The organism is Enterobacter cloacae complex sp. P29RS (genome assembly GCF_014893445.1).
GTDB lineage: Bacteria > Pseudomonadota > Gammaproteobacteria > Enterobacterales > Enterobacteriaceae > Enterobacter > Enterobacter intestinihominis.
Map to the genome: position 1 here is coordinate 115068 of NZ_JADBPZ010000006.1, position 57671 is coordinate 172738.

55 protein-coding genes and 1 tRNA gene (2 of these 56 cut by a window edge) are annotated in these 57671 nt (G+C 56.8%); 30 read left to right on the forward strand and 26 right to left on the reverse strand.

Features of this window, described 5'->3' with window-relative positions; translation table 11 throughout:
* On the reverse strand, positions 1 to 96 hold the 5' portion of the coding sequence (locus IM282_RS06420) for a hypothetical protein (protein ID WP_022647288.1). It extends 759 nt beyond the left edge of the window; the window shows 96 of its 855 coding nt (coding positions 1-96); the start codon lies at positions 94 to 96; the stop codon falls past the left edge of the window.
* Between the two features lie 142 nt (positions 97 to 238).
* Here IM282_RS06420 and fetA point away from each other — a divergent pair, with 142 nt between their 5' ends.
* Positions 239 to 910, forward strand: a complete 672-nt coding sequence (gene fetA / locus IM282_RS06425; RefSeq protein WP_023305606.1) for an iron ABC transporter ATP-binding protein FetA — start codon at positions 239 to 241, stop codon at positions 908 to 910.
* Positions 903 to 1685: an iron export ABC transporter permease subunit FetB gene (fetB, locus tag IM282_RS06430; RefSeq protein ID WP_022647290.1), complete on the forward strand. Its 783-nt coding sequence runs from the start codon at positions 903 to 905 to the stop codon at positions 1683 to 1685. The genes fetA and fetB overlap by 8 nt, the downstream gene beginning before the upstream one ends.
* 49 nt (positions 1686 to 1734) lie before the next feature.
* Here fetB and IM282_RS06435 read toward each other — a convergent pair whose 3' ends face one another.
* Genes IM282_RS06435 through tesA form a run of 3 tightly spaced genes read right to left on the reverse strand, consistent with a single transcriptional unit; the run spans position 1735 to position 4070 of the window.
* On the reverse strand, positions 1735 to 2589 hold the full coding sequence (locus IM282_RS06435) for a co-chaperone YbbN (RefSeq protein WP_022647291.1): 855 nt from the start codon (positions 2587 to 2589) through the stop codon (positions 1735 to 1737).
* Positions 2590 to 2647: 58 nt separating this feature from the next.
* On the reverse strand, positions 2648 to 3457 hold the full coding sequence (locus tag IM282_RS06440) for an SDR family oxidoreductase (protein ID WP_087878403.1): 810 nt from the start codon (positions 3455 to 3457) through the stop codon (positions 2648 to 2650).
* Entirely contained in the window at positions 3438 to 4070 is a 633-nt protein-coding gene (gene tesA / locus IM282_RS06445) for a multifunctional acyl-CoA thioesterase I/protease I/lysophospholipase L1 (protein ID WP_003858933.1), read from the reverse strand. Before tesA ends, IM282_RS06440 begins: the two co-directional genes overlap by 20 nt.
* Between tesA and ybbA the strand changes: the two genes are divergently transcribed.
* From ybbA to IM282_RS06460, 3 genes are all read left to right on the forward strand, one after another.
* The gene (gene ybbA, locus IM282_RS06450; RefSeq protein WP_192970236.1) at positions 4041 to 4727 is read left to right on the forward strand and encodes a putative ABC transporter ATP-binding protein YbbA; all 687 of its coding nucleotides are present in this window, start codon (positions 4041 to 4043) and stop codon (positions 4725 to 4727) included. The genes tesA and ybbA overlap by 30 nt on opposite strands.
* On the forward strand, positions 4724 to 7138 hold the full coding sequence (gene ybbP, locus IM282_RS06455) for a putative ABC transporter permease subunit YbbP (RefSeq protein WP_192970237.1): 2415 nt from the start codon (positions 4724 to 4726) through the stop codon (positions 7136 to 7138). The genes ybbA and ybbP overlap by 4 nt, the downstream gene beginning before the upstream one ends.
* 182 nt (positions 7139 to 7320) lie before the next feature.
* Entirely contained in the window at positions 7321 to 8466 is a 1146-nt protein-coding gene (locus tag IM282_RS06460) for a porin (protein WP_022647296.1), read from the forward strand.
* 87 nt (positions 8467 to 8553) lie between these two features.
* Here the strand turns inward: IM282_RS06460 and IM282_RS06465 are convergent, their stop codons facing one another.
* The 6 genes from IM282_RS06465 to ppiB all read right to left on the reverse strand — a co-directional run bounded on the left by IM282_RS06465 (position 8554) and on the right by ppiB (position 12763).
* Positions 8554 to 8706, reverse strand: a complete 153-nt coding sequence (locus IM282_RS06465; protein WP_154816810.1) for a hypothetical protein — start codon at positions 8704 to 8706, stop codon at positions 8554 to 8556.
* The gene (gene mnmH / locus IM282_RS06470; RefSeq protein WP_038415556.1) at positions 8696 to 9766 is read right to left on the reverse strand and encodes a tRNA 2-selenouridine(34) synthase MnmH; all 1071 of its coding nucleotides are present in this window, start codon (positions 9764 to 9766) and stop codon (positions 8696 to 8698) included. The genes IM282_RS06465 and mnmH overlap by 11 nt, the downstream gene beginning before the upstream one ends.
* 84 nt (positions 9767 to 9850) lie before the next feature.
* Entirely contained in the window at positions 9851 to 10918 is a 1068-nt protein-coding gene (purK, locus tag IM282_RS06475) for a 5-(carboxyamino)imidazole ribonucleotide synthase (protein WP_105322514.1), read from the reverse strand.
* Positions 10915 to 11424 carry a 5-(carboxyamino)imidazole ribonucleotide mutase gene (purE, locus tag IM282_RS06480; RefSeq protein ID WP_023299481.1) on the reverse strand — a complete coding sequence of 170 codons (510 nt, stop codon included), beginning with the start codon at positions 11422 to 11424 and terminating at the stop codon, positions 10915 to 10917. Before purE ends, purK begins: the two co-directional genes overlap by 4 nt.
* Before the next feature lie 118 nt (positions 11425 to 11542).
* Entirely contained in the window at positions 11543 to 12265 is a 723-nt protein-coding gene (lpxH, locus tag IM282_RS06485; RefSeq protein WP_038415557.1) for a UDP-2,3-diacylglucosamine diphosphatase, read from the reverse strand.
* A 3-nt stretch (positions 12266 to 12268) separates the two neighbouring features.
* Positions 12269 to 12763, reverse strand: coding sequence for a peptidylprolyl isomerase B (ppiB, locus tag IM282_RS06490; RefSeq protein WP_000256009.1), 495 nt, complete (start codon positions 12761 to 12763; stop codon positions 12269 to 12271).
* 175 nt (positions 12764 to 12938) lie between these two features.
* On the opposite strand from ppiB, the gene cysS reads away from it, so the two are divergent.
* The gene (gene cysS, locus IM282_RS06495; protein WP_126503051.1) at positions 12939 to 14324 is read left to right on the forward strand and encodes a cysteine--tRNA ligase; all 1386 of its coding nucleotides are present in this window, start codon (positions 12939 to 12941) and stop codon (positions 14322 to 14324) included.
* 85 nt (positions 14325 to 14409) lie between these two features.
* Here cysS and IM282_RS06500 read toward each other — a convergent pair whose 3' ends face one another.
* The 5 genes from IM282_RS06500 to folD all read right to left on the reverse strand — a co-directional run bounded on the left by IM282_RS06500 (position 14410) and on the right by folD (position 18970).
* Entirely contained in the window at positions 14410 to 14934 is a 525-nt protein-coding gene (locus IM282_RS06500) for a metal-dependent hydrolase (protein ID WP_069596314.1), read from the reverse strand.
* Positions 14935 to 15007: 73 nt separating this feature from the next.
* Positions 15008 to 16024: a Mal regulon transcriptional regulator MalI gene (gene malI / locus IM282_RS06505; RefSeq protein ID WP_023299483.1), complete on the reverse strand. Its 1017-nt coding sequence runs from the start codon at positions 16022 to 16024 to the stop codon at positions 15008 to 15010.
* Positions 16025 to 16107: 83 nt separating this feature from the next.
* Positions 16108 to 17607 (reverse strand): PTS transporter subunit EIIC, encoded by a 1500-nt coding sequence (locus IM282_RS06510; protein WP_003858916.1) that lies wholly within the window; start codon positions 17605 to 17607, stop codon positions 16108 to 16110.
* 281 nt (positions 17608 to 17888) lie between these two features.
* Positions 17889 to 18101, reverse strand: coding sequence for a ribosome-associated protein YbcJ (gene ybcJ / locus IM282_RS06515; RefSeq protein ID WP_022647303.1), 213 nt, complete (start codon positions 18099 to 18101; stop codon positions 17889 to 17891).
* A gap of 2 nt (positions 18102 to 18103) precedes the next feature.
* Entirely contained in the window at positions 18104 to 18970 is an 867-nt protein-coding gene (gene folD / locus IM282_RS06520) for a bifunctional methylenetetrahydrofolate dehydrogenase/methenyltetrahydrofolate cyclohydrolase FolD (RefSeq protein WP_008499332.1), read from the reverse strand.
* A 310-nt stretch (positions 18971 to 19280) separates the two neighbouring features.
* Between folD and fimA the strand changes: the two genes are divergently transcribed.
* From fimA to sfmF, 6 genes are all read left to right on the forward strand, one after another.
* The gene (fimA, locus tag IM282_RS06525; protein WP_022647305.1) at positions 19281 to 19844 is read left to right on the forward strand and encodes a type 1 fimbrial major subunit FimA; all 564 of its coding nucleotides are present in this window, start codon (positions 19281 to 19283) and stop codon (positions 19842 to 19844) included.
* Positions 19845 to 19913: 69 nt separating this feature from the next.
* On the forward strand, positions 19914 to 20456 hold the full coding sequence (gene fimI, locus IM282_RS06530) for a type 1 fimbrial protein subunit FimI (RefSeq protein WP_192970238.1): 543 nt from the start codon (positions 19914 to 19916) through the stop codon (positions 20454 to 20456).
* A 34-nt stretch (positions 20457 to 20490) separates the two neighbouring features.
* A complete protein-coding gene (gene fimC / locus IM282_RS06535) occupies positions 20491 to 21183 on the forward strand; it encodes a type 1 fimbria chaperone FimC (RefSeq protein ID WP_022647307.1) in 693 nt (230 codons plus the stop codon).
* 14 nt (positions 21184 to 21197) lie between these two features.
* Positions 21198 to 23756, forward strand: a complete 2559-nt coding sequence (locus IM282_RS06540) for a fimbrial biogenesis usher protein (protein ID WP_192970239.1) — start codon at positions 21198 to 21200, stop codon at positions 23754 to 23756.
* Complete coding sequence (gene fimH, locus IM282_RS06545; RefSeq protein ID WP_022647309.1) at positions 23749 to 24756, forward strand: type 1 fimbria D-mannose specific adhesin FimH; 1008 nt, start codon at positions 23749 to 23751, stop codon at positions 24754 to 24756. The genes IM282_RS06540 and fimH overlap by 8 nt, the downstream gene beginning before the upstream one ends.
* 9 nt (positions 24757 to 24765) lie before the next feature.
* On the forward strand, positions 24766 to 25287 hold the full coding sequence (gene sfmF, locus IM282_RS06550; RefSeq protein WP_022647310.1) for a fimbria assembly protein: 522 nt from the start codon (positions 24766 to 24768) through the stop codon (positions 25285 to 25287).
* A gap of 50 nt (positions 25288 to 25337) precedes the next feature.
* Here sfmF and fimZ read toward each other — a convergent pair whose 3' ends face one another.
* From fimZ to IM282_RS06565, 3 genes are all read right to left on the reverse strand, one after another.
* Entirely contained in the window at positions 25338 to 25970 is a 633-nt protein-coding gene (gene fimZ / locus IM282_RS06555; RefSeq protein ID WP_022647311.1) for a fimbria biosynthesis transcriptional regulator FimZ, read from the reverse strand.
* An 806-nt stretch (positions 25971 to 26776) separates the two neighbouring features.
* Entirely contained in the window at positions 26777 to 27493 is a 717-nt protein-coding gene (locus IM282_RS06560) for a response regulator transcription factor (RefSeq protein WP_022647312.1), read from the reverse strand.
* A gap of 24 nt (positions 27494 to 27517) precedes the next feature.
* Complete coding sequence (locus IM282_RS06565; RefSeq protein WP_192970254.1) at positions 27518 to 28180, reverse strand: EAL domain-containing protein; 663 nt, start codon at positions 28178 to 28180, stop codon at positions 27518 to 27520.
* Positions 28181 to 28483: 303 nt separating this feature from the next.
* Here IM282_RS06565 and IM282_RS06570 point away from each other — a divergent pair.
* Positions 28484 to 28560 (forward strand) — tRNA-Arg (locus IM282_RS06570).
* Between the two features lie 129 nt (positions 28561 to 28689).
* Here the strand turns inward: IM282_RS06570 and IM282_RS06575 are convergent.
* Positions 28690 to 28980, reverse strand: a complete 291-nt coding sequence (locus IM282_RS06575; protein WP_022647314.1) for a hypothetical protein — start codon at positions 28978 to 28980, stop codon at positions 28690 to 28692.
* Positions 28981 to 29288: 308 nt separating this feature from the next.
* On the opposite strand from IM282_RS06575, the gene IM282_RS06580 reads away from it, so the two are divergent.
* The 10 genes from IM282_RS06580 to IM282_RS06625 all read left to right on the forward strand — a co-directional run bounded on the left by IM282_RS06580 (position 29289) and on the right by IM282_RS06625 (position 41619).
* Positions 29289 to 29717, forward strand: coding sequence for a glycine zipper 2TM domain-containing protein (locus IM282_RS06580; RefSeq protein WP_022647316.1), 429 nt, complete (start codon positions 29289 to 29291; stop codon positions 29715 to 29717).
* Between the two features lie 10 nt (positions 29718 to 29727).
* Positions 29728 to 30447 carry a lipopolysaccharide core heptose(II) kinase RfaY gene (locus IM282_RS06585; RefSeq protein WP_192970240.1) on the forward strand — a complete coding sequence of 240 codons (720 nt, stop codon included), beginning with the start codon at positions 29728 to 29730 and terminating at the stop codon, positions 30445 to 30447.
* A gap of 149 nt (positions 30448 to 30596) precedes the next feature.
* Positions 30597 to 30872 (forward strand): DUF1471 family periplasmic protein YahO, encoded by a 276-nt coding sequence (gene yahO / locus IM282_RS06590; protein WP_022647318.1) that lies wholly within the window; start codon positions 30597 to 30599, stop codon positions 30870 to 30872.
* A gap of 199 nt (positions 30873 to 31071) precedes the next feature.
* Positions 31072 to 33255: a TonB-dependent siderophore receptor gene (locus tag IM282_RS06595; RefSeq protein WP_192970241.1), complete on the forward strand. Its 2184-nt coding sequence runs from the start codon at positions 31072 to 31074 to the stop codon at positions 33253 to 33255.
* A 127-nt stretch (positions 33256 to 33382) separates the two neighbouring features.
* Positions 33383 to 35356, forward strand: a complete 1974-nt coding sequence (locus tag IM282_RS06600; RefSeq protein ID WP_192970242.1) for a PhoX family phosphatase — start codon at positions 33383 to 33385, stop codon at positions 35354 to 35356.
* A gap of 102 nt (positions 35357 to 35458) precedes the next feature.
* Entirely contained in the window at positions 35459 to 36844 is a 1386-nt protein-coding gene (pheP, locus tag IM282_RS06605) for a phenylalanine transporter (RefSeq protein WP_023305623.1), read from the forward strand.
* A gap of 316 nt (positions 36845 to 37160) precedes the next feature.
* Complete coding sequence (locus tag IM282_RS06610; RefSeq protein WP_192970243.1) at positions 37161 to 38396, forward strand: MFS transporter; 1236 nt, start codon at positions 37161 to 37163, stop codon at positions 38394 to 38396.
* A 15-nt stretch (positions 38397 to 38411) separates the two neighbouring features.
* A complete protein-coding gene (locus IM282_RS06615) occupies positions 38412 to 39437 on the forward strand; it encodes a sugar phosphate isomerase/epimerase (protein ID WP_038415576.1) in 1026 nt (341 codons plus the stop codon).
* Positions 39430 to 40572, forward strand: coding sequence for a Gfo/Idh/MocA family protein (locus tag IM282_RS06620; protein ID WP_063201239.1), 1143 nt, complete (start codon positions 39430 to 39432; stop codon positions 40570 to 40572). The genes IM282_RS06615 and IM282_RS06620 overlap by 8 nt, the downstream gene beginning before the upstream one ends.
* A 75-nt stretch (positions 40573 to 40647) precedes the next feature.
* A complete protein-coding gene (locus IM282_RS06625) occupies positions 40648 to 41619 on the forward strand; it encodes a LacI family DNA-binding transcriptional regulator (RefSeq protein WP_023299504.1) in 972 nt (323 codons plus the stop codon).
* Here the strand turns inward: IM282_RS06625 and IM282_RS06630 are convergent, their stop codons facing one another.
* A complete protein-coding gene (locus IM282_RS06630) occupies positions 41620 to 42864 on the reverse strand; it encodes a mechanosensitive ion channel family protein (protein WP_022647326.1) in 1245 nt (414 codons plus the stop codon).
* 67 nt (positions 42865 to 42931) lie between these two features.
* Positions 42932 to 44368 (reverse strand): MFS transporter, encoded by a 1437-nt coding sequence (locus IM282_RS06635; protein ID WP_063201234.1) that lies wholly within the window; start codon positions 44366 to 44368, stop codon positions 42932 to 42934.
* 107 nt (positions 44369 to 44475) lie between these two features.
* Between IM282_RS06635 and IM282_RS06640 the strand changes: the two genes are divergently transcribed.
* Together IM282_RS06640 and IM282_RS06645 are read left to right on the forward strand one after the other, a co-directional pair.
* Positions 44476 to 45345, forward strand: coding sequence for a helix-turn-helix transcriptional regulator (locus IM282_RS06640; RefSeq protein ID WP_022647328.1), 870 nt, complete (start codon positions 44476 to 44478; stop codon positions 45343 to 45345).
* Between the two features lie 153 nt (positions 45346 to 45498).
* Complete coding sequence (locus IM282_RS06645; RefSeq protein WP_023299508.1) at positions 45499 to 46101, forward strand: hypothetical protein; 603 nt, start codon at positions 45499 to 45501, stop codon at positions 46099 to 46101.
* Between the two features lie 27 nt (positions 46102 to 46128).
* Here the strand turns inward: IM282_RS06645 and nfsB are convergent, their stop codons facing one another.
* The 3 genes from nfsB to IM282_RS06660 all read right to left on the reverse strand — a co-directional run bounded on the left by nfsB (position 46129) and on the right by IM282_RS06660 (position 47851).
* Entirely contained in the window at positions 46129 to 46782 is a 654-nt protein-coding gene (gene nfsB / locus IM282_RS06650; protein WP_003858884.1) for an oxygen-insensitive NAD(P)H nitroreductase, read from the reverse strand.
* Between the two features lie 120 nt (positions 46783 to 46902).
* Positions 46903 to 47271 carry an MmcQ/YjbR family DNA-binding protein gene (locus tag IM282_RS06655; protein ID WP_022647330.1) on the reverse strand — a complete coding sequence of 123 codons (369 nt, stop codon included), beginning with the start codon at positions 47269 to 47271 and terminating at the stop codon, positions 46903 to 46905.
* Entirely contained in the window at positions 47261 to 47851 is a 591-nt protein-coding gene (locus IM282_RS06660) for a TetR/AcrR family transcriptional regulator (RefSeq protein ID WP_023299509.1), read from the reverse strand. The genes IM282_RS06655 and IM282_RS06660 overlap by 11 nt, the downstream gene beginning before the upstream one ends.
* A 192-nt stretch (positions 47852 to 48043) precedes the next feature.
* Here IM282_RS06660 and IM282_RS06665 point away from each other — a divergent pair, with 192 nt between their 5' ends.
* Complete coding sequence (locus IM282_RS06665) at positions 48044 to 49147, forward strand: RomA family MBL fold metallo-hydrolase (protein WP_146877024.1); 1104 nt, start codon at positions 48044 to 48046, stop codon at positions 49145 to 49147.
* 32 nt (positions 49148 to 49179) lie between these two features.
* On the forward strand, positions 49180 to 49521 hold the full coding sequence (locus IM282_RS06670) for a RamA family antibiotic efflux transcriptional regulator (protein ID WP_017694370.1): 342 nt from the start codon (positions 49180 to 49182) through the stop codon (positions 49519 to 49521).
* Between the two features lie 106 nt (positions 49522 to 49627).
* Here the strand turns inward: IM282_RS06670 and IM282_RS06675 are convergent, their stop codons facing one another.
* Positions 49628 to 51772, reverse strand: coding sequence for a TonB-dependent siderophore receptor (locus IM282_RS06675; protein ID WP_192970244.1), 2145 nt, complete (start codon positions 51770 to 51772; stop codon positions 49628 to 49630).
* Between the two features lie 123 nt (positions 51773 to 51895).
* Between IM282_RS06675 and IM282_RS06680 the strand changes: the two genes are divergently transcribed.
* A complete protein-coding gene (locus tag IM282_RS06680; protein WP_126291322.1) occupies positions 51896 to 53464 on the forward strand; it encodes an alpha/beta hydrolase-fold protein in 1569 nt (522 codons plus the stop codon).
* Here IM282_RS06680 and IM282_RS06685 read toward each other — a convergent pair.
* Positions 53450 to 53698, reverse strand: a complete 249-nt coding sequence (locus tag IM282_RS06685; RefSeq protein ID WP_003858875.1) for a DUF1158 domain-containing protein — start codon at positions 53696 to 53698, stop codon at positions 53450 to 53452. The genes IM282_RS06680 and IM282_RS06685 overlap by 15 nt on opposite strands.
* Positions 53699 to 54186: 488 nt before the next feature.
* Between IM282_RS06685 and IM282_RS06690 the strand changes: the two genes are divergently transcribed.
* Positions 54187 to 56895, forward strand: coding sequence for a cation-transporting P-type ATPase (locus tag IM282_RS06690; RefSeq protein WP_192970245.1), 2709 nt, complete (start codon positions 54187 to 54189; stop codon positions 56893 to 56895).
* Positions 56896 to 57007: 112 nt separating this feature from the next.
* Positions 57008 to 57671: the 5' portion of an efflux RND transporter periplasmic adaptor subunit gene (locus tag IM282_RS06695; RefSeq protein ID WP_192970246.1), read on the forward strand. It continues 401 nt past the right edge of the window; 664 of the gene's 1065 nt are visible here — the first part of the coding sequence; the start codon lies at positions 57008 to 57010; its stop codon lies beyond the right edge, outside the window.

A 57671-nucleotide genomic window follows, 5' to 3' on the forward strand; every position in this document is an offset into this window, starting at 1 on the left:
ACGCGTGAGTTCAGAAGAATTGATGACTTCCATTAATGTTTCCACATCTGGAACACCAGGCTTCAGGGAAGAGAACTCATAAAAGATATGTGTCATGTTGCTGACTTCCTGTAGTTATAGAGGTGACAATTACCGAACAAAAAGTTTAACACTTGCGCTAGGTTAAGGCTATTCGCGCAGCGTAGCGGAAAGGATTATGCTAAAGGCTGTTCTAATCACAGCGGTTAACGGAATCGGAATGAATAATAAAAAAAATCTTCTGGATATCAGGGATGTTGGCTTTCGTGTGGGTGATAACACCATCCTTCAGCACGTCGATTTTTGTCTCTCTCCGGGCGAATTTAAACTCATAACCGGCCCCTCCGGCTGCGGCAAAAGCACCCTCCTGAAAATCGTGGCTTCGCTACTGAGTCCAACGGAGGGAACCATCCTGTTTGAAGGGAAAGATATCGCCACGCTTACACCGGAAAGCTATCGCCAGCAGGTGTCATACTGCGTGCAAACGCCGTCCCTGTTTGGCGACACGGTGTACGACAATCTGGTTTTCCCCTGGCACATCCGCAACCAAACGCCCGATCCGAAAAAGTTTGCGGACGATCTGACCCGTTTTGGGCTTCCGCCGGAGACGCTGACCAAATCGACTGCCGAACTGTCAGGCGGGGAAAAGCAGCGCGTCTCGCTGATCCGTAACCTGCAATTCCTGCCGAAGGTGCTTTTGCTGGATGAAATCACCAGCGCGCTGGATGACGCTAACAAGCGCAACGTCAATGAGATTATTCATCGCTACGTCCGTGAACAGGATATTGCCGTGCTGTGGGTGACGCACGATTCAAATGAAATTAGCCATGCGGATGATGTCATCACGCTCAGGCCGCAGGGCGGGAAAATGGAGGAGGCTCACCGTGGGTGAACATAACATAACCAACGAATCGCTGGCGCTGTCGATGGTGCTGGTGCTGGTGGCGATTGTGGTCAGCTACCGGGAGAAGCTGGGGCTGGAAAAAGATATTCTGTGGAGTATCGTTCGCGCGGTCATTCAGCTCATCATCGTCGGCTATGTGCTGAAATACATCTTCAACGTCAATCATGCCGTGCTGACCCTGTTGATGGTGCTGTTTATCTGCTTTAACGCGGCATGGAACGCGCAGAAACGCAGTAAATACATCGATAAAGCGTTCCTCTCGTCGTTTATTGCCATCACCACCGGGACCGCGTTAACGCTGGCGGTACTGGTGCTCTCCGGCTCGATAGAATTTACGCCGATGCAGGTGATCCCCATTTCCGGGATGATTGCGGGCAATGCGATGGTGGCGGTCGGGTTATGCTACAACAATCTGGGGCAACGCTTCAGCAGTGAACAGCAACAGCTTCAGGAGAAGCTAAGCCTGGGCGCGACACCGAAGGTGGCCTCGGCGCGGTTGATCCGCGACAGCATTCGTTCTTCGCTGATCCCAACGGTGGATTCCGCCAAAACCGTGGGTCTGGTGAGCCTGCCGGGCATGATGTCGGGGCTAATTTTTGCCGGTATCGATCCGGTAAAAGCGATTAAATACCAGATTATGGTGACGTTTATGCTGCTCTCTACGGCGAGCCTGTCGACGATTATTGCCTGCTATCTGACCTATCGGAAGTTTTACAACGCGCGCCACCAGCTGGTGGTGACGCAGTTGAAAAAGACGGGGTAATATCGGCTTTTGTAGGCCCGGCAAGCGTTAGCGCCACCGGGCATTTTTGTTAGTAAAGCAATGCGTACAGCTGACGACGATACTTAGACGCCAGCGCGTCACCGGTGCCGAGCGCGGCCAGGATCTCCTGGAACATCTTTCGCGCCTGACCGTCTGCGGCGCCCAGGTCCTTCTGAAGGTGACTAAACAGCAGCTCCAGCGCCTCTTCATTACGCCCCACCTGGTGAAGCTGAAGCGCCAGCTGGCTTGCCAGCGCGGCATCCGCCGGGTTGTCCGCAACCTGCTGCTGAAGTTGCTGAATTTCAGGGGTATCCGCCGCCTGTTTCAGCAGGTCAATCTGCGCCACCAGGCCCTGATAGCGGGTGTCCTGATCCTGCATCGGCACCGTTTTCAGCACGGCTTCCGCGTCTTCGGGGCGGTGCAGCGCAATCTGGGTCTCTGCCAGCAGCAGACCAATCTGGCTGTTCTGGTTCGACAGCTGCCACGCGTCTTTTAACAGCGGCAGCGCCTCGTCGTACTTGCCTTCCTGCATCAGCGCCATGGCTTCCTGCGCTTTCAGCTCTTCTTCGCGCGGCAGGACTTTATCCAGCAGGGCGCGGATCGCCTCTTCCGGCTGCGGCCCCTGGAAGCCATCCACCGGCTGACCGTTCTGGAACAGGTAGACGGTTGGGATCGCACGCAGGCCAAACTGGGAAGCCACCATCGGTTCGGCGTCACAATCCAGCTTCGCCAGAATGAATTGACCGTTGTACTGCGCGGCAAGGCTTTCCAGGACCGGCGTCAGCTGCAGGCAGTGTTGGCTGCGTTCAGACCAGAAGTAGAACAGCACCGGTGTAGTCATTGACTGTTCGAGTGTCTGTTGCAGGTTAGCTTCAGTTATGTTGACGATATTCTGTACGGACATGCGGCATTCTCTTTTATCGGTTTACTCTTTACATGGGGGTAAGCGTCGTCGCTTCAACTCAACCCTGCAAAATTTTGTCCATCATCCGCCCCGGCAGCAGGCGTTTCAACCAGCCGACGGCATGGGTCACCAGCGTCACCGGATAGCGCATTTTAGGGGTATCGCTCTCAAATGCGTGGCGCACTTTGGCAACCACGGCTTCTGGCCCAAGCGTAAAACGCGCCGCGATACCGGGATTTTCGACCGGTTGGTCCGCCTGCGTCTGGTTAACGTTTTCCGTAAAGCGGGTGCGGATGGGGCCCGGTTCAATCAGGCTGACCTTAATGCCGCTGTGGCGCAGCTCCATGCGCAACGCATCGGACCAGGCTTCAAGCGCATATTTACTGGCAGCGTAAGCCCCGCGTCCCGGCGTGGAGATCAGGCCCATCACCGAGGAGGTCATGACAATCCGCCCTTCGCCGTGCGGCAGCATGGCGGGGAGAAGGCGCATGGTGAGCTGATGCGCCCCAAAAAAGTTTGCGGAGAACTGCTGCTCCAGCTGTTCCCGTGAGAGGGTCTGTAGCGGGCCGTATACGCCATAGCCCGCATTGTTGAACAGGCCGTAAAGCCGGTTGTTGGTCAGGGCGATAACCTCATCGGCGGCCTGCTCCACGCTCTCTGGCGAATCGAGATCCAGCAGAATGCCGGTAAATCCCAGCCCTCGCATGCGTTCGACATCCTCGGGTTTGCGGCAGGCTGCCAGCACCCAAAACCCCTGACGTTTCAGTTCAAGGGCGCTTTCAAGGCCAATTCCGCTGGAACATCCTGTTATTAAGACCGATTTTTGCATAACTTTACCTGTCAGGTTCTCAGCTGTTTGACGAGTCATGTTTTACTAAAGGAGCCAGCCGGGTTGCCATCCAGTCGGCAATGAACGGCTGGGCATCGCGATTGGGGTGAATGCCATCATCCTGCATCCACTGGGGTTTCAGATAGACCTCTTCCATGAAAAATGGCAGCAGCGGAATATCAAACTCTTTGGCAAGCTTAGGATAGATCGCGCTAAACGCCTCATTATACCGACGGCCGTAGTTAGCGGGCAGGCGAATTTGCATCAGCAGCGGCTGGGCGTTAGCAGCCTTAATGGTCTGCAAAATAGTCCGCAGCGTTTGCTCCGTTTGCTGTGGCTGGAAGCCGCGCAAACCATCATTACCGCCCAGTTCGACCAGCACCCAACGCGGTTGATGCTGCTTAAGCAGGGCAGGCAGGCGCGATAAGCCTTGCTGCGACGTATCGCCGCTGATGCTGCCGTTAACGACAGACGCCCGGGACTGCCATTTATCATTGAGCAGGGCGGGCCAGGCCGCACTGGCCGCCATACGATAGCCCGCGCTCAGGCTGTCGCCCAGAATCAATAACGTGTCCGCAGCCGCCGCGCGGAAGGTCATCAGCATCAAAAACAGGAAGGGCAAATGCCAGCGGAAAACATTGTTGAAGTTCATCGTCTTAAGAAGTCCGTCGGTCAGGGAGAACACGAGCTTTCCATCCTCACCGGAGTTGAACTCGTTGTCAAACGTGCCGAAACCATCGCCCTGATTGGCGAATCCGGTTCCGGTAAGTCCACGCTGCTGGCCATTCTCGCCGGGCTGGATGATGGCAGCAGCGGGGAAGTGAACCTGGTCGGCCAGCCCCTCCACGCGCTTGATGAAGAGGCGCGCGCCGCGCTGCGTGCCCGGCATATCGGGTTTGTCTTTCAGTCATTCATGCTGATCCCAACCCTCAACGCGCTGGAAAACGTTGAGCTGCCCGGCCTGCTGCGCGGTGAAAATACCCGCGAAAGCCGCGATCACGCCAAAGCGTTGCTGGAACAGTTGGGGCTGGGAAAACGTCTCGACCACCTTCCGGCACAGCTTTCCGGCGGTGAGCAGCAGCGCGTGGCGCTGGCCCGGGCGTTTAACGGACGCCCGGAAGTGCTGTTTGCCGATGAGCCCACGGGCAATCTCGACCGTAAAACCGGGGACAAAATTGCCGATCTGCTGTTTTCACTCAACCGCGAACACGGCACCACGCTGATTCTGGTTACCCACGACCCGCAGCTGGCCGCCCGCTGCGACCGCCGCCTGCGGCTGATAAACGGTGTTCTTCAGGAGGAAGCATGATTGCCCGCTGGTTTTGGCGCGAATGGCGCTCGCCCTCGCTGCTGATTGTCTGGCTGGCGTTGAGCCTGGCGGTGGCCTGCGTGCTGGCGCTCGGCAGCGTCAGCGATCGTATGGAGAAAGGGCTTAGCCAGCAGAGTCGGGAATTTATGGCGGGGGACCGGGCTCTGCAAAGTTCTCGCCCCGTGCCGCCGGGCTGGATTGAGGAAGCGCGCAAAGAGGGGTTGAAGGTGGGAGAGCAAATCACCTTCCAGACCATGACCTTTGCGGGCGACACGCCACAGCTTGCCAGCGTAAAAGCCGTGGATGACATCTACCCGATGTATGGTGATTTACAAACCAGTCCGCCGGGGCTAAAACCGACGGCCGGTACGGTACTGCTGGCATCGCGTCTGATGGCGCTGCTGAACCTGAAACCCGGCGACAGTATCGACGTCGGCGACGCGACCCTCAAAATTGCCGGGGAAGTGGTGCAGGAACCCGACTCCGGATTTAATCCGTTCCAGCTCGCGCCGCGCCTGCTGATGAACACCGCTGATGTGGCGAAAACCAACGCCGTCCAGCCGGGTAGCCGCGTCACATGGCGCTATAAGTTTGGCGGGACGCCTGCTCAACTGGTGGCGTATGAAAAATGGCTCCTGCCTCAGCTCAAGCCGGAACATCGCTGGTACGGGCTGGAGCAGGATGACGGGGCGCTCGGCAAATCCCTTGAGCGTTCTCAGCAGTTTCTGCTGCTGTCGGCGCTGTTAACCCTGCTGCTGGCCATTGCGGCCGTTGCCGTGGCAATGGGGCACTACTGCCGCAGCCGTTACGATCTGGTGGCGATACTCAAAACCCTCGGCGCGGGCCGGGCACAGCTGCGCAAGCTGATTGTCGGCCAGTGGCTGATGGTGCTGGCGCTGTCGGCTCTGACCGGCGGGGCGATAGGGCTGCTGTTTGAAAAGCTGCTGATGGTGCTGCTCAAACCGGTCCTGCCCGCTGCGCTGCCGCCTGCCAGCCTCTGGCCGTGGCTGTGGGCCATCGGCGCGATGACGACGATCTCCCTGCTGGTGGGGTTACGCCCCTACCGGCTGCTGCTCGCCACCCAGCCGCTGCGCGTGCTGCGCCGGGATGTGGTGGCCAGCGTCTGGCCGCTGAAGTTCTATCTGCCGGTGATTATTGCGGTGGCGGTCGGGTTGTTGGCCTGGCTGATGGGCGGCAGTACGCTGCTGTGGGCGGTGCTGGCGGGCGCGGTGGTGCTGGCGCTGCTGTGCGGCGTGGTGGGCTGGATACTGCTTAATGTGCTGAGTAAGCTGACAGTTAAATCACTCCCCATACGGTTAGCGGTTAACCGACTGCTGCACCAGCCGTGGTCTACCCTCAGCCAGCTCTCGGCATTTTCGCTGTCGTTTATGCTGCTGGCGCTTCTGCTGGTGCTGCGCGGGGATCTGCTGGATCGCTGGCAGCAGCAGCTTCCTCCGGAAAGCCCGAACTATTTCCTGATCAACATTGCTCCCGAACAGGTGACGCCGCTGAAGGGTTTCCTGTCTGAGCATCACATTATTCCGGAATCGTTCTATCCGATCGTGCGCGCCCGTCTGACGCAGATCAACGGCCAGTCCACGGAGGGAAATAAGGATGAATCGCTCAACCGCGAGCTCAACCTGACCTGGCAGGCGAAACGTCCGGACCATAACCCGATCGTTGCCGGCACCTGGCCGCCAAAAGCGGGGGAAGTGTCGATGGAGGAGGGGCTGGCGACACGCCTGAACGTGAAGCTCGGCGATAGCGTGACCTTTACCGGTGATACCCAGGATTTCACCGCCAAAGTCACCAGCCTGCGCAAAGTGGACTGGGAAAGCCTGCGGCCAAATTTCTTCTTCATCTTCCCGCCGGGCGCGCTGGACGGACAGCCCCAGAGCTGGCTGACCAGCTTCCGCTGGGAAAACGGCAACGGCATGCTGACGCAACTGAACCGGGAATTTCCGACGGTGAGCCTGCTGGATATCGGCGCGATCCTCAAACAGGTCGGGCAGGTGCTGGAACAGGTGAGCCGCGCCCTGGAGGTGATGGTGGTGCTGGTGACCGTCTGCGGCCTATTGTTGCTGCTGGCGCAGGTACAGGTGGGCATGCGCCAGCGTCATCAGGAGCTGGTGGTCTACCGCACGCTGGGGGCCAGTAAAAGGCTGCTGCGCGCCACGCTGTGGAGCGAATTTGCCCTGCTCGGGCTGGTGGCGGGCCTGGTGGCGGTCATCGGGGCGGAAACCGCACTGGCGGTGCTTCAGACGAAAGTCTTTGATTTTCCATGGGAGCCTGACTGGCGGCTGTGGCTCACGCTGCCCGTCTGCGGCGCGGTGCTGCTGTCCCTGTGCGGTGGCTGGCTCGGGACGCGGCTGTTGAAAGGTAAAGCGCTGTTCCGCCAGTTTGTCAGCTAGTTTACTTGCGTGATGATGACGCACCGGCATTTCTGCTGGTGTGTCATCACTTAATAGCACAAATCGTTAATGCTCATGCATTTAGTAGCACAAAACATTAAAAACCCGCCCACACAGCCCGAATTTTTCCGGTTAATATTCACCAGCTAAATATTTAGCAGCGTGTCTATCAAGGAAAAAGAATGACTATAAGAAAAACAGCGCTGGCGACAACGATCGGCGCAGCAGTGGCATTGGCTTCTTTCGCATCTCAGGCGGAAATCACCCTTCTGAAACAGGATCCGCAGGCGGGTAACCCGCTGAGCCGTCTGAACTTCACCGTTGGCGGCAGCATCCGTCCTCAGTTCCAGAACATGACCGGTGATGACGGCAAAAACGGCTACAAGCGTAACGGTTTTGACGGCGGTACCCGTTTCCGTTTCGCGGCAGACTACTACCTGTTCGATGACATCAGCTGGATCACCTACTACGAGCTGGGTGTGAACATTCCGGCGCAGTTTAACTGGGATAACCACTACGCCGACGGCGCGCACGACACCTCACGCCGTATGCTCTACACCGGTCTGAAGAGCGACACCTGGGGTACGCTTACCTTCGGCCAGCAGAACAGCGTGTACTATGACGTGGTGGGCGCGAAAACCGATATCTGGGACTACGACATGATTGGTCAGGCGTCGGGTAACGGGATCAACGGCGACTACGACGGCTCTTACCGTTCACGCCAGATGCTGAAGTACAAGAAAACCGTGGGCGATGCTGACATCTACGCCTCTTACCTGTTTGAAGACAGCGAATACCTGCCGGGCAACGGCCTGCGCTACAAGCGCAAAGGCGGCGGTTCACTGGGTATCGATTACCACCTGACCACCGATCTGACCTGGGGCGCAGCGTGGAACTACACCCGCGCGGACATGCGTAATCCGGACAACGGCGACAGCAAATCCTACGACCAGAACATTCTCGGCACCGCACTGAGCTGGACGCCGGATAACTGGACCTTCTCCGCAGGCGGCGGCTGGTATCAGAACTTCATGACCACCAAAAAAGTGTCCGTTAACGACTACTTCGCCGGTGATGCATGGGGTATTGAATACTTCGCAGGATACAAATTCCCGGTCGGTCAGTATGCGGTGAAATCCATTCAGCCGTACTTCATGGGCGACCGCATTGAGTACGTGAACGGCCGTAACTACCAGCGCATCGACAACGGCGTAGGTATCAGCGTCCAGCTGGACTACGGTTTCCGCGTGGATTACGAACACGTGTTCACCTCCAGCACCGACAACCTGGGCGACATGAACCTGGTGCGTCTGCGTTACGACTTCTGAGTGGTTTGTTCCCCGGTGGCGCTGCGCTTACCGGGGCTACAAAAGCACGCGTAGGCCGGGTAAGGCGTAGCCGCCACCCGGCTTTTTTCAGCGATCAAGCCATTCGGCAATGTCTTCAAACGTCCCGCGATATACAATTTTCTCCGCCTTTTTCTCCAGCTGATAGCCGTACATCGGATCGTAATAGCACGCGTAGGCCGGGTAAGGCGTAGCCGCCACCCGGCTTTTTTCAGCGATCAAGCCACTCGGCAATTTCTTCGTACGTCCCGCGAAAAACAATCTTCTCCGCTTTCTTCTCCAGCTGATAGCCGTACATCGGGTCGTAATAGTCCTTCAGCAGCGGCACAAGCCAGCTGAAGTGCGCGTCAGTGCTTCCAGAGCGCTGTTGTTCCAGCAGCGCGGAATCTAATAGCGCGGTAAATTCCGCGAATCGTTGCAGCCCCAGACGACGGCGGATGGCGAACAGGCCGTGATGCAGGTATTCGCTGTAGGCTTTCCAGCCCGCTTCTTCACCGTAGGCGGCAAAAAAGTCGGCCCACATGTGGTCGAAATACTCTTCGCGCAGGCGCTCAAGACGGATCTCAAACGGATCTTCGACCACCACGACAGGCGCTTCCGCCATGCGGTCGCGCAGGCACTCCGGCAGGTGGTTAGAGCCAATCATCCGGCCCTCATCCTCCAGCACCCAGCGCGCGGCATCTTTTTTTAGCAGCTCGACGGCAAGGTGATTCTCGAAGCTCGCCTGAGAAAGTTGCGGGGTGAGCGTGCGGCCAAATGACGAGCCGCGATGGTGCGCCAGCCCTTCCAGATCGATGCCCTGCGCATGCTGCTTCACCAGCAGCGTTTTGCCGTTTCCGGTACAGCCACCGATAAGCACCATCGGTTTTTGTGACTGCTCAATCGTCACCTGAATTGCCGTCTGGCGCAGGGCCTTATAGCCGCCGCGGATCAGCGGATAATCGATTCCCGCCTCTTTAAGCCAGGCCTGGGAGATATGTGAGCGCTGGCCACCGCGCGCGCAGCAAAGGTAGCCCTCAGGATGGGCCAGGCTGGCTTCGCGCCAGGCGTTGATGCGCGCCTCTCGCGTCTCGCCGTTGACCAGGCTATGGCCGAGCGTCAGTGCGGCGTCCGGACCCTGGCGTTTATAGCAGGTGCCGACGGCGGCACGCTCGTCGTCGTTCATTAAGGGCAGGTTGAGTGCGGCGGGCATCGCACCCTGGACAAATTCGATCGGCGCGCGAACGTCGATTAAAGGGGTATCGGACGCGAGGATCGCGCGATAGTCCGTTCCATCGTTCATGGTGGTTCCAGAAGAAAGCTAAGCAGCAATGGGCGGGAATTGTACGCCGGGGAAGGGGAAGGTCAACTCCCCGGCGGGGGTTACTTACTTCAGTTTTGACTGCGCCCAGACAATCCCGCTCGCGTATTCTGGCGGCAGCAGGGGAACAATCGCTTCCAGCGTGGCGCTCAGGCGGTCCGTGTCGGTATCGTTCAGGTTCAGGTGGCCGACCTTACGACCCGGGCGCACCGCTTTGTCGTACCAGTGCAGGTGCACCAGCGGCAGCTTCAGCCAGTCGTAGTTCAGATCGGTGCCGATCAGGTTGATCATCACCGACGGGCTGGTCACCACCGGCTGCGGCAGCGGCAGGTCAGTGATGGCGCGCAGGTGCAGCTCGAACTGGCTGATGGAGGCACCGTTTTGCGTCCAGTGGCCGCTGTTGTGCACGCGCGGCGCAAGTTCGTTGATCAGCAGACCCGATGGCGTGACGAAACACTCCATCGCCATTACGCCCACATAGCCCAGCTCATGCATGATGGCAAAGAGCATCTCTTCCGCCTGCGCCTGCTGGTCAGCATTGGCCTGCGGGAAGGCGACGCTGGTGCGCAGAATCCCGTCCTGATGCAGGTTATGCGTTAGCGGGTAAAAAACGGTGTGCCCGTCATGCCCGCGCGCGCCCACCAGCGACACTTCACCGCTGAAGTTTATGCCCTGCTCAACGATGCACTCGCCGTAGCAGTCGTCCGGCAGCTCGGCGGTGTCGTTCGCGCGCAGGCGCCACTGCCCGCGACCGTCGTAGCCGCCGACACGACGCTTCACGATCGCCAGATCGCCCAGCATGGCGAAGACGTCATTCCACTCGCTTTTGTCGGACAACAGCTGCCACGGCGCGGTCGCAAGGCCGAGCTTGTCGAACAGCTGCTTTTGCGTCAGACGGTCGGCGATGATCGGGAAGACGTCGCGGTTCACAAAGGCGTTATGGCGCGCCAGCTCGCGGGTCAGGGCGGTTTCCGGCCAGCGTTCAATTTCGGCGGTGATCACGCTCTGATGGAACGGCACGGCTTCCGGCTCGGCGTCCAGCCCGACGGGCCAGACGGCAATACCCAGCGGCTCACCGGCCTGACGCAGCATCCGGCCAAGCTGACCATTACCAAGAACGCAAACCTGCTTCATGCTGCACCCCGCGGATCCGGGTTATCCAGCACCTCGTCGGTCTGGGCTTTACGCCACTCCGCCAGGCGTTGATGTAAGTCATTATCATGCGTCGCGAGGATCTGCGCGGCCAGCAGGGCGGCATTTGCGGCACCCGCCTTACCAATCGCCAGCGTACCGACAGGGATACCGCGCGGCATCTGGACGATAGAGTACAGGCTATCAACCCCGCTTAACGCGGCGCTCTGTACCGGCACGCCCAGTACCGGCACCAGGGTTTTGGCGGCAATCATGCCCGGCAGATGTGCTGCGCCGCCCGCACCGGCAATGATCACCTCGTAACCGTTCTCTTCGGCGCTTTCGGCGAAGCTGAACAGTTTATCCGGCGTACGGTGCGCGGAAACCACTTCAACGTGGTGCGGAACATTCAGGATTTCAAAGATTTCGGCGGCGAACTGCATGGTAGCCCAGTCGCTTTTGGACCCCATCACGATGGCGACACGCGCCGGATTATTGCGGGAAGACATGCGTCTTAAAACTCCTGTGGTGCGGAACACACTGCTTTCGAGGGCACAGAGAATAGCATGTAATACCGGCAAGGAAAACGGTTGCGTGGTCGTGAAATGGGCGAAAAAACGAGGAGGGTTAGAACGGGAAGGCGATCAGTTCCACACCTTCCGGCGTGACTTTGACCATCGATCCTTCGCTGTGCCAGGCGCCTAAAACCACGCGATGGGCGGGCTCGCCGTTGGCGATAAGGGAATGCACATCGGGACGATGGGTATGGCCGTGGATCAGCCACTGAACGCGATGCTTCTCCATCACCTTCACTACCGCCTGCGGGTTGACGTCCATGATGGTCATCGATTTGCTGCTATTGGCGGCCTTGCTGCCCGCGCGCATTCTGGCGGCGATGCGGTTGCGAATAAACAGCGGCAGGGCGAGGAACACTTTCTGGATCCACGGGGTATGAACTTTGGCGCGAAACGCCAGGTAGCCGGTATCGTCAGTGCAGAGCGTGTCGCCGTGCATGATCAGAATATTGCGGCCATAGAGGTCAAGCACCTGCTCTTCCGGCAGCAGCGTCATGCCGCTCTCGCGGGCGTAGCGCTGGCCGATCAGGAAATCACGGTTGCCGTGAATGAAATAGCAGGGGACGCCGGAATCCACCAGCGCTTTAATGGCCGCTGCCATCTCACGGTGCAGCGGGTTCGGATCGTCGTCGCCTATCCAGGCCTCAAACAGGTCACCCAGAATGTACAGCGCATCGGCGCTTTTCGCTTCACCGCGTAAAAAACGCAGAAAACCGGCGGTTATCGCCGGTTCTTCTGTTTGCAGATGCAGATCCGCAATAAAGAGTGTCGCCACGAATTACTCGCTGACGGTCACGCTTGTGATCACAACGTCTTCTTTAGGAACGTCCTGGTGCATACCGCTGCGGCCAGTAGAAACGGCTTTGATCTTGTCGACCACGTCCATGCCTTCAACCACTTCTGCGAATACGCAGTAGCCCCAGCCCTGCAGGCTTTCGCCAGAGAAGTTCAGGAAGTCGTTGTCCGCCACGTTAATGAAGAACTGTGCGGTAGCAGAGTGCGGGGCCTGAGTACGGGCCATTGCCAGCGTACCGCGGGTGTTTTTCAGGCCGTTGTTCGCTTCGTTTTTGATCGCTTCTTTCGTCTCTTTCTGGCGCATGCCAGGCTCGAAACCGCCGCCCTGGATCATAAAGCCGTTGATCACACGGTGGAAAATAGTGTTGTTGTAGAAACCTTCGCGGCAGTAGTCCAGGAAGTTTTTAACTGTTTCAGGCGCTTTGTCATCAAAGGTTTTGATTACGATATCGCCATGATTAGTGTGGAAAGTAACCATTTTTGCATCCTGTTCCGTTATTGTGGTGCGTCGACCCGTGCTCGGGTCACATATAGGGGCTTGTTATAGCATAACCACAGGACACGATCACCTTGCATTGTGTGCTGACCGTGCTCCGAATTATGGGTATTATAAGGAACAAACAATCCACACACGTGTTTACATGGAATCTTCGATGTTAAAAATCTTTAATACAATGACGCGCCAAAAAGAGGAATTTAAACCTATCCATGCCGGGGAAGTCGGCATGTACGTGTGTGGTATTACGGTTTACGATCTCTGTCATATCGGCCATGGCCGTACCTTTGTCGCGTTCGACGTGGTGTCCCGCTACCTGCGCTTCCTGGGCTATAACCTGAAGTATGTGCGCAACATCACCGACATCGACGACAAAATCATTAAACGTGCTAATGAAAATGGCGAAAGCTTTGTCGCGCTGGTGGATCGCATGATCGCCGAAATGCACAAGGATTTTGATGCCTTGAATATTCTGCGCCCGGATAGCGAGCCGCGTGCGACCCACCATATTCATGAAATCATTGAGATCACCCAAAAGCTGATCGAGCGCGGTCACGCCTATGTGGCGGACAACGGCGACGTGATGTTCTCGGTGCCGACGGACCCAACCTACGGTGCGCTTTCCCGCCAGGATCTGGACCAGCTCCAGGCCGGTGCACGCGTGGACGTGGTTGACGTGAAGCGTAATCCGATGGACTTCGTGCTGTGGAAGATGTCCAAAGCGGGCGAACCGAGCTGGCCATCCCCGTGGGGCGAAGGGCGTCCGGGCTGGCACATTGAATGTTCCGCGATGAACTGCAAACAGCTGGGCAACCATTTCGACATCCACGGCGGCGGTTCGGATCTGATGTTCCCGCACCACGAAAATGAAATCGCGCAGTCCACCTGTGCTCACGGCGGCGAGTACGTGAACTACTGGATGCACTCCGGGATGGTGATGGTTGACCGCGAGAAGATGTCGAAATCGCTGGGTAACTTCTTCACCGTGCGCGACGTGCTGAAGTATTACGACGCGGAAACCGTGCGCTACTTCCTGATGTCCGGCCACTATCGCAGCCAGCTGAACTACAGCGAAGAGAACCTGAAGCAGGCGCGCGCTGCGCTGGAGCGTCTGTATACCGCACTGCGCGGCACCGACAGGTCTGTTCTGGCCGCTGGCGGCGAGGCGTTCGAAGCCCGCTTCGTTGAGGTCATGAACGACGACTTCAACACGCCGGAAGCCTACTCCGTGCTGTTCGACATGGCGCGTGAGGTGAATCGCCTGAAGTCAGAAGATATGGCGGCGGCGAATGCGCTGGCGTCTCATCTGCGTAAGCTCTCTTCCGTGCTCGGCCTGCTGGAGCAGGAGCCGGACGTGTTCCTGCAAAGCGGCGCGCAGGCGGACGACGGTGAAGTAGCGGAAATTGAAGCACTGATTAAAGCGCGTCTGGAAGCGCGTCAGGCGAAAGACTGGGCGGCGGCGGATGCGGCGCGTAACCGTCTGACCGAGATGGGTATTATTCTGGAAGACGGCCCGCAGGGCACCACCTGGCGTCGTAAGTAAGTCCGTAATGCCCGGTGGCGCTTACGCTTACCGGGCCTACAGGTGAAAGTAGGCCGGGTAAGGCGTAGCCGCCACCCGGCTTTTTTTACCTTCTCTTCTTCCACCATAATACTCCCATCAGCACGATTCCCGGCAGCCACACCCACAGCAGTTCCGAGATAATCACCTGATGCCCGTACGGCGTGGTATAGCGCGACAGTGCAAACGGCGCGACCTTAATCACCTGCCACGGCGCAAAGAAGCGCTCATCTGACCAGGGCCATAGCCAGCCGACGCCTTTCCCGCCGGTGGTAATCGAATCCAGCAGGCTGTGCGACAGCAGCGACACGGTTAAAAACAGCCAGCAGCGCGACAGGCTGGCCCGGAACCATCGACGCCCAGCCAGCACGCAAAGTATGGGCACTACAAAGGCAAACAGCAGCGAATGAGTGAAACCGCGGTGGCCGAAAATATTCCCGTAGGCGACACCGAATTTAAACGCCAGTATGTCAGCGTCAGGCAGCATGGCGAGGACGATCCCGGCAAACAGCAGGCGGGGTGGGATGACTTTGGTTCCGAGCCCTAAGCCCAGACACAAAGGTACGGCAGCGTGGGTGATAACGGTAGGCATTACATTTATCCATGGCAAATCATGGAAATATAGCAGTCATCTCGCGCTATAAGACCCATGCTAAATTCTGAATTTACGCCGATTCCCGCGCGATAAGCTGGCCGGAGAGGGTAATACGCTGCGTTTGCAGATCCGGCTCCTTCAGCCTGCGGATCATCAGCCCTGCCGCCTGGCGGCCTGTCTCTTCGCTGGCAGACGAAACGTAAGTCAGTGACGGCGACGTGAGGTTTACGTGAAGCATATCTTCAAAGCCGATCAGCGCCACCTGCTGAGTCAGGAAAACATCTTTGCCCACCGTGCGCCCCACCTGGTGAATGCCGGAGATCGAACCGATCATCGCGTCCGGCGAATGGCAGAGCAGGGCGGTAATCGTGTTGTTCTTCTCCAGCAGCTGGCGAGTCGCCATGGCCGCCGCCTGCGTATCATCGGTGCAGGCGGGAGAATATTCCTCACGCCAGACCAGGCCGTTCTGCGTCATCGCGCTGCGAAAACCGAGCAGGCGCTGCTCGCGAATACGGCACCCGTCGCGCCCGCCAATGTAGGCGATGGTGCGGTGCCCGCGCTCGATAAGATAACGCGCGGCCAGGTTCGCCGCCTGGCGGTTATCGCGCATCACCAGGTTGCATTTCTCTTCCAGCAACGACTGCGAAACCGCCACAAGCGGCAGCGGGCATTGGCGAATGTGTTCCGGGAGAGAGGCGGCGCGGGTGTCCGACGCCAGATAGATGACGCCCGCCACGCCCTGCTGCTTAAATGAGAGCAGGGTACGCTCAAGATGTTCGTCGTCGTTCAGCGGCTGACCGAGAAAAACCATATAACCCTGTTTCTCCAGCTCCTGAACGATGCTCGCCATCACTTTGATGGAAAAGCTGTCGCTGAAGTCCCGCAGGATCAGGCCGATTAAATTGGAGGTGTTGGCGCGAAGGTTGGCAGCGGCGACGTTATGAACATAGCCCAGCGTTGTGATGGCGGCATTGACCTTCCCGATCGTCGCCTCTGAGATTTTCCCTTTCTGGCGCAGCACCAGCGACACGGTAGAAACCGACACGCCCGCATGCTTTGCAACATCAATAATGCTGACTTTCTTCAAAACCGCTCCCTGAAATTTACCGATTATCAGCCAGATAAGAGGCGTACCCCAGCGTACAGGAGACGCCTCCTTCAGGCATCTTATTATTTGCCAATCATCGTGGACATGGTCTGGGCGATAAACTGTGCTCTGGCCCCGAAAATCACCTGTATCCCGTTGTCGCCAACAAACACCACGCCGCGCGCGCCCAGCCCGTTCAGCCCGTCCCGGTCCACCGCTTCGCTCTTCGCCACTTCCAGACGCAGACGCGTGATGCAGGAGCCGACGGAATCAATGTTCTGCGCACCGCCCAGCAGGCCGATGATTTCGGTTGCAAGTTCGGAATCGGACTTGTCATTCGCGCTGGCGGTCACTTCGGTGCGGCCCGGCGTTTTCACGTCGAAACGGCGGATCACGAAGCGGAAGGTGAAATAGTAAATCAGGGCCATAGGGATACCGATGATAATGGCGCTCAGGAAGTTGGTCTGATAGCCGTTAAACGACGGCAGGATCCCGAACGACAGGTAGTCGATAAAGCCCGCCGAGAACGACTTGGCGATGTGCGCATGCAGCAGGTACATGGTCATGTACGCCAGGCCCGCCATGATGGCGTTGAAGACGTAAAGGATTGGCGCCACGAAGATAAAGGTGAACTCTACCGGCTCGGTGATGCCCGTCAGGAAGCAGGTGAGGGCGGCGGAGAAGAGAATACCGGCCGCAATTTTCTTATTCTTCGTATGCGCTTCATGGTACATCGCAAGGCACGCCGCAGGCAGCGCGAACAGCATCAGCGGGAACTCGCCCTGCATGAATTTCCCGGCGTTCTGGTAGGTATCGCTGCTGAAGGATTTCACCCCTTCTTCGAGCATCTTGAACCAGATGGTCTGGTCGCCGTGGATCACCTGACCCGCCTGGGTGGTGTAATCCCCGAACGAATACCAGAAGGAGGGATACCAGATGTGGTGCAGGCCGAGCGGGATCAACGCGCGCTCCACCAGCCCGAAGATAAAGGTCGAGGCCGCCTGGTTATCGCCGTTCACCACCACGGACAGGGCGTCGATCCCGGACTGAATATGCTGCCACACGTACGGCAGCAGCAGGCCGAGCAGGAACGACAGAAATGCCGTCGCAATCGCCACAAAACGCTTCCCGGAGAAGAAGCCGAGGAATTCCGGCAGCTGCATGGTGTGGAAGCGGTTGTAGCACCAGGCCGCGAGAATACCGCAGATCAGGCCGCCAAAGACGCCCATCTGCAACGTTGGAATGCCGACGACCATGGCGTATTTCCCGCCCTGGGAGGCCATTTCCGGCGTAATGCTCAGCACGGTGCTGATGGTGATGTTGGTGACAAACACCGAGACCGCCGCAGAGAGTGCCGCAATGCCGGATTCCGAAGCCAGACCGACGGCAGAGCCGATGGCGAACAGCATCGGCAGGTTATCAAAGATAACCCCGCCGGCGTTCATCATCAGCGGCAGGTGGAACTTATCGCCGAAGGCCAGCAGCAGGCCCGCAGCGGGAAGCAGTGAAATTGGCAGCATTAAGGCGCGACCAATCATCGATAACTTAGACAGCGATTTAACAAACCCTGATATCAGACTCATGCTGATTTCCCCCGAGTAGCGCTTTTTCGCGCTGTTATTGTAAGTAGAACGTTTTAGTAGAACGTTCTACTTATCGTGGGGAAAGTCTGAAAATCGCGCAACATAATTTTCACGTTTCGCCAGAGGGAATAGTGATTATTTGAAGTTGATCGATAATTAACCGTGATGGGTGTGAGGGGATTGTGAGAGAAATTGCCGGGTGGCGGCTTCGCCTTACCCGGCCTACAAACGGAGACAGTACGTAGGCCCGGTAAGCGCAGCGCCACCGGGCATCAGACAGCTCAGGCCGTCACGGTCACGCTCTGACCTGCAAAGCTCACGGTCTGGCCCGCGACAATTTTGCAGCGCTTGCGGGTTTCCACCGTGCCGTCTACTTTTACCTGCCCGTCGGCGATGACGATTTTCGCCTGCGCACCGCTTTCGCTCCAGCCTTCCAGCTTCAGCAGATCGCACAGCTCAACGTGCGGATGTTTACCTAAAGAAAAAGTTGCCATGATTACGCGTCCTCTACGTCGTGATACTCCTCGCACGCCTGCAAGGTATTCTGAATCAGTGTTGCGACCGTCATCGGGCCTACGCCGCCCGGGACCGGAGTAATATAGGAGGCGCGCGCTGCGGCATCTTCATACACCACGTCGCCGACCACTTTGCCGTTTTCCAGACGGTTAATACCCACGTCCACGACGATTGCGCCCTCTTTGATCCACTCGCCCGGAATAAAGCCCGGCTTGCCGACCGCAACGATCAGCAGATCGGCGTTTTCGACGTGATGACGCAGGTTTTTGGTGAAGCGGTGAGTGACGGTGGTAGTGCAGCCCGCCAGCAGCAGCTCCATGCTCATCGGGCGGCCCACGATGTTGGAGGCGCCAATCACCACGGCGTTCAGGCCATAGGTGTCGATGTTATAACGCTCCAGCAGCGTCACGATGCCGCGCGGGGTGCACGGACGCAGGCGCGGCGCGCGCTGGCACAGGCGGCCCACGTTATACGGATGGAAACCGTCAACGTCTTTGTCCGGCGCGATACGCTCCAGCACCTTCACGTTGTCGATGCCCGCAGGCAGCGGCAGTTGAACCAGAATGCCGTCGATCTCTTTATCGGCATTCAGGGTGTCAATCAGTTCCAGCAGTTCTGCTTCGCTGGTGGTTTCCGGCAGATCGTAAGAGCGGGAGACGAACCCCACCTCTTCACACGCTTTGCGTTTGCTGCCGACATAAATTTGCGAAGCCGGGTTGCTGCCAACCAGCACAACGGCCAGCCCTGGGGCGCGTTTTCCGGCAGCTTTACGCGCCTTCACTTTTTCCGCAACCTCAGAGCGCACCTGCTGCGCAATCGTTTTACCGTCAATAATCTTTGCTGCCATCAGAGAGAAGATTCCGTCTGTAACGTTAGAAAGGGGGGATTACCTGTATTTTGTCAGAAGCGAGCGCCGCTGTCAGTCACCCTTTACGAGATTTCATCGATGGCCCGCAAAATCCCTTCTCAGTGCGTGGTCAATTTCTTAGGGGCGATTAGGATGTGACCTGGCAAAATGGCAGCGTTTTGACATATTACAAAATAGATTCCTGAGCTACTTTGTCCTCTCCGAAATAAGCCTTCAATTTTTTAATTGAACGTATTTCTTATTCCCGAATATGCGCGGGAAGGGTTATTTACATTTTAAAGGAATAGACATGAAACTCAGCAACATTGCTTCTACTGTTATTGCAACTCTGGCCCTGGTCGCGGGTGCCGCTCACGCAGAAGATCCGGTAGCACCTGTATCTGTAAACGGTGGTACGGTGCATTTTAAAGGTGAATTAGTGAATGCCGCGTGTTCAGTGAATACTGACTCTTCAGAGCAGACGGTTAATCTCGGCCAGTACCGTACCGCGAAATTCACTAAAGTGGGTGACACCACCTCCAATATTCCCTTCACCATCGAACTGAACGACTGCGATCCTGCGGTAGCGAAAACCGCTGCTGTCGCGTTTACCGGCCAGATCGACGCCACCGACAAAACGCTGCTGGCGGTAAGCTCCGGTAACAACGACAACTCCGCGAAAGGCGTAGGTATTGAGATCCTCGACAGCAAATCCTCCACGCTGACCCCGGACGGTGCAACCTTCTCTGCGGCGCAGAACCTGATTGAAGGGACTAACACCCTGAACTTCACCGCGCGCTATAAAGCCACGGCGGCGACCACCGCGCCAGGCCAGGCAAACGCGGACGCAACATTCGTAATGAAATACGAGTAATGCCTGAGTACAGGGATGTGGCTGGCCTCAGGGAAGAGGTCTTTTGATCGCCTATACCGGGAGCGAAGGATGACAAGGACTGGGATACTGCTGTGTGCCCTTGCGATTGCCTCAGCGGTAAACGCACATACCGTTGTCATAGACGGCGGCAAAGTACACCTCAGGGGAGAGCTGGTTAACGGCGGCTGCGCCGTGGCCCCGGACAGCCAGAATATGCGCGTGGATATGGGGCAATACCGCACAAACGCCTTTTCCGGCGTCGGCAGCTTTTCCACGGTTAATGTGCCTTTCACCGTACGTCTGCTGGATTGCAGCGTGGACGTCTCCCGCACCGTGGGGATCCAGTTCCAGGGAGTGACATCGGCAGAAGACCCGCAGGTTTTCCTGGCGACATCGCGGCCGGGGGAAAATGCGGTCAGCAGTGGTGTCGGACTGGCGCTTTTTGACGAACAGCAACGTCAGATCATCCCGAACGCGACGGCAGTGAGCTGGTTACCCATTAACACCCGCGAGCTGGTATTTCATTTCAGCGCCCGCTACCGGGCTATTTCCGAACACCTTGTACCAGGCACTATTCAGTCGAATGTCTGGTTTACGTTGATTTATCCCTGACGCCTGCGAACTAATTATTAAAGGTACGGTTGTGATGAACACCCTGATTAAACCTGGACTGTTTTTAACTTTTATTTTGATGATGGTTTCTGCCAGCGCGAATGCATCCGGCGGAATTGCGCTGGGCGCGACGCGCGTTATTTATCCGGCCGATGCAAAACAAACGTCGCTGGCGATCACCAACAGCAATAAACAAGAGCGCTATTTAATTAACGCGTGGATAGAAAATGCCAACGGGCAAAAGGAAAAAACCTTTGCCGTCACGCCGCCGCTGTTTGTCAGCGAGCCGGCCAGCGAAAACACCCTGCGCATTATCTACGCAGGCCCGGCGCTGCCTGCCGATCGCGAATCACTCTTTTACATGAACGTCAAAGCGATTCCCTCCGTCAGCAAAAAACATCAGGACGGCAACAACGTCCTGCAACTGGCCATTCTGTCACGCATCAAGCTGTTTGTTCGCCCGGCTAACCTGGCGATGCCGCCGGAAGAGGCGCTCTCACAGCTGCGTTTTGAGCGCGTCGGCAACCATCTTAAGGTGAGCAATGCCTCGCCGTATTACGTCACGCTGGTCAATCTGAAGCTCGGCGGTCAGACGCTGGAGAACCTGATGGTTGCTCCGAAAAGCTCGGCGCAGCAGGTGCTGCCTGCCGCAGCGAGCGGCACGCTCTCCTGGCAGAGTGTGAATGACTACGGTGCCATTACGCCGGCGCGTAGCGTCAGCCTGTGAGCAGAGACAGGGCGATGAACACTCAATGGCGTTACTGCCCGGTTGCGCTGTCACTGATGGCAACGCTCTGGCCACACGCTGGCTGGGGTGAAAGCTACTTTAACCCGGCGTTTCTCTCCGATGACGCGGCGAACGTGGCGGATTTGTCGCGTTTTGAGAAAGGCCACCAGCAGGCACCGGGCGTCTATCGCGTCGATATCTGGCGTAACGATGAGTTTATCGGCACCCAGGACGTGCGGTTTGAGCAAGCCGACAACATGCCGCCGGTCGCGGGCGGTTTGTCGCCGTGCATTACGCGCGCGATGCTCGATCGCTTTGGCGTCAATATCGCCGCCTTCCCGGAACTGAGCAACGTGCAGGGCGAGACCTGCGTTCCGCTCACCACGGCTATTCCGGGCAGCGAAACGGCGTTCAACTTCGCCTCGTTGCGCCTTAACGTCAGTCTGCCTCAGGTGGCGATGCAAAACAGCGCCCGCGGGTATATTCCGCCTGAACAGTGGGATGAAGGCATCCCCGCCGCGCTGCTGAACTACAGCTTTACCGGCAACCGCGGCAGCGACGACGACAGCTACTATCTGAACCTGCAAAGCGGGTTGAACTATGGCGCCTGGCGATTACGCAATAACGGCGCGTGGCGTTATACCGAAAGCAACGGCCAGCGGCACAGCAGCTGGCAAAATATTGGCACCTGGGCGCAGCGTACGGTCATTCCGCTAAAAAGCGAGCTGGTGCTCGGCGACAGCAACACCGGTAACGATGTCTTCGACAGCGTCGGTTTTCGCGGTGGTCGGCTCTATTCGTCCGACAGCATGTATCCGGACAGCCTGCAAGGCTACGCGCCTACCGTACGCGGAATCGCCCGCACCCCTGCCAAAGTGGTGATCCGCCAGAACGGATACGTGATTTACCAGAGCTATGTGCAGCCGGGGGCTTTTGCGATAACTGACCTTAACCCGACCTCCTCAAGCGGTGACCTGGAGGTGACGGTGGAAGAGAAGGACGGCAGCCAGCAGCGCTACACCGTCCCGTATTCCACCGTTCCGTTGCTTCAGCGTGAAGGACGCTGGAAATACGATCTGGTGGCAGGGGACTATCGCAGCGGCAACAGCGAGCAGGACACGCCGTTCTTTACTCAGGGTACGATGATTGCGGGTCTTGCCGACGGCTACACGCTGTACGGCGGAACGCAGCTGGCCTCGCGCTATACCGCCATCGCCATTGGCGCGGGAAAAAACCTCGGTGACTGGGGGGCGGTGTCACTTGACCTCACCCATGCCCGCAGCCAGCTTGCCGATGACAGCCGCCATGAAGGGCAGTCTCTGCGGTTCCTGTACGCAAAATCCCTTAACGGATTCGGCACCAACTTCCAGCTGCTGGGCTATCGCTACTCGACCAAAGGCTTCTACACCCTCGACGATGTGGCCTGGCGCACAATGGAAGGCTACCAGTATGGCGACGATCAGGACGATGACGGCGTGCCGGACGTGCAGAGCTATCACAACCTGACGCTGAATAAAAAAGGACGTTTCCAGCTCAATATCTCCCAGTCTCTTGGCGATTACGGCTCGGTGTACGTGTCGGGCAGCCAGCAAAGTTACTGGGGCACCAGCGAGTCCAACGTCTGGTATCAGCTCGGCTACGCCGGCGGGGTGAACGGGATCAGCTACGCCTTATCCTGGTCATGGAACAAGGCCGTCGGCATTGAAGGAACTGACCGGATCGCCTCGTTTAACGTCTCCGTCCCGTTCAGCCTGTTCACCCGTCACGGCTACCGTCGCGATAACGCGATCGACCGGGCCTATGCCACGGCCTCAGCCAGCCGCAACAGCGACGGTAATACCAGCTGGCAGACCGGGATCAGCGGAACGCTGCTCCAGGATCGTAACCTGAACTACAGCGTCACGCAGGGTCACACCAGCAATAACGGTGCCAGCGGCAGCGCCAGCGCTAACTGGCAGGCAACGTACGGTACGCTGGGCGTGGGCTACAACTACACGCGGGATCAGCACGACCTCAACTGGCAGCTCTCCGGCGGCGTGGTAGGGCATTCAGACGGCATCACATTCAGTCAGCCGCTGGGCGATACCAACGTCTTGATCAAAGCGCCGGGCGCGTCAGGCGTGAGCGTCGAAAACCAGACCGGCGTCAAAACAGACTGGCGTGGCTATGCGGTGATGCCGTACGCCACGGTGTACCGTTACAACCGCGTGGCGCTCGACACTAACACCATGAGCAACAACACCGACATTGAAAATAACGTTTCCAGCGTCGTGCCGACGAACGGTGCGCTGGTGCGCGCCAGTTTTGACACCCGCATCGGCGTGCGTGCGTTGCTCACCGTGAAGCGTGATAACCAGCCTGTGCCGTTTGGGGCGGTGGTGCGTGAGACGCAGAGCGGCGTAACCAGCATGGTGGGAGATGAAGGTCAGATTTACCTGAGCGGGCTGCCGCTGAGCGGGGAACTGCTGATTCAGTGGGGAGACGGGAAGCAGTCCCAGTGTCGTGCGCCCTACAGCCTGCCAGAACAGAGCCTGCAACAGGCGATCACACTTAAGGGGATCCGCTGTGAATAAAATCCATTATCTGGGGCTATCCCTTCTGGCATTTTTGCCGCTATCTGAGGCGTTCGCCACCGTCTGCGTCAATGAAAATGGCGTGCCGACGGAGGTGTATTACGACCTGACGGATAAATTCAACAGCTCCAATAACCAGGTGGGGCAGATTGTTACACTCAGCGAGAAGTCCCAGTGGGTGGGCGTCAACGCCGTCTGCCCTAAGGGAACGTCCGGGAACACCACCAAGCGTAGCTATGTGACCGAATTCCCGGTCACAGGCACCAGCGATGGCTACCAGTATCTGAAGCTAAACGACTATCTGGACGGGGCGATGAAAATCACCGACAGCTACGCTGGCACGTTCTATCCACCCAGAAAGTACATTCAGATGGGGAGCCATCCGAACGTGTCTAAAAACAAACCGTTTGGTGTACAGGATTCCAGCCTCGTCTTTCGGCTTAAGGTGACCCGACGCTTTATCAATATGGTGGTGATCCCCCGGGCAATCATGTTCCGGGTTTACGTCACCACGACCTCCACGGATCCGCTCACCACGCCGGTTTATACCATCAGCTACAGCGGGACCATTCAGGTGCCTCAGAGCTGTGAGATTAATGCCGGAAATGTGGTGGAGTTCGATTTCGGAGACATCGGCGCCTCTCTGTTCAGTAAAGCGGGCATCGGAAATAAGCCGGAGGGGATCTCAGCGCAAAGCAAAACCATCGGCATAAAATGCACCAACGTCGAGGCGAACGCCATGCTCACAATGCGTGTTGAAGCGGAGAAGGTTTCAGGCAGTACGCTGGTATCTGATAACGCGGATGTGGGTTTTGTGATTGCCAACAGTAATGGCGTGCCGCTGACGCCGAACAACCTGACCAGCAAAATCCCGTTCCGTCTGGACGATAGCGCACAGGCACAGGTGGGGATCCGCGCGTGGCCCGTCAGCGTGACCGGTAAAAAACCTGCCGAGGGGCGTTTTACCTCTCGCGGCTATTTACGCGTCGACTATGACTAAGGAGCAGGTATGCGAAACGGAATGCGGTATATAGCCGTCGCGCTCTTTGCGCTTTGCTCCCCTGCGCACGCAGAGACAGCGCTTGGGGAAATTAACATTCAGCTCTATGGCAATATCGTGGATTTTACCTGCGTGGCGGAGGGGGACGACAGCAATAAAACCGTCACGCTCGGCACCTGGCCCACGAAACAGCTCCGCACAACGGGAAGCCGGACGCAGCCTGTACCGTTCACCCTGAAGCTGACCGGATGCCCGCCGGGCGCGGCTTCGATCACATTTACGGGGAAGATGGACGGGCATGATAACAGCCTGCTGGCGCTGAATGATGCCAGCGCGGCCAGTAACGTGGCCGTGGAGATCCTCGACCGGGATAAAACGCGCCTCGCGTTGCAGCAGGCCAGCCAGACGGTGTCAGTGGATGCGCAGGGAAATGCCGAACTGTCGTTTTATGCCAATTATATCGCCACGGCGGATAACCCGCAGCCGGGCCGGGCTGATGCCGATGCAACTTTCATGATTAATTATAATTAATCGTATCCCCTCTCCCTGTAACGGTTATATGTTGCAGGGAGAGGGAAGGATTACAGTAATTCGTGCGCTTTCGCGTAATCAATTAATTCAACGATACTTTGTACGCCCAGCTTGGAAAAGATATTAGACTTATGGGCGCTTATTGTTTTGTTGCTAAGTAATAATTGATCCGCAATCTCCTTATTAGATAATCCGTTCGCCAGATATCGCAGAACCGTCACTTCACGATTCGATAATGGCATATCCACAGCGGCGCCTGTCCGGGAGCCTATATGGTTTATAAAACTCAATGTTTCTGACGGGAAAAAAGAATAGCCCGTCAGTATCATTTCCACCGCGTTATAAATTTCCCCCAGATCTTTCCGCTTACTGACAAAACCATTTGCCCCGGCGCGGATGGCGCGCCCTGCGTAGAAGGCTTCAGATTTCGAAGAGAGGAAGAGAATCTTAATATCTTTATTTAAGTTTCTGATTCTTTTCAATAATACGAAGCCGTCCGTGCCTGTCATTTCGATATCGAGAATGACCAGGTCGATGGGGTGGTTGCGTATACAGTCAAGCACTTCGTGGCTGTCGCCTGACTTCAGTTTGACCTGGATGTTTTTATTTTTCTGTAGCAGGACTTCTATCGACATTCTGACGATAGGGTGTTCGTCCATAATGATAACGGATGCCGGTTTCATTTTTTATGCCTCAGATTGTTAAAAGCGTTATGCTGAGTTTTGTTAAAACTCTCGAAAAGCCGGAAGGATAATTACGCAGATCCTTGTACGGTAGATCCCTGGGAAGAGCGAAAGCATCCTTGTTTACGTAGTGGTGATATCAATGCCTGAGCGCAGTTATCTCATAAGGCTGTTATGGCAAAATGATTTTTCTTATTCGCGTGTCAAACACGTCTTATTATACCGTTTAAGTATTGTCCGAAAAGCCTGTAAATTAATGTCCATATATTGATGATTATTATCTTCTGTATCTGAATCGCTAACTTTTTAAAATTAGCAAAAATGTCCTGATATTGCATTTACCACACAGTTTCATCTTTATGTAATAACAAAAAATAAACGATCTTACTGTATGTTGATCAAATGTTAACAATACGCAGGTCGTGACAAAATGTTTTCCGCCTGTCCGCTACCTCTGATGTCCGCTCTTTAGCGCGTCATCGCCTCATTTCTAACACCTCAGGCCAGGAGGATGATCCCTTCGTCAAAACAGCACTATCTGCTGTTTTCTTCACCTCTCATCGCTTTTATTCACAGATAAATCGCTTGTTTTTACACCATTATCATCCTGTTAACGGAAACGTCAGAAACTTAACGCATGGATAAAATGACTCTCGTTTAGCGTACAGGCAGCATTTCGCATGGTTTAAGTTGAAGAATTAGGAATAGTTATAAAATCGAAAGTTTTGTTAAAAAACACAAAAAATTAACATATATCCTAAGTATTTTCTTAAAGATCTTTAGGAATTAAGGGGTTACTGAATACGTTAATACGTGAAATCTGAAAGGTTGTTGAGAAGATGTAGCAACTCATGACGATGATTCAGCCCAAGTTTCGCCAGGATGCAGCTGAGACGGTAAATAATGCGGCTATAGGGGCGGTTCTGTAACTGAGCAATCTGTCGCAGGGTGCTACCCTGCGACAGCGCCTGCAGGATCGGCCATTCATCACGTGAAAACCACTCTTTCCGGTGGCCGGCGGGTGACGGCGCTTCCAGCAAGGTTTGTTGCAAAGCCCGCGGCGTAAGTTGCCGTTCAAGCACATGAAAAGGGCCAGCCGCTTTGCAAAACAGGCGTGTATCGTAATCATCGGCGCGAATGAGCAGGTAGGGTGTCAGGTAGGGGGCGAACAGGCTGTGGCGTCGTAATCGGTCCAGCAGGTCAATAAGCGGCGAGGCGCGGCTTTCTACATCTACCACCAGACGTGATGAAGGCCACTGATTCAGATCGCTGAGGGCGGCTTCCAGGGTGGAATAGTCACAGCAATTGCTCAGGGGAGAGTGCCCGCTCAGAAAACCGGAACGGAAAAAGTTATCCTGTGTGACCAGGACGATAAAGGGAGCATCGGTTTTGCGGGTCTGGTTGATTGACTGGCTCAAATATTCGAGACGATCAAAAAATGGGAGAGCAAAAGGCGAGTGCGTTGAACCCGGTGAATCACTTCCTGTCCGACGACGCCGGTAACGGCGTACTGTCATTCGCATAGCTTCCCTCTTGGCGATGACCGTTCAGTCCTCCTGCCATCTCCAGGATGGCCAATAATATCCCTGACCGAAGCGCGCGCCAGCCTGAAGCGCAAACTTACGGTCCGTTTCTGTTTCAATGCCTTCTATGAGTACATTTTCAGCAATTTTTGAACAAAGCGTGACCAGGTTTGCCAGCGCTGGCGTTGCACGTAAACGCCAGAAAGCGATCTTATCGATTTTTATTCCGCTTAACGGCATGCGGCAGGACAAAAACGCGCGCCCTGACGCTTCATCAATGTCATCCAACCAAATCCGATGTCCTTGCGCCGTCAACTGCTGAAGCGCACAACTCACCCTCAGACGTGCCGGGTCTGAGAGAGAAAAGAAGGAAGCAGGCTCCACGAGTTCAATGTTCAGCGGTGGGCTGTTAAGTTGCAGTAAACGCTGGAACATTTCCGGTATGGTCAGAACGGTTATCGGCAAATTTATGAAAAGGTTGTCGCAGGGAAAGGGTTTTTTTAACGCAGCGATCTGTGCTTCCAGCAGCATAAGCGCCCGAGCAGCGGACCAGTCGTAAAAAAAGCCTTCGCTTTGTTGATGCGGTGACAGCACGCTGAGCACTTCAGCCCCTACCGTGCGCGAAGAGGAGAGGGCGACAATGGGTTCAAGCTTGATGCCTGTAATGTCGTGTGAGATGTGCTGCACGCACGAGGGGAAACCTGTCTGGTCTGACGCTGTCACTCCGTCGTCCTGTTCATTTCCAGCCTCCAGGCGGCCGGGATACCGCAGGACAGTGTGAAGGGGAAGTAAACAGGATAACAGCAGGCGTTACTTAAAAGCGGCTAAGCCTTTTCGCAGCCCGTAAAAGAGGGATAAATGTTGAAAAAACAGCCGTATTTACAATCAGCTAGTCATTAACGGCAGAGAAGGTGGAAAAGGCATTGACTCACTACGCATTGACCGTATAATTCCAGGCGTTTCACCACCGCGAAGTACACTCTTCTCCGTGCGCCCTTAGCTCAGTTGGATAGAGCAACGGCCTTCTAAGCCGTAGGTCGTAGGTTCGAATCCTACAGGGCGTGCCATTAACCCTCCGGCACTCAGCCGTTCCTGACCAGCCTGAATCGTGTTTTCATTACCTTTAATAACTGGCCTTCCAGGGTCATACGACACATTGACTTTTCCCCCAGCTTACTTGCCGGGGGAGAGCGCCATCAGTGCCCTGTAACGGCCGCGGCGGCGACCGGATGGTCAGCGTTAGCGACCACGGTTGCACGGGCGACGGGATGATAACTACCGTCTGTTGCGGCTGCGACGGCGACAGGGTGATCGGCAGATACCACCGCCGTGGTGCGGGCGACAGGATGGTTACCTTCACCGGTGGCCGCCGCAACGGCAACAGGATGATCGGCGGAGGCGACGGCAGTGGCACGGGCTACCGGATGATTTGCAAATGCAGAAAATGATGCCGCAGTGAAAGCCAGAGCGAGAATGACTTTTTTCATACTATAACTCCTGATGTTTTCCCTGTATGGACAGGGACCATTATTTTAATAACGATGATTGGTAATTATTGAGAATTGTGCAATGGATATTGCTTCGTCTGAATCAAATACTCTGACAATGTATCTGGAAAACACGTTATTGATAATTGAAGCCAATATACCTTTCCAGTTTTAAATTGTTTATTTTTAAATTTATGGTCGTTTTGTGTAAAAATAAATTATTTGCCTGGTAAAGCATATTTAGCTAAAGGAGATGATTTTTCGCCGGGCAGAATAGTGTCACCTTCAATGTATAAGAAAGGCTTAAAATGAAAAAATATTTACTCATCGCGTTGAGCTTTCTGGCTATCACCAGTCCGGCGAGTTACGCTGGCATCCGATCGCTGGTGGAGGATGGCACGGTTCTGCAGAGCCAAATTATTACGCATACCCGAGAAGGGTATCACCCGCTGCGTACCTTAACCGCGGGCACGATTGGTGGCGTAGTGGGTCACCAGTTCGGTAACGGCAAAGGGAAAACCGCCATGACGGTAGCCGGTGCAACAGCCGGGGCTGCGGCTTCTCATAACCGGCAGTCTAACGAACTGGCAGCACAGGAAGTGAAGTTACTTATCAAGACTCAATCCGGGCAGACTATTCAGGTGGTGCAGCACAATAATGGTTTGACATTTAACCCTGGCGACAAAGTTCGTATCATCACAACGGGTTCTAATACCACCGTGGAAAAATCATACTAAGCACATTATTATGATTACAAAAATGAAATACCGTGGTTTTCACGTCTGTTATAAAAATAACGATACACGATACCTGGAAATACTGGACGATATATTGTCCTGTAATGTAAAACGACTCAGCGTTGAGATGGTATTTAAAAGCCTTCCGCATACCCACGTCTCTTTACTGAATACCCCCTACGGACAGTTTGTATTAAAGATTTACTCCCCCAGGAAAAAAAGGATAGAAAAATTTTTCAAATCGTTTTTTACGCCCAACCCCAACGAAAATTTGATTGAGCGGATCGACTATGCTGGCAGGCAAGGTCATACCTTCCCGAATGATTTTTATCTCCTGGCTGAACGCCGGATTTTCAGATTCGCAAAAATCTCGCTCATGTTGTTTGAGTATGTCCCCGGTCCGGAGTTACGCGTTCTTCCCGCGATCACGCCGGACATAAAGCGTGAAATCAGACACAGTATGCAGAAAATGCACAATCTGAAAATCATTTCCGGCGATGCGCACGGCGGGAACTTCATCCTGAGTGAAAAAGGAATAAGGATCATCGATCTGTCCGGGAAGCGTTGTAACGCGAAAAGGATTGTTGAAGACAACGTGACGGCCAGCCTGCGCATTGGTATTCCCATTGAATCACACCGGCGTTGGGAAAAACGCCTGATCGCAAAAAAAATCAGACGACACCATAAAATCGTCCAGAGGAAGTATCTGGCGCGTTCAAATACCGCTTAAACCCTTTATTCATGCAGGACAACAGCCTGTTATAAAAGAATTTTCCCTGGTATATGGCATTTTCGCCAATCCTCTACCATGCTCATTACACCTCACCGTTTCGCGTGGGGGCTTTTCGTAGTTGCTCATTAATCTTAAGGAAAAAGTTTATGAAAAAAACGACTGCTATTTTGTTGGGCACCGCGTTTCTGTTTACCACCAACGCCTTTGCGGCTGAAATGATGACAAAAAACGAATTCGAAAAAGTTGAGTCTCAGTACGAAAAAATCGGTACCGTGAGCACGGCTAACGAAGTCTCTGTCGACGATGCGAAAAAAGAGCTGGTCGAAAAGGCTGATAAAGAAGGTGCTGATGTGCTGGTGCTGACTTCCGGTAATACAAACAACAAAATTCACGGCACCGCCGATATTTACAAGAAAAAATAACGCTTTAGCAACCACCCCTTTCTGGGGTGGTTGTGCGCCATACTTCTCCCCCACATCGTTTTTAGCCTCTTCTCGCGCAGTGCTCCTCGTTGACGCTTGATTATGTAAGCATAATGCGTATAGTTCTCATTTGCATTTCATTTGATAAATACTAAGGCCCGACAACGGGCCATTTTTGCGCGCACGTTAAGAGCTCATTATGAACAACACCACAATGCACAAAACGCTGCTGGCGATTGCCATCGGCGCGGTTACACACTCCGCCTTTGCGGCGGAAGAGAAAAAAGAGGACACCATCGTGGTCCAGTCCACGGCGGGGAGTGATTTAAAACCCGGCGGTGACCAACTGCTTCCTGCCTTCCTCGACGGCCAGGTGGCTAACGGCGGACGTATGGGGATGCTCGGGCAGCAGAACGCCATGGACGTGCCGTTCAACATCATTAGCTACACCTCGAAGCTGGTGGAAGATCAGCAGGCGAAAACCATTGCTGACGTGGTCGCTAACGACGCGGGCGTGCAGTTTGTTCAGGGGTACGGCAACAGCGCGGAAACCTTCCGTATCCGCGGCCTGAAGTTTGACGGCGACGATATGACCTTTGGCGGATTGTCTGGCGTACTGCCGCGTCAGGTGGTGGATGCCCAGATGGTTGACCGCATCGAGATCTTCAAAGGGGCCAACTCCCTGATGAACGGCGCGGCCAGCTCGGGCGTGGGCGGGATGATCAACCTTGAGCCAAAACACGCGGGCGACATCCCGCAGGCGAAAGTGGGCGTCGACTACACCTCGGATTCCCAAATTGGCACCACGCTGGATGCGGGGCGTCGCTTTGGCGATAACGACCAGTTCGGCGCGCGGGTGAACCTTGTGCATCGTGAAGGCGAAACCGGCGTGCCGAACGACCGCCGCCGCACCACGCTGCTCTCCACCGGTCTGGATTACAAAGGTGACCGTTTCCGCACCTCGCTGGACCTGGGCTATCAGAAAAAAACCTTCCACGGCAGCCCGACCAGCGTCAACATCTCGGCGGTGGACTTCGTGCCTGAACCACCGAAGAACGATCGCAACTTCTCGCAGAAGTGGGCCTACAGCGATATCGAAAACGAATTCGGCATGTGGCGCAGCGAGTACGACATCACCGATAGCTGGACGGCCTATACCGGCCTCGGCGCACAGCACGCGCACGAAGAGGGGATCTACAGCGCGCCGAAGCTCCTGGATAAAAGCGGTAATGCGACGGTCAGCCGCCTTGATACCAACCGCATCAGCGATTCCGTCAGCGGCATGGCGGGCATTCGCGGTAACTTCATGACCGGCTTCGTCTCGCACAAGGTGAATGTCGGGTATTCGGCGATGACCAAAAACGAAAAAATCGCGTGGAAAATGTCTGCCGCGGCGGATAACCCGACCACCAACATCTACCACAACACTGGCGTTGCTATGCCGGACAGCAGCAACTTCAGCGGCTCAGGCGGCAAATACAGCGATCCGCTGACCAGTGGGCGCACCCGCACGCAGGGCTGGCTGTTGAGCGATACCCTGGGCGTGCTGGACGACAAACTGCTGTTTACCGCAGGCGCACGCCATCAGAAAGTGGTGATTCGCGGGTACAACAAAATTACCGGTGCGGAAAACGACGCGGACGGTTTTGACGGTAGCCGCTGGATGCCAACCTACGGCGTGGTCTATAAGCCGTGGGAGGAAATTTCCCTCTACGCCAACCACACCGAGGCGTTACAGCCCGGTGAAACTGCGCCTCGCTCAGCAAACAACTACGGCCAGAGCACCGGTATCGTGCACTCTAAGCAGAACGAAGTGGGTGTAAAGGCGGACTTTGGCCGCGTGGGCGGCTCCCTGGCACTGTTTGAGATCAAAATGCCGTCGGCTATCCTCGACGACAGCGGCCACTACGGCCTGGACGCTGAACAGCGTAACCGTGGCGTGGAGCTGAACGTTTTCGGCGAGCCAATGCTTGGGATGCGTCTGAACGCCAGCGCCACCTGGCTTCAGGCCGAGCTGACCAAAACTAAAAACGGCGTGAACCAGGGGAACGACGCGATCGGTATTCCGAGCTTCTACGCCGTGCTGGGGGCAGAATACGATATCAAGCCGATTGAGGGCCTGACGGCGACCGCGCGCGTTAACCACTCCGGCACGCAGTATGCTGACCTGGCGAATACCAAAAAGCTGGACAGCTACACCACGCTGGATCTGGGCATGCGCTATCGCTTCGCGGTGAACCACAATGAAAACCAGATGACCGTGCGCGCAGGCATCGACAACGTGACCAACGAGAACTACTGGTCAAGCGTGGATGATTCCGGTACTTACATCACTCAGGGCGAGCCGCGTACCTTTAAGGTCTCGGTTGGCTACGAGTTCTAAGCGTTCCACCTCGTTATCCGGGGCAGGGACGCCCCAATCCCTTCGTTGTTGTGTTATAAAATTGTAATAAAAGCTTCTTACACTGGTCGCCACATCCTTACCTCTTGGCCAATGACAGGAAGCCGCTATGGGCAGACCCCTCAAATCCGTATTTAAAAAAGAACATCGCGACGATATCAGTAACCGCAGCGCTAACCCGGTATTCTCCGAGGTGGCACAGGTGTTCCTCTCCCGCCGCCGTTTTCTCCAGATGGGGGCCGTAGCGGGGGCAGCCGTATCATTCCCGTATCTGATCACACCCGAGAATGCGATTGCCGCGGTCTCAAAACCGTCCGCGCTGGCAAAAGCGGTTTCCCTGGGCTTTACCAGCATTGACGTCTCCACGGAAGATACGGTCAGGGTGCCGGAAGGTTATATTGCCCGCCCGTTCTATCGCTGGGGCGATCCGACAGGCATCAAAAACAACATGCCGGCGTTTAAACCGGACGCCAGCAATACCACAGACGAGCAGGCCGTGCAGGCGGGCATGCACCACGACGGCATGGCGTGGTTTAGCCTGCCGCAGGGGGGGCAAAGCCCGGAGCATGGCCTGCTGGCGCTGAACCATGAATACATCGACAACGGAATGCTGTTTACGGACGGTACGGCGAACTGGAGCCTCGACAAAGCCCGCAAGGGGCAGAACGCGATGGGCGTGTCGGTGGTGGAAGTGAAAAAAACGGGCAACGGCTGGGAGGTGGTGCGTCCGTCTTCGTTCGCCCGCCGTATTACCGTCAATACGCCGATGCAGCTTACCGGCCCGGCGCGGCATCAGGACTTAATGAAAACCGCCGCCGATCCGCAGGGGGAACGCGTTCTGGGCACCATGCAGAACTGCGCCAACGGCCACACGCCGTGGGGGACCTATCTCACCTGCGAGGAGAACTGGTCGGACATATTTGTGAAAAAAGCCGATCTCAACCCGCTGGAAAAACGCTACGGCATTAGCGACAGCGATGAATCATACCGCTGGAACGAGGTGGATGAGCGGTTCAGCGTCGATAAAACCCCTAACGAACCCAACCGTTTCGGCTGGGTCGTGGAAATCGATCCCTACAACCCGACCTCCACCCCGCGCAAGCACACCGCGCTGGGCCGCTTCAAGCATGAGGGGGCAGCCGTCACGCTCGCCGCCGATAATCGCGTGGTGGTTTATATGGGTGACGACCAAAAGTTTGAGTACATCTATAAATTTGTTTCGGATAAAAAATACGATCCCGCGAACCGCGAAGCCAATATGCAGCTGCTGACGTCCGGCACGCTGTACGTCGCCAGGTTCAACGAAAACGGCAGCGGCGACTGGCTGCCGCTTGTCTTCGGGCAAAATGGCCTGGATAAAAGCAACGGTTTTGCAAGCCAGGGCGATCTGCTGATTAAAACCCGTCTGGCGGCCGACGTGGTGGGGGCAACGAAGATGGATCGCCCTGAGTGGATAGCCGTCGATCCGCACGCCAGCGGCAGCGTCTACTGTACGCTCACCAACAACAGCGATCGCGGGAAAGAGGGCAAGGCACCGGTCGATGCTGCTAACCCGCGCGCCAACAACGTGTACGGGCATATTATGCACTGGCTCGAAGAGGGGGCCGATCCTGCCGCCTCACGCTTTAAGTGGGATATTCTGGTCATGGCCGGGCGCACCGACGGCGACGATCCGAAGGCCAAAGGCTCGATGCAGGGCGCGGAATTTGGCAGCCCGGACGGCCTGTCGTTTGACCACCAGGGCGTCCTGTGGATCCAGACCGATGTCTCCTCCAGCACCATCAATAAGAAAGCGTACGAGGGGATGGGCAATAACCAGATGGTGGCTACCATTCCAGGCACCAACGAGTATCGCCGATTCCTGACCGGGCCGCGCGGGTGCGAAATCACCGGCATTGCGTTTACGCCAGACAACCGGACGCTGTTTATCAACATTCAGCATCCGGGGGAGGGCGGGGATGATATTACCGACCCGGCCAACCCTCGCGCTGTTTCCAGCTGGCCAGACGCGAGTCCGAACGGGCGTCCGCGATCGTCAACGGTGGTGATCGTCAAAGCAGACGGCGGGATCATCGGGTCGTGACGTTTATCCGCCGGGCGCATGCGCTGGCCCGGCGTTAAGCTTGCTACCACCAGCATGAAGTGTTAAAACGTGCCCCTTCTAAAAAAGAGACAGGGGTAGGGCGTGAAAGACGCGTCATCCGCTTCAGGCCATGGTAGCGCTGAAGCTTCGTCGGATCAGAGTCCGACGCTGCAACGTGGTTTGCAAAATCGACATATTCAGTTAATTGCCCTTGGCGGCGCGATCGGTACCGGGCTGTTTCTCGGCATCGGCCCCGCCATTCAAATGGCTGGCCCGGCGGTTCTGCTGGGTTACGCTCTCGCGGGGATTATCGCCTTCCTGATCATGCGCCAGCTCGGCGAGATGGTTGTTGAAGAGCCGGTGTCCGGCTCCTTCGCGCATTTTGCCTATAAATACTGGGGTCCGTTCGCAGGCTTCCTCTCCGGCTGGAACTACTGGGTGATGTTTGTGCTGGTGGGCATGGCGGAGCTGACCGCCGCAGGCATCTATATGCAGTACTGGCTGCCGGATGTCCCGACGTGGATCTGGGCGGCGGCCTTCTTCATCATTATTAACGCCGTTAACCTTGTGAACGTGCGCCTGTATGGTGAGACCGAGTTCTGGTTTGCGCTGATCAAGGTGCTGGCGATTATCGGCATGATCGGCTTTGGCCTGTGGCTGCTGTTCTCCGGCCACGGCGGCGAGCGTGCATCGATCGACAACCTGTGGCAGCACGGCGGCTTCCTGGCGACTGGCTGGAAAGGGCTGATCCTCTCGCTGGCGGTCATTATGTTCTCCTTTGGCGGTCTGGAGCTGATTGGCATCACCGCTGCTGAAGCGCGCGATCCGCACAAAAGCATTCCGAAAGCGGTCAACCAGGTTGTGTACCGTATCCTGCTGTTCTATATCGGCTCGCTGGTGGTGCTGCTGGCGCTCTATCCGTGGGTGGAAGTAAAATCTGACAGCAGCCCGTTCGTGATGATCTTCCATGACCTGAACAGCAACGTGGTGGCTTCCGCGCTGAACTTCGTCATTCTGGTGGCGTCTTTGTCGGTGTACAACAGCGGGGTTTACTCCAACAGCCGCATGTTGTTTGGCCTCTCCGTACAGGGCAACGCGCCGAAGTTCCTTACCCGCGTCAGCCGTCGCGGCGTGCCGATCAATTCGTTGTTCCTTTCGGGCGCTATCACCTCGCTGGTGGTGCTGATCAACTATCTGCTGCCGAAAGAGGCGTTTGGCCTGCTGATGGCGCTGGTTGTCGCCACGCTGCTGCTGAACTGGATCATGATCTGCCTGGCGCACCTGCGCTTTCGCGCCGCGATGCGCCGCAAGGGGCGCGAGACGCAGTTCAAGGCGCTGCTCTATCCGGCGGGGAACTACATCTGTATCGCCTTCCTCGGCCTGATTCTGGTGCTGATGTGCACCATGGATGAGATGCGCCTGTCAGCGATGCTGCTGCCGGTGTGGGTGGTGTTCCTGTTTGTTGCCTTTAAACTCTCTCGAAGGTAAAAGCAAAACGGCAACCAGGTTGCCGTTTTTAGTGTTTGCACCCTCTCCCTGTGGGAGAGGGCCGGGGTGAGGGCACCAGACCGCACCACACTGCCCGCCTTCACGCCCGGTGGCGCTGCGCTTACCGGGCCTACATGTTCGGGGACGTTATTTAGTAGGCCGGGTAAGGCGAAGCCGCCACCCGGCACCTCCCCATCACCATTATCGTGACCCCTCTCCCAATTCTGTTTCGATCCACAGGATCTTTGTTTTGTAATCGATTACTTTTCATTTGAGCTAATTTGTAATCGATTACTTTTTCCGGGTGAGGCTTATCATGGTGTCAACTGAGAGTAGTGAAAAGGCGATAACGCAGCACCGGCTGCTGGTGCCGCGTCTGTCGCTGATGATGTTTCTGCAATTTTTTATCTGGGGTAGCTGGTCGGTCACGCTTGGCCTGGTGATGACCCGGCACAACATGTCACTGCTGATTGGCGACGCGTTCTCAGCCGGGCCCATCGCCTCCATTCTTTCGCCGTTCGTGCTCGGGATGCTGGTGGACCGCTTCTTCGCTTCACAGAAGGTGATGGCGGTGATGCACCTCGCGGGCGCGGCGATCCTCTGGTTCGTGCCGGGGGCGCTGATTGCTGAGAACGGCGCGCTGCTGATTGGCCTTCTGTTTGGCTACACGCTCTGCTACATGCCAACGCTGGCGCTCACCAACAACATCGCGTTCCACAGCCTGGCAAACGTGGATAAAACTTTCCCGGTGGTGCGTGTGTTTGGCACCATCGGCTGGATCGTGGCGGGCATTTTTATCGGCGTCACCGGCGTGGCGTCCAGCGTGACCATCTTCCAGGTGGCGGCGGTCAGCTCCGTGCTGCTGGCGCTCTATAGCCTGACGCTGCCGCACACGCCTGCACCGGCGAAAGGCCTGCCTGTGAAGGTGCGCGATCTCTTCTGCGCGGACGCCTTCGCGCTGCTCAAAACCCGCCACTTCTTCATCTTCTCCGTCTGCGCAATGCTGATCTCCGTCCCGCTCGGCACCTATTACGCCTACACCGCCTCGTATCTGGCGGATGCCGGCATTGCCGACGTTAGCACCGCCATGTCCTTCGGGCAGATGTCTGAGATCGTCTTCATGCTGGTTATTCCGCTGCTGTTCCGCCGCCTGGGCGTGAAATATATGCTGCTGATCGGCATGCTGGCGTGGTTCGTGCGTTATGCCATGTTCGCGCTGGGCGTCAGCGAGGAGGGGCGCATTCTGCTGTATCTCGGCATTCTGCTGCACGGCGTCTGCTACGATTTCTTCTTTGTCGTCGGCTTTATCTACACCGACCGCGTGGCGGGCGAAAAGGTCAAAGGTCAGGCGCAGAGCATGATCGTGATGTTCACCTACGGCATCGGCATGCTGCTCGGCTCGCAGATTTCAGGGGCGCTTTACAACCGCCTGGTGGCAGGGCAGACCGTGCCGCAGGCGTGGGTTACATTCTGGTGGATCCCGGCGGTGGCTGCCGCGGCGATCGCGCTGATTTTCCTTCTCACGTTTAAGTATGACGATGACAAGGCGTAATGTTCTGGAGGTGGTATGAGGACAATGAAAGGACCGGGCATTTTTCTGTCGCAGTTTATTGGCGGGGAAGCGCCCTTCAACACGCTCGACGGGCTGGCAGAATGGGCGGCGTCGAAGGGTTACAGAGCGGTGCAAATCCCCTGCAACCATCCGCATATCTTTGATGTGGAGAAAGCCGCAGAGAGTCAGGCCTACTGCGACGACATCACCGCTAAGCTGGCCGCGCACGGGCTGGTCATCAGCGAGCTGTCGACCCATCTGGAAGGGCAGCTTGTGGCGGTGAACCCGGTTTACAGCGAGGCGTTTGACCACTTCGCACCCGCATCCGTGCGCGGTAACGATGCGGCGCGTCAGACGTGGGCAACGGAAAAACTGAAGCAGGCGGCGGTCGCCTCGGCCCGATTAGGGCTGAAAGCGCACGCCACCTTCTCCGGCTCGCTGGCCTGGCCGTTTTTCTATCCGTGGCCGCCGCACAACGAGCAGCGTTTTCAGGAGGCGTTCGAGGCGCTGGCAACCCGCTGGCGGCCGATACTGGATACCTTCGACGAGCAGGGCGTGGACGTCTGCTTTGAGCTGCATCCGGGGGAAGATCTGCACGACGGCGTAACCTTCGAGCGTTTTCTGGCGCTGGTGGATAACCATCCGCGCTGCAACATACTCTACGACCCGAGCCACATGCTGCTTCAGCAAATGGATTACCTGACCTTTATTGATCTCTACCATGCGCGCATTAAAGCGTTCCATGTCAAGGACGCGGAGTTCCGCCCCAGCGGGCGCAGCGGCGTCTACGGCGGCTACCAGCCGTGGATCAACCGCGCCGGACGTTTTCGCTCGCTGGGTGACGGGCAGATCGACTTTAAGGGCATCTTCAGCAAGCTGACCCAGTACGACTACGACGGCTGGGCGGTGCTGGAGTGGGAGTGCTGCCTGAAGGATGGCGATACTGGCGCGAGTGAAGGCAGCGAATTTATCCGCCGCCACATTATTCCCGTTTCCGGACGGGCGTTTGATGATTTCGCCGCAGGGGGCAGCCATGATTAACGTCGGGATTATCGGCAGCGGGTTTATTGGCCCGGCACACATCGAGGCGCTCAGGCGTCTCGGGTTTGTGCAGGTGGTCGCGCTCTGCGACGGTTCGCTCGTTAAGGCGCAGGAAAAGGCGCGCCAGCTAAATGTGCCGCATGCTTACGCCAGCGTGGAAGAACTGCTCGCGCACCCCAATCTGCATGCGGTGCACAACTGCACGCCGAACCACCTGCACGCGGAGATTAACCGCCAGATCCTGCGCGCGGGCAAGCACGTGTTTTCCGAAAAGCCGCTGTGCATGACACCGGACGAGGCGCGCGAGCTGGTGGCGCTGGCAGAGCAGGCGGGCGTGGTGCATGGCGTGAGCTTTGTCTATCGTCAGTTTGCGATGGTGCGCCAGGCGGCGAGCATGATGCGCGCGGGCACCCTCGGGCGGCTGTTTGCCTCGCACGGCAGCTATTTGCAGGACTGGATGCTGCTGGAAACCGACTACAACTGGCGGGTGGATGCCGCGCTCGGCGGCGCATCGCGGGCGGTGGCGGATATCGGCTCCCACTGGTGCGATACGGTGCAGTATGTCACCGGCAGGCGCATTACTGAGGTGATGGCTGATTTATCCATCGTCTGGCCGACGCGCAAGGCTAACGTGGCGGGCAGTCAGACGTTTACGCACGACGAACATGCTCACTATGAAGATAAACTGGTCACTACCGAAGACTTCGGCTCGGTGCTGTTGCGTTTTGACGACGGCAGCAAGGGCAGCTTTAGCGTCTCGCAGGTGAGCGCGGGGCGAAAAAACCGCCTGACCTTTGAAATTAACGGCAGCGAGCAGTCGGTGGCGTGGGATCAGGAAACCCCGCAGCAGCTGTGGATCGGCCATCGCACCCGGGCAAACCAGACGCTCAGCGACGATCCGGGTTTGATGAACCGTGATGTGGCCGACAGCGCCCATTTCCCCGGCGGACACATTGAAGGCTGGCCGGATGCCTTTAAAAATATGATGGCGCAATTTTACCGTGCCGTGCAGGCGGGAGCGATGCCGGATAATCCGCAGTTTGCCACCTTCCACGATGGCGCCAGTGTGATGTATATCCTTGATGCGATTGTGAAAAGCCATCAGCAGCAGCGCTGGGTGCGTGTGGAATACTGACGCATTGCCCGGTTCGCCGGGCAACCAATTTATGGTAGCCTGCACAAAACGCTAACCGCAGGATGTATCGTCGCTATGTCAATTCAGAAAATCGCTCAACTGGCCGGGGTATCCGTGGCAACGGTCTCTCGCGTACTGAATAACAGCGATACCGTGAAGGCGAAAAACCGCGAGCGCGTTTTGCAGGCGATCCAGGAGAGTAACTACCAGCCCAATCTGCTGGCGCGTCAGCTGCGCACCGCCCGCAGCTATATGATCCTGGTGATGGTCTCGAACATCGCCAACCCGTTCTGTGCCGAAGTGGTGAAGGGCATCGAAGCCGAGGCGGAAAAGAACGGCTATCGCATTCTGCTGTGCAACTCCGGCTCGGATATTGAGCGCTCCCGCTCGGGCTTAAGCCTGCTGTCGGGCAAAATCGTCGATGGCATTATCACCATGGATGCGTTCTCGAAGCTGCCGGAGCTGGCCGCGCTGATTGGCAACGCGCCGTGGGTACAGTGCGCTGAATACGCCGATGCGGGCGCGGTCTCCTGCGTGGGGATTAACGATGTTGATGCCTCTCAGCATGTTGTCAGCCAGCTTGCCGACGGGGGCCGCAAACGCATTGCGCTCATCAACCACGACCTCAGCTACAAATATGCCCGTTTGCGCGAACGCGGCTATAAGAGCGTCATACACCTGCGGGATCTGGACTATCAGGCGGTGGAGTACGCCAGTGAGCTCAGCTCCAGTGCGGGCATGGCGGCGATGCAAAATCTGTTAAAAGCAAACCCGCCGGATGCGGTGTTTGCCGTTTCTGATACGCTGGCGGCGGGGGCGCTGCGCGCCATTCAGCAGGCAGGGCTGCGAGTGCCAGAAGATATCGCGGTGGTGGGTTTTGACGGCACCGAGCTGGCGGAGATGATTTCTCTCACCACCATTGAACAACCGTCGCGGGATATCGGGCGCAAGGCGGTCAATCTGCTGTTAAATAAGATCGACAACCCGGATGCGCCCACGGAAAGGGTCATGATGGACTGGCGCTTTATTTCCCGCGCCAGCACCTGATTATCTGGCGATGACGCCAGCCAGCGAGCGAATATCGTTTCCGGTTGGCGACTGGTGAATACGCAGGCCAAATTCATCCACCACCGCGAAAATATGATCGAAGATGTCGGCCTGAATATCTTCGTATTCTGCCCAAATCACCGTGTTGGTAAAGGCATATATTTCAATCGGCAGCCCGTTGGCATCTGGCGCGAGCTGGCGCACCATCAGCGTCATATCTTTACGAATACGCGGGTGGTTACGCAGATATTCATTCAGATAGGCACGGAAGGTGCCGATATTGGTCATCTTGCGCAGGTTTAATACCGATTCCCCTTCGCCGTTCTGCTGATTCCACAGGTTAATTTCCTCATGACGCGCGGCCAGATACGGCTTCAGTAGTTTCGCCTGAATCAGTTTCTGCTGCTCCTGCTCATCGAGGAAATGAATGCTGGTGGTATCGATATTCAGGCTACGCTTGATGCGGCGACCACCGGAGGCGGACATGCCGCTCCAGTTGATGAACGCGTCGGACACCAGCGCCCAGGTCGGGATGGTGGTGATGGTGTTATCGAAGTTACGCACTTTAACGGTGGTCAGGCCGATGTCGGTCACCGTGCCGTTGGCCCCGTATTTCGGCATCTCCAGCCAGTCCCCGAGCTTCAGCATGTCGTTGGCGGAGAGCTGAATACCGGCCACTAAGCCCAGTATCGGGTCTTTAAAGACCAGCATCAGAACGGCAGCCATCGCACCCAGGCCGCTTATCAGAATGGCGGGTGACTGACCGATCAGAAGGGAGATAATTAATATTCCCACCAGAATGGCGCTCACCAGCTTGATGCCCTGGAATATCCCCTTCAGCGGCAGCTGTGATGCGGTGGCCATTTTCTGCGACAGATTAAAAATCACATCCAGCAGCGAGAAGAAGGAGAGCAGGGCATAGACCATCACCCACAATTTTGCGCAGGTGGTGAGCATTTCCGCCGCTTCGCTGCCTTTTTGCAGCCACAGAACCGCCTGAACGTTGACGATTATCCCCTGGAGGGTAAACGCCAGACGGTGAAATAACTTGTTCTGCGTAATGATCTGCAACCATAAATGGCTGCTGGCCTGCGCGCGTTTTTCGAAGGCGCGCAGCACCACTTTGTGCAGAATAAAATGAACGATAATGGCTGTAAGAAAAATAATACCAAAGATAATCACTAAAGAGGTGGTGTGATTAATTTCAATCCCTAACTCTTCAACCTGAGCAATTAATTCCTGCATAACGTCTCCTGTATTGATGCAGCCCCATAATGGCGGCTGCGGATCTATTATGCAAATTCAGGCAGTTTTATTTTGTCGCCGGACAGGCCTTGACGACCGGTAAGCACAGACGATGGCGCATACGCAGCGTGGCCAGCGCCAGCACTCCCATCATGGCCGTTTCCACCATCAGGAAGACGTTGACTGCCTGGGTGTAATCTCCGTGATGATTTTGCAGCCCGTGCAGCAAAATCGCGCCGAAAATGGCCGGGCCAAGCCCCAGCGCAGCCTGTTGCAGCGTGCTTAAAATCGCGCTCGCGGACCCCGCGTCGTCAGGCTGAATATCGCGCATCCCGATACGGTAGAAGCTGTTTACAATCAGCGCCTGCCCGTAACCCACCAGCCCGGTGGCCGGGGCCAACGTCAGCGCGGTATTCTGCATTCCCCAGTGACGGAACGTGGCGATCAGCGCCACCAGGCCGACAAGCTGAATCGCAAGCCCGGTCAGCAGGATGGCGCTGGTGCTGTAGCGGGCAATCAGGCGTGGGGCGAACCAGGCGGAAATAAAATAGGTGACGCCGAGCGCGATAAAGCTGTTCCCGGACTGCCACGGCGCCATCCCCAGACCGCTTTGCATGGTCAGCGCCATACAGAACATAAACCCGGACCAGACGCTGAAAAAGAGTATCCCGATCAGCACGCCAAAACGGATGCTGCGCAGCTGCAACAGGCGCGGCGCGATAAGCGGGTGGGCATTCTCACGCTCTTTCTTACGCGCGTTTAACACCATCAAAAAGCCCAGCGGCACAATCGCCAGCAGCGCGGCCTTCAGCGGCCACGACCAGTGCCACTGCGGGCCGAGCGCCATCGGGAACAGCAGACAGCACAGTATCGCCGTCAGCAGGACAGTACCGGTCCAGTCAATGCGCGACGGCGTATCGCGGCGAGTTTCCGGCACGTAGCGACGGCTCATCGCCAGCACCACCAGACAAATCGGCACGTTGATAAAGAAGGCGTTACGCCAGCCAAGCCCGGCGATGTCCGCCGACACCAGCCAGCCGCCACCCATCTGGCCGACGATAAACGCAATTCCGCCGATACCGCCGAACAGACTGATCGCTTTGGCGTGTGCCGTTCCTTTTAACGTCACGTGCAACGTCGCGAGAATTTGCGGCATGATCAGCGCGGCGCCCGCGCCCTGGATAATGCGCGCGGCAAGCAACTGTTCGATATTGCCCGCTATGCCGCACAGCAGCGAGGCCAGGCCAAAACTCGCCACGCCCCACATAAACAAGCGACGGCGGCCAAGGTTATCGCCCAGCTTGCTGCCGGGGGCCAGACAGACGGCAAAGGCCACGCCGTAGAGGGCGACGATCAGCTCCAGTTCGGTGGCGGTGGCGTGTAACGAATGGGTGATGGAATCCAGCGCCACGTTGGTGATCGAGGTATCAATCAGCGGCAGCATCTGGCCGGTTAACAGCAATATCAGGCCCGCACGACCCGGTGAAACAACTGACGTATTCATGGTGACTCCATTGCGTCAAACAGCGTAGAGTCGTAGCATCAACCATCTGATAAACGGGTACCAGTTCTTGCTTATACTGGTACTGGCACTACCATGCAGGAGATGTTATGGCGCTGATGTCTGAACCTGTCACCTCTCTCCAGGATGACACCCGCAAGCAGCTGGGCGCGTTTTTGCGTGCCCGGCGCGAAAGCCTCGATCCGCAGCGGCTCGGCTTACCGCGCAGCGGCCGTCGCCGCACGCCGGGCCTGCGCCGGGAGGAGGTAGCGATGCTCGCGGATGTCGGTGTGACCTGGTACACCTGGCTGGAACAGGGCCGGGACGTCAATCCGTCCAGCGCGGTGATGGCCGCCATTGCAAAAGCGCTGCAATGCACCCCGACCGAAGCCCGGCATCTTTTTGTGCTTGCCGGTTTGCCGCCGGGCGAAGCCCCGCAGGCGGTGTGCTGTGAGGGGATCAGCGAAGGCACGCGTCGCCTGCTGGATACCCTGATGCCGAAGCCTGCCAGTATTCAGAAACCGAATTTCGATATCGTGGCGTGGAACGACAGCTTCGGACACCTGATGGGCGTCGATTTCAACGCTATCCCGCCGGAAGATCGCAACTGTATTTACCTGTTCCTCACCCATCCGGCGTGGCGCGCGCGGCTCGGCAAACGTGACGACGTGCTGCCGATTTTCGTCTCCTACTTCCGCGCGGCAATGGCTGAGCACCGTGGCGACCCGCTCTGGGAAGCGAAGCTGGCGCGTTTTTTTGCGGTGTCTGAGGAGTTCAAAACCCTGTGGCACCAGCGTAACGACGTGCGCGGCGTGGAGAACCAGCTCAAGCTGTTCACCCATCCCGAGCTGGGGGATTTTCATCTCCAGCAGATGTACTGGTACTCCGCCCCGCGAAACGGATCGCGGCTGCTGGTCTATTTACCGGTGGACGAGGCAGGGGAGAGGGCGATGGCGTGGCTGGAGGCGCAGGGGAAATAAGTTTTTTGCGAGGGGCTTTCAGGGAATAAGAGCTGGCTCTGCTAAGCGGATGAGACAGGTATAAGTTGGCGTTTAACTTAAACCAACCGACTGAATCGACATCATTTCGATGAGGGATTAAGTCGACTATACTCACGCCATGAGAAACAACAAATGTCGCCACTGATGATTGATTCCGCAGACTTCAGCCAAAAACTCGGCCTTATCTCCCGAAACGTCGAACACACCGAAGCGTTCCTGGCACGAGGTACGGCGGATTTTCATCTGCCGGGGTTTCTGCTGCCTGTGGGATACCGGCTCCTGAAATCGCGTTATGGTGATGAATATCGTCTCGTGACCACCGATGACGGCAAACCTTATACGGCGTATGCCGTAAAGCTTAAATTTCATAAAGAAATTACCTTTCCCCACGGTGCCGCCACGCAGGTGATGGTGTGGCGTACTCCGCGTGCCGTTCATCAACGCGTGATAAGCGGGTTGCCACAACTCTTTTTTCAGTGGGTGCTAAGCGAATACGACATCGTTGTCTCTGACAGCGAACAAACGGGAGACGGGCAACGGTTCTGGCTGCGCATGATCGACTGGGCGTTTACCATGAACTATCGCATTAGTGTGGCGGACGGTACGGTGGGAGAAGAGTGGACGTTAACGCCCGTAAATTCCTACGCTGAGCTGGAAGAGCGCTGGATTGCTTTTGCCTGGGGAAACGATCGTGAGGTCCATCCGCATCGCAGGCTTGTCATCAGTAAAGCGTAACGGGCCGCATGCAGCGGCCCATTTTCATTAGCATTCAGTCACAATCGTGCTCAGCGGCAGGCGAGACTTCGGCAGCGTGGCATTGAAATCCTCAACGCTGTGATGCCCAACAGGCACCACCACCAGGCTGGTGAAGCCTTTCTCTTTCAGGCCGAACTCTTCGTCGAGGATTGCGGCATCGAAGCCTTCAATCGGCACTGCGTCCAGGCCCATCGCGGCCACGCCCAGCAGGAAGTTGCCGACGTTCAGGTAAACCTGCTTCGCCATCCACTGGTCGTCATCTTTCAGATCCACGCGGTGCATGTCGGCAAAATAGCAGCGGCCTTTGTGGTTCGCGGCTTTTGCTTCTGGCGTGGCGAAACGGCCGTCAGCCTCTTCCTGATCGACGACGCGCTCAAGCCAGGCATCGTCCATCGCGGTTTTCGCACAGAACACCACCACGTGAGAGGCATCCAGCATTTTGCGTTCGTTAAACACATAGGTGCCCGCCGCGGATTTTGCCACGCGCGCTTTACCCTCTTCAGTGCTGGCAACAATAAAATGCCACGGCTGGGAGTTGGTGCTGGACGGGCTGTATTGCAGCAGCGTTTTGATTTTTTCCGCTTCTTCTGCGGTCAGTTTTTTGGCTGGGTCGAACGCCTTGGTAGAGTGCCGTTTCAGGGCGACAGAAATAATATCCATAACAACTCCTGGTGATGAAATTCGCCCGCGGGCGGGCGTGAAAGGAAAGCAGATTACCGCGCGAAGCGGGAAAAGATAAGTGCGATTCGAGCGCTTATTCTGTTCGTCTCAGACGAACAATCAGGCTGGCCGAATCCACTTCTGATCTTTTTTCGGCAGTTTATCAACGACCAGATTCCACGAATCCGTAATCAGGTCGGTGACCAGTTCAGGCGTGATGTCGTCCGTGCCATAAAGGGAGATCCAGTGTTTTTTATTCAGATGGTAGCCAGGCTCCACGCCACGGTAGATCTGCTGATTGAGCAGCGATTTTTCCGGATCGGATTTCAGGCTGACGTGGGCCCGACCGTGAGCGGTCGCCATCAGCATAAAAATTTTCCCGCCCACCTTAAACACGTCATACTCCGGGCCAAACGGCCAGCAATGTTCGGTAAAAGGCATCTCCAGCGCGACGCGTCTGGCATGTTCCTGCAAGGCTTTACTGTCCATGGCTCTCTTCCTCAGCAAGCCCGCGCCACATGGCTTCAAAGCCCAGCGCTTTAAAATCGACGGCACGGGACGGATCGCGCGCGGCAAACTCCATGGTGGTTTCAGCCAGCGATAAGAATATTGCATCACCGAAGGTCTTAAACTCGTCAGACATAAACACCGGGCGCACCGAGCGGTGACACAGTTCGTGTATTTCCGGGAACATGTCTTTCACCGCCTGCTCGGTTTCAATGTTCAGCTTTTCACTGACGCCAATCTGGCGGATAGCCGCATGCGCCAGGGGGTTACGAATGCCCCAGTCCACATAGCTATTCCAGATATTACGGGTATGCTCTTTTGGCTGGGTGATGGTGCGATCGAGGTTCGCCAGCATGGTCTGGCAAAGATCCTGCTTCAGATGCAGATAGAGGGCATTCAGCAGATCGTCTTTGGTAGCAAAGTAGCGAAACAGTGTCCCTTCAGCGACGCCCGCATTACGGGCAATTAACGCCGTTGAGGCGGCAATACCTGACTGCGCAAACGCAGCCGTTGCTGCTTCCAGTAAGGCCTGTTTTTTATCTTCACTCTTCGGACGTGCCACTAAATTTTTCCTCCCGCCATTTGTAAAAACCCTGATTGAAACACGTGCTTTGCCACGCTGCAACGCGGAATGTCAAAGATCGAAAACCTTCTTGACGGCGTAATCATCCTATCTATAATGAGTGCTTACTCACTCATAATCAAGTTCAACCCGCGCAAACTATCGGACAGGGCGCGTTGGCGGGTCAGGATAATGAAAAAGCCTCTATTCATCTGCGTGGTGTTAGTTATGATTATTGCTTCAGCTGCCAGTTTACCGTTTGTACTGAATGCCGGATTTGGCCAGCCACCGCAGGGTGCGCAGCTCTCTGAAGTGGAGGCCTCTCCGCACTATCGCGACGGGCAATTCCATAACACGCTCCCTACCCCGGGCTTTACCGGGCAACAAAATATGCTGGTGGCGTGGTGGCAGTTTCTTACCCGTAAAACCGAAAACGCCCGTCCTGCGCAGCCGCTGCCGCTGGTGAAAACCGATCTGGCGAGCCTGCCGCCTGAGCAGGACACGCTGGTGTGGCTCGGCCACTCCTCCTGGTATATGCAGCTGGCGGGGCAACGAATCCTGATCGATCCGGTTCTGAGTAACTACGCCGCACCGTTCTCCTTCCTCAATAAAGCCTTTGCGGGGGAGTACCCGTGGCGTGCGGAGAGCATGCCGGAGATCGACCTGCTGATTATCTCCCACGATCACTATGACCATCTGGATTACGCCACCATCAAGGCGCTGCTGCCGAAGGTTAAGCGCGTGGTCACCCCGCTGGGCGTGGGTTCGCATCTGCGCTACTGGGGGATGAACCCTGAGATTATCGACGAGCGGGACTGGAACCAGTCGGTACGTATCAGCGATGCGCTGACGGTTCACGTGTTGCCGGCGCGCCATTTTTCCGGGCGCGGCATTAAGCGTAACCAGACCCTGTGGGGCAGCTTTATGTTTGTCTCTCCGGAGCAGAAGGTCTACTACAGCGGAGACTCCGGTTATGGCCCGCACTTCAAAGCAATTGGCGAGCAGTTTGGCGGAGTTGACTTAGCCATTATGGAAAACGGCCAGTACGACCAGGACTGGAAGTACATCCATATGCATCCGGCGGAAACGGCGCAGGCCTCGGCAGATCTCAATGCCAGAGCGGTCGTACCGGGACATAACGGGCGTTTTGTGCTGGCGAAACATACCTGGAACGATCCACTGATCCAGCTGGCGAAAGCCAGTAAGGATAAAAACTACCGGCTGCTGACACCGGAGCTGGGCGAGCCCGTGCGGGTGAGTGATACCACGCAACAATTTCGCGAGTGGTGGGAATAATGTTTAAGCGAGAAGCAGAGGGGGAGAGCTGTATGACGATTTCCGCTCAGGTCATTGATACGATTGTCGAATGGATCGATGACAACCTACACCAGCCGTTACGCATCGAAGAGATTGCCCGCCATGCGGGTTACTCAAAATGGCATTTACAGCGGCTGTTTATGCAGTACAAAGGCGAAAGTCTGGGGCGCTACATCCGCGAACGCAAGCTGCTGATGGCGGCGCGCGATCTACGTGAGTCAGACGAGCGCGTGTACGATATCTGCCTGCGCTACGGGTTTGACTCGCAGCAGACGTTTACCCGCATCTTTACCCGCACCTTCAACCAGCCGCCCGGGGCGTACCGCAAAGAGAACCATAGCCAGACACATTAACATGTCGCGTGTAGGCCGGGTAAGGCGTAGCCGCCACCCGGCTTTTTTGTGGGCTCGGTGCCCGTAATTGCCCGGTGGCGCTGCGCTTACCGGGCCTACAAATCACTTACCACCGATAATTCACCGTCGCCGTCACCGTCCGGCCAATCCCGTAGAAGCACGCCGTATCGCTTGCGCATGACGCCACATACTTCGTGTCCGCCACGTTATTGACGTTGAACTGCACGCTTGCCCCTTTCAGGCTGCGGTTCATCTCGCCCAGATCATAGCGCAGCATCGCGTCATACAGATCCACCGATGGCACCTTAAAGGTGTTCTTCGCATCGCCGTAGCTGGTGCCGATGTAGCGCATCCCCACGCCAGCGGTCAGGCTCTTGAGCGCCCCGCCCGGAACGGTATAGCTGGCAAACGCAGACGCCATATGCGTCGGGATACGCGCCGGGGTCTTGCCCTCGGTGCCCGCCACCGTGGTGCTTTCGGTTTTTGCATCGGTGTAAGTGTAGGAGCCAATCAGGTTGATGTTATCCATCAGCGTGGCGTGGATTTCCGCTTCAGCGCCTTTCGAACGCACCTTGCCCGCATTTTCGAACCAGCTTTCAGCGCTGTTATAGGTCGCTACGTTGTCCTGAGTTAAATCGTACAGCGCGAGAGTCATCAGCGTGGTGTCGACCGGCTGATATTTCAGGCCAATCTCGGTCTGCTCACCGGTAGTTGGCCTGAATGGCGCGACGCCCGGCGCACGGTTGGTTTGCAGGTTCGGCTCAAACGACGTGCTGTAGCTGATGTACGGCGAGAGGCCAAAATCGAACGCGTACAGAAGGCCAGTGCGCCAGGTAAATTTGCTGTCGTTCTGCTGCGTAAAGCTATTATCGGTGAAGTCGTTGGTACGCACTTCGCTCCAGTCGTAGCGCCCGGAAACCAGCCACTCCCAGTTGTTCCAGCTCATCTGATCCTGAAGATACAGCCCCATCTGGTCGAGATTTTGCTGCTCGTCGGAGGCCGTTTTGAAGGTGCTTTCATCCACGTTCACGCCGTAAACCGGGGTTGTCCAGTCGAGGTCATACTGTGAGCCGCTCCCGCGCGCCAGCAGCTGTTTATCCTTGCTTGTCTTGTAATCAAACCCGCCGAGCAGGGTATGGCTGACGCTCCCGGTCTCCAGCAGATATTCCAGCTGGTTATCGAGGCCAAATTCATTGGTCGTGCGCTCTTCACGCTGGGCGCGACGGGTCAACACCGTGCTGTTGGCCGCGCTGTTGGCGTAAACCAGATAACGGTATTTCTGCTTGATGGTGGCGTAACGGGCGTTCTGGCGGAAGGTGAGGTTGTCGGCGAACTGGTGTTCCAGCTCGTAGCCAATCATCGTCTGCTCGCGCCAGGACTGATTGTAATTCGGATCGCTGACGTTAAAGTCGCGCGGGATGTACTTCCCGTCGACGCTTTTCACCGTGCCATACGCGGGCAGGAAGTTGCGGTATCCGGCATCCGGATCTTTCTGGTAGCTGGTCAGCAGCGTAAAGCGGGTCTGATCGTTCGGATACCAGGTGATCGCCGGGGCGATCGCCATCCGCGTCTCTTTATAATCGTCCACCTGATTATGCTGCGTACGGGCGATACCGTTCACGCGATACAGTACGCGGCCGTCGTCGCTCAGCCTGCCGCCGAAATCAAACGCACCTTCGGCGAGATCGTTATTGCCGGTGCGGAACTGCACGTTGTGAATGGCCTCCGCCGTCGGGCGCTTGCTGGTCATGCTGATTAACCCGCCAGGATTCACCTGACCAAACAGGACCGACGCCGGGCCGCGCACCAGCTCCACGCGCTCCAGCAGCCACGGGTCAACTGTGCCCGTCTGTGATGAGGCCGTTGCGCCAAAGCTTAAGCCGTCGAGGAATTTTGGCACGTAGCTAAAGCCGCGCACAAACACCTCGTCGTTACGGTTAGACGAGCCCCGGTATTCGGTAAACACGCCCGCCGAGTAGCGCAGCGCCTGCGAAACGGATGTGACGTCCTGCATGTTCATTTGATCGCGGGTGATCACCGATACCGACTGCGGCGTCTTCACAATCTCCGCGCTGGTCTTGGTGGCGGAGAGCGTTTTCGTCGCCACAATGCCTTTTACGGGCGCAGTGGGCTCTTCACTCACGCCCTGCGTCACCGTAATCGTTTCTTCTTTCGTTTCTGCCTGAGCCGCGACGCTGGTCGTCGCCAGACTCATCAGCCAGAGATACATTATCTTATTATTTTTAAACATTTTTATTGAACGTCCTTGGTTGCTATCGCCATAAAAACACCGGTAAATCGCCGTTGATGATATTGCAAATTATTACCATTTGCATTAGCGTTGTTAACAAATTTCGTTGGGGAACAAGCGGTAATGAAGAGGGTATGGAGTGGGTTGCTGTTGGGGATCGGCGCGCTGCCCGCCGTGGCGGCAACGTGCGAGCAGTCGTCCCGGCAGGGCGATGTTCAGGGAAAGTTTGATGCCAGCGGCGAAGTCTGCTTCTCCCTGCCTGAACTGGGTGAAAATTACGTTTCCGCCACGCTGAATGGCGTGACGGATGCGCGCCTGCTGGATGGGCAAAACCGCCGCATCCGCACGCTGATCGAAAATGGTCCTGCGGACGGGGAACACACGCTGCTGTTTGCCCTGCCGGTGAAACAGAACACCTCGCTGGTGCTACACGGCGAAGCCGGTAAGCCGTGGCGTTTTCAGTGGCGGATGAAAGAGACCTCTCCATTACCACGCGTGCAGATGCTGGCGCCAGTAAGCCCGACGCTAAAGGCGCTGGCAAACGTCATTTCTGCCGGTGGAAGTACCGAGGCGTTCTGGCAGGCGCAGCGTCGACAGGGAACGCCAATGGTGGAACCGGTAGATGCGAACCATAAGCGCGTGACCTTTCTGTGGCGCGGCGCGCGGGATAACGTCTTCATTCTCGGCTCTCCGGCGGGGGATCACGATCCGCTGTTCCGCCTGGGCAACAGCGACGTCTGGTTCCGCAGCTACGTGGTCCCCGCTGATACGGTGATGCAATATAAGCTCGCCCCCGATGTGCCGATCGTTGAAGGCTCTGCCCGCGATCAACGCCGTGCCATCCTGGTGAGCGCACAGGCCGATCCGCTTAACCCGAACACCTTTGGGGAGCAGAAGGCGGATCGATGGAACCGTTACTCGCTGCTCGATCTCAGCCCGGCGCGCTACTGCTCCGTTCAGGCCACGGCAAAGCCGCTGGTGCACGGGACGTTGAGCCGTCAGAGTTTTTCCAGCCACATCCTCGGCAACGCCCGCGACGTGATGATCTACCAACCGCGCGGCGCACAGCCCGCACGCTGGACGTTAATTCTGTTCGACGGGCAGATTTATCAGGACGAATACCATTTTGCCAACGTGCTGGACGGTCTGATTGCCCGGCATCACCTGCCACCGATTAACGTGGTGTTTATCGACAGCCTCGATCACGCCCGTCGCGGCAACGAGCTGCCGCCGAACCCGGAATTTGCTGACTTTATGGCGCACGAGCTGCTGCCGTGGCTGCGCGGGCAGGGCATCGGCATGCAGCGGCAGAAAACGGTGCTGGCGGGGTCGAGCTACGGGGGAATCGCGTCGTCATGGGTGGCGCTGCGCTATCCGCGCCTGTTTGGCAACGTGCTGAGCCTTTCCGGCTCCTACTGGTGGGCGCCGAAAGGTGACGCCCCCGGCTGGCTGACGCGTCAGTACCAGCAGTCGCCGCCGTATCCGGTGCGCTTCTGGTTACAGGCCGGAAAGTTTGAAACCACGGGGCCGGGCGGCGGCATTTATCGCACCACGCAGGATTTTGAACAGGTGCTGAAGGAAAAAGGCTATCGCGTCAGCTTCCACCCCTCATCCAGCGGCCACGACTACGCGGCCTGGTGTGAAGCACTGATCCACGGGATGCGCGATCTTACTGGCTTACGACGCCAGTGAAAACCAGCGGCGCCAGATGAAACGCAGGATAAAGAATTCGATGGCGCCGAGCACCAAAAACCACAGACAGAACAGAATGGTGTACAGCTGATTCAGATCGACCATATGAAAGGTCTGAACCAGTTTCTGCGCCAGCACCAGACCCAGCGACGGCGCAGGTAACAGCAGACAGGAGAGCAGGGCCATCAGCAAAATGCCCCCTGCGGTGAGCAGCGATTCTAACGGGTGTTTCATCTTAATGTTAATCGTGAGTTAAAAATGTCATTGTCCGGCATCCTGAAACGTAAAGCAATATCATCCCCACTGGCAAAATTGAGTGAAAGGCCACCGTTATTCTGCGAGTTAATAACGGGAAATAGATAATATTTCCGGGGCGATTAAATTAATATCGCGTAATGTAAATAAACGTCTTTTTCACGAAAATAATTTTACAAAGCTATAGGTGCTATATCCAATTAACGTCGCAATAACAATGGCTGCGACAATGTATAACGCCAGGCGCCGCCCGCGATAAATACCAAACATGCTTCCTCCTCGTTTAGTGTTGGTTTAGAAATATTTTGTAAAAATCAACGCGTCGAAATAATTTTAATCAGTTTTGAATAACCGGATAGTCAATATATTGCGGTAGATCAATTTAACCCGCAAGACTTAAAAATGAATTATTTAAAGCCAGAAAGGAATTCCGGCTTCCGTCCACCGGATATTGAAGGAAAAATACCATGACCAAAAAAAATTTCTCGCAGAATATGCCACCCGCAGGCGGGCAGGCGTACCAGCAGACCGTAGAGCAGGTGCTTGCTCAGGCACAGAGCCAGGCGAATGGCCTGGACCGCACCGAGGCGCAGGCACGTTTGCAGAAGCATGGCCCGAACGCGCTGCCGGAGAAAAAAGGCAAGCCGGGCTGGCTGCGTTTTCTCGCGCATTTTAACGATGTCCTGATTTACGTCCTGCTGGCGGCCGCTGTATTAACGGCTGTAATGGGACACTGGGTTGATACGCTGGTTATCCTGGGTGTGGCGGTAATCAATGCCTTAATTGGCCACATTCAGGAAATTAATGCAGAAAAATCCCTGAAGAGTATTCGCAATATGCTCTCCAGCGAGGCGCGCGTAATTCGTAATGGTAACCATGAAACCATCCCGACGACGGAAATCGTCCCGGGCGATATTATTGTGTTGCGCGCAGGAGATCGTATTCCGGCGGATATGCGCTTAATTGAAGCGCATAATTTACGCGTGGAAGAGGCAATTCTGACCGGCGAATCCACCGTGGTGGATAAACACATTAATCCGCTGAGCGGTGAACTGCCGCTGGGCGACCGCACCAATATGGTCTTCTCCGGGACGACCGTAAGCGCGGGCGGTGGCGTTGGCCTGGTCACCGCGACCGGTAAGGATACGGAGCTCGGCCACATCAACCAGATGATGGCGGGCATTGAAAAGCACCGCACCCCGCTGCTGGTGCAGATGGACAAGCTGGGCAAAGCGATTTTCGCCATCATTCTGGCGATGATGGCCGCGCTGTTTGTCTTCAGCCTGGTGTTCCGCGAGATCCCGATGGGCGAGCTGCTGCTCTCCCTGATTAGCCTGGCGGTAGCCTCCGTACCGGAAGGTCTGCCGGCGATTATCTCCATCATCCTCTCTCTGGGCGTACAGGCGATGGCGCGTAAGCGGGCGATTATCCGCAAGCTGCCGACGGTTGAAACCCTGGGCGCGATGACCGTGGTCTGCTCGGATAAAACCGGCACCCTGACCATGAACGAGATGACGGTGAAAGCCATCATTACCGCCGATACGTGCTATCGCGTGGACGGCAACAGCTACGAGCCGGTGGGCAACCTCTACCTCGAAGGCAGCGACGAGCCGGTGCAGATCCAGCCGGGCACCGTGCTGGAGCAGTACCTGCGCACCATCGACCTGTGTAACGACAGCCAGCTGATTCAGGACGAGCGCGGCCTGTGGGGCATCACCGGCGGCCCGACCGAGGGCGCGCTGAAGGTGCTGGCGGCAAAAGCCCACCTCGCACCGGTCGAGACCACCCTGGTCAACAAGATCCCGTTCGACTCGCAGTACAAGTACATGAGCACCCACTACCAGATTGGCGGTGAGGAGCAGATATTGATCACCGGCGCGCCGGACGTGATTTTCGCCCTGTGTGAGCAGCAGCAGACCCGCAACGGTGCGCAAGCCTTTGACCGCGCGTACTGGGAAACGGAGATGGAGCGCTATGCGCGTCAGGGGCTGCGCATGGTCGCCGCGGCGTTCAGGCCAGCGAACGGTGAGCAGGCACTGACTCACGACGACCTGAGCCACGGCCTGATCTTCCTCGGCATTGCCGGGATGATGGATCCGCCGCGTCCGGAAGCGATTGAGGCAATTAACGCCTGCCAGCAGGCGGGGATCCGCGTGAAGATGATCACCGGGGATCACCCGCAGACGGCGATGAGCATAGGCCAGATGCTGGGGATCACTAACAGCGAGCAGGCGGTCACTGGCTATGAGCTGGAGAAGATGGACGACGCGGAGCTGGCCGAAGCGGCGGTGAAGTATGACATCTTCGCCCGTACCAGCCCGGAGCATAAGCTGCGCCTGGTGAAAGCGTTACAGGACAAAGGCGAAATCGTCGGCATGACCGGTGACGGCGTGAACGATGCGCCAGCGCTGCGTCAGGCGGATGTGGGTATTGCGATGGGCATCAAAGGCACGGAAGTCACCAAAGAGGCGGCGGACATGGTCCTGACGGACGATAACTTCGCCACCATCGCCAGCGCGGTGAAAGAGGGGCGTCGCGTTTACGACAACCTGAAGAAGACCATTCTGTTCATCATGCCGACCAACCTGGCGCAGGGGCTACTGATTGTGATTGCGCTGCTGGCGGGGAACATCATTCCGCTGACGCCGGTGCTGATCCTGTGGATGAACATGGCGACCTCCGCCACGCTCTCCTTCGGCCTGGCCTTCGAGGCCGCCGAGCGCAACATCATGCGCCGCCCACCGCGCCAGACCGGGCAGCACGTGATGGACGCCTACGCCGTATGGCGCGTGGCTTTCGTCGGCACCATGATTGCCATCGCCGCCTTTGCGCTGGAAGCCTGGCTGGCCCCGCGCGGGCACAGCGCGGAGTTCATCCGCACCGTGCTGCTCCAGATGCTGGTCTGCGCCCAGTGGGTGTACATGATTAACTGCCGCAACACCGAAGGGTTCTCCCTGAACCGCGGCCTGCTGGCGAACAAAGGGATCTGGCTGGTAACGGGCGTACTGTTCCTGCTCCAGGCGGCGATCATCTACCTGCCGTTTATGCAGATGCTGTTCGGCACCGAAGCGCTGCCGCTGCGCTACTGGTTCGTGACGCTGGCGGTGGCGGGGGTGATGTTCTTCGTCGTCGAAATCGAGAAGCGACTGACCCGCAGGTTCCGTAAGGCTGCATAACTAAAACCTTACCCCTCACCCTAACCCTCTCCCCAAAGGGGAGAGGGTGTTCAAGTTCCCTCTCCCCTTTGGGGAGAGGGTTAGGGTGAGGGGAAAATACTGAGGTACTCCCATGAAACTCCCACTTCTGTTCGCGCTCCTCGCCGCTACCCTGCCGCCCGCATTCGCCGCAGTCATTCCCGTGCGTGTCGCCACCGTGGAGCAGACCGCCCACGCCGCCGAACGTCAGATCCCGGGTCGCATTGAAGCGATTCACACCGTTGAACTGCGCGCGCGTACGGAAGGCGTCATCACCAGAATCCACTTCCGCGACGGCCAGTACGTGAAAAAGGGCGACGTGCTGTTCGAGCTTGACGACGCCGAGCCGCGCGCCGCCCTGCGCCTGGCGCAGGCCGAAGTGAGAAGCGCCGAAGCCACGCTGCGTCAGGCGCAACAGCAGCTGTCCCGCTTCGAAAGCCTGGGCAGCAGCAACGCCATCAGCCGCCACGATGTGGACAACGCCCGCATGCAGCGCGACGTAGCGAGCGCCGCGCTGGAGCAGGCGAAAGCCCGTCTCGACACCCGCAGCGTCACCCTCAACTACACGCGCATTACCTCACCGATTGACGGACGCGTGGGGCACAGCAACTTTCACGTCGGCAGCCTGGTGGATCCTGCCAGCGGTGTGCTGGTGGAGGTGGTGCAGCTCGATCCGATCCGCATCGCCTTTGCGCTGGAAGAGGGCGCGTTTGCCACCAAAGCCGGACAGCATGCGGATATCAGCGCCATGAAGCAGG

Coding starts and splice junctions, on each gene's coding strand:
- IM282_RS06685 (WP_003858875.1), bottom strand. CDS start 53,698: ATGAAACACCCGTTAGAATCGCTGCTCACCGCAGGGGGCATTTTGCTG.
- IM282_RS06630 (WP_022647326.1), bottom strand. CDS start 42,864: ATGCAGGAATTAATTGCTCAGGTTGAAGAGTTAGGGATTGAAATTAAT.
- ybbA (WP_192970236.1), top strand. CDS start 4,041: ATGCCAGCGGAAAACATTGTTGAAGTTCATCGTCTTAAGAAGTCCGTC.
- fimC (WP_022647307.1), top strand. CDS start 20,491: ATGAACACCCTGATTAAACCTGGACTGTTTTTAACTTTTATTTTGATG.
- IM282_RS06625 (WP_023299504.1), top strand. CDS start 40,648: ATGTCAATTCAGAAAATCGCTCAACTGGCCGGGGTATCCGTGGCAACG.
- nfsB (WP_003858884.1), bottom strand. CDS start 46,782: ATGGATATTATTTCTGTCGCCCTGAAACGGCACTCTACCAAGGCGTTC.
- IM282_RS06560 (WP_022647312.1), bottom strand. CDS start 27,493: ATGCGAATGACAGTACGCCGTTACCGGCGTCGTCGGACAGGAAGTGAT.
- IM282_RS06665 (WP_146877024.1), top strand. CDS start 48,044: ATGAAAAAGCCTCTATTCATCTGCGTGGTGTTAGTTATGATTATTGCT.
- IM282_RS06680 (WP_126291322.1), top strand. CDS start 51,896: ATGAAGAGGGTATGGAGTGGGTTGCTGTTGGGGATCGGCGCGCTGCCC.
- yahO (WP_022647318.1), top strand. CDS start 30,597: ATGAAAAAAACGACTGCTATTTTGTTGGGCACCGCGTTTCTGTTTACC.
- tesA (WP_003858933.1), bottom strand. CDS start 4,070: ATGAACTTCAACAATGTTTTCCGCTGGCATTTGCCCTTCCTGTTTTTG.
- ybbP (WP_192970237.1), top strand. CDS start 4,724: ATGATTGCCCGCTGGTTTTGGCGCGAATGGCGCTCGCCCTCGCTGCTG.
- mnmH (WP_038415556.1), bottom strand. CDS start 9,766: ATGAACGATGGAACGGACTATCGCGCGATCCTCGCGTCCGATACCCCT.
- IM282_RS06690 (WP_192970245.1), top strand. CDS start 54,187: ATGACCAAAAAAAATTTCTCGCAGAATATGCCACCCGCAGGCGGGCAG.
- IM282_RS06575 (WP_022647314.1), bottom strand. CDS start 28,980: ATGAAAAAAGTCATTCTCGCTCTGGCTTTCACTGCGGCATCATTTTCT.
- cysS (WP_126503051.1), top strand. CDS start 12,939: ATGTTAAAAATCTTTAATACAATGACGCGCCAAAAAGAGGAATTTAAA.
- IM282_RS06435 (WP_022647291.1), bottom strand. CDS start 2,589: ATGTCCGTACAGAATATCGTCAACATAACTGAAGCTAACCTGCAACAG.
- IM282_RS06655 (WP_022647330.1), bottom strand. CDS start 47,271: ATGGACAGTAAAGCCTTGCAGGAACATGCCAGACGCGTCGCGCTGGAG.
- ppiB (WP_000256009.1), bottom strand. CDS start 12,763: ATGGTTACTTTCCACACTAATCATGGCGATATCGTAATCAAAACCTTT.
- fimA (WP_022647305.1), top strand. CDS start 19,281: ATGAAACTCAGCAACATTGCTTCTACTGTTATTGCAACTCTGGCCCTG.
- sfmF (WP_022647310.1), top strand. CDS start 24,766: ATGCGAAACGGAATGCGGTATATAGCCGTCGCGCTCTTTGCGCTTTGC.
- IM282_RS06645 (WP_023299508.1), top strand. CDS start 45,499: ATGTCGCCACTGATGATTGATTCCGCAGACTTCAGCCAAAAACTCGGC.
- IM282_RS06640 (WP_022647328.1), top strand. CDS start 44,476: ATGGCGCTGATGTCTGAACCTGTCACCTCTCTCCAGGATGACACCCGC.
- IM282_RS06635 (WP_063201234.1), bottom strand. CDS start 44,368: ATGAATACGTCAGTTGTTTCACCGGGTCGTGCGGGCCTGATATTGCTG.
- IM282_RS06460 (WP_022647296.1), top strand. CDS start 7,321: ATGACTATAAGAAAAACAGCGCTGGCGACAACGATCGGCGCAGCAGTG.
- IM282_RS06510 (WP_003858916.1), bottom strand. CDS start 17,607: ATGAGTCTGATATCAGGGTTTGTTAAATCGCTGTCTAAGTTATCGATG.
- IM282_RS06585 (WP_192970240.1), top strand. CDS start 29,728: ATGATTACAAAAATGAAATACCGTGGTTTTCACGTCTGTTATAAAAAT.
- IM282_RS06580 (WP_022647316.1), top strand. CDS start 29,289: ATGAAAAAATATTTACTCATCGCGTTGAGCTTTCTGGCTATCACCAGT.
- IM282_RS06620 (WP_063201239.1), top strand. CDS start 39,430: ATGATTAACGTCGGGATTATCGGCAGCGGGTTTATTGGCCCGGCACAC.
- folD (WP_008499332.1), bottom strand. CDS start 18,970: ATGGCAGCAAAGATTATTGACGGTAAAACGATTGCGCAGCAGGTGCGC.
- IM282_RS06615 (WP_038415576.1), top strand. CDS start 38,412: ATGAGGACAATGAAAGGACCGGGCATTTTTCTGTCGCAGTTTATTGGC.
- IM282_RS06600 (WP_192970242.1), top strand. CDS start 33,383: ATGGGCAGACCCCTCAAATCCGTATTTAAAAAAGAACATCGCGACGAT.
- IM282_RS06540 (WP_192970239.1), top strand. CDS start 21,198: ATGAACACTCAATGGCGTTACTGCCCGGTTGCGCTGTCACTGATGGCA.
- IM282_RS06595 (WP_192970241.1), top strand. CDS start 31,072: ATGAACAACACCACAATGCACAAAACGCTGCTGGCGATTGCCATCGGC.
- IM282_RS06675 (WP_192970244.1), bottom strand. CDS start 51,772: ATGTTTAAAAATAATAAGATAATGTATCTCTGGCTGATGAGTCTGGCG.
- ybcJ (WP_022647303.1), bottom strand. CDS start 18,101: ATGGCAACTTTTTCTTTAGGTAAACATCCGCACGTTGAGCTGTGCGAT.
- fimI (WP_192970238.1), top strand. CDS start 19,914: ATGACAAGGACTGGGATACTGCTGTGTGCCCTTGCGATTGCCTCAGCG.
- IM282_RS06670 (WP_017694370.1), top strand. CDS start 49,180: ATGACGATTTCCGCTCAGGTCATTGATACGATTGTCGAATGGATCGAT.
- purK (WP_105322514.1), bottom strand. CDS start 10,918: ATGAAGCAGGTTTGCGTTCTTGGTAATGGTCAGCTTGGCCGGATGCTG.
- fimZ (WP_022647311.1), bottom strand. CDS start 25,970: ATGAAACCGGCATCCGTTATCATTATGGACGAACACCCTATCGTCAGA.
- IM282_RS06500 (WP_069596314.1), bottom strand. CDS start 14,934: ATGCCTACCGTTATCACCCACGCTGCCGTACCTTTGTGTCTGGGCTTA.
- purE (WP_023299481.1), bottom strand. CDS start 11,424: ATGTCTTCCCGCAATAATCCGGCGCGTGTCGCCATCGTGATGGGGTCC.
- IM282_RS06440 (WP_087878403.1), bottom strand. CDS start 3,457: ATGACTCGTCAAACAGCTGAGAACCTGACAGGTAAAGTTATGCAAAAA.
- fetA (WP_023305606.1), top strand. CDS start 239: ATGAATAATAAAAAAAATCTTCTGGATATCAGGGATGTTGGCTTTCGT.
- IM282_RS06610 (WP_192970243.1), top strand. CDS start 37,161: ATGGTGTCAACTGAGAGTAGTGAAAAGGCGATAACGCAGCACCGGCTG.